The sequence below is a fragment of the Prauserella shujinwangii genome, from assembly GCF_003001955.1.
In the GTDB taxonomy this organism is placed as follows: Bacteria; Actinomycetota; Actinomycetes; order Mycobacteriales; family Pseudonocardiaceae; genus Qaidamihabitans; species Qaidamihabitans shujinwangii.
The window spans coordinates 225740-283410 of record NZ_PVNH01000006.1; the positions used below are offsets into that span (position 1 = coordinate 225740).

Genomic DNA, 57671 nt, shown 5'->3' on the forward strand with positions numbered 1-57671 from the left:
GCACGCGCGACTGGTCGGTGCTGGCCTCGCTGTTCGCCACGCTCAACGACATGTTCGGCAACCGCACGGTGTGCGGGATCGGCCGGGGCGACTCCGCGCACCGCGTGGTGGGCAAGCCACCGTCCACTCTGGCCACGCTGCGGACGGCCATGCACGTCGTCAAGGAGCTCGCCGAGGGCCGGGAGGTGGAGCACAACGGCGTCCCGGTGCGCATCCCGTGGGTGCGGGACGGGCGCCTGGAGATGTGGATGGCCGGGTACGGGCCGAAGGCGCTGCGCATGGTCGGCGAGCACGCCGACGGGTTCATCCTGCAGACCGCCGACCCGGCGATCGCGCGGTGGACGATCGGCTCGGTGCGCGAGGCGGCCCGTGCGGCGGGCCGGGACCCGGAGGGCATCACGATCTGCGTGGCCGCGCCCGCCTACGTCGGCGAGGACGTGGCGCACCAGCGGGAGCAGCTGCGCTGGTTCGGCGGGATGGTCGGCAACCACGTGGCCGACCTGGTGGCGCGCTACGGCGACTCCGGGCCGGTGCCGAGAGAGCTGACCGACTACATCGCGGGCCGGGAGGGCTACGACTACGCGCACCACGGCCGGGCGGGCAATCCGTCGACCGACTTCGTGCCGGACGCGATCGTCGACCGGTTCTGCCTGGTGGGACCCGCGGCGGCGCACGTGCAGCGGCTGGAGGAGCTGGCCGAGCTGGGCGTCGACCAGTTCTCCCTCTACCTCATGCACGACCAGCGGGAGGAGACGCTGACCGCCTACGGCGACGACATCGTCCCCAAGCTCACCTCGTGAGTGAGAAACGTCGTTCTAACCACGTTTCTCACTCACGAGGGCCTGGTAGACCAGCTGGCGGAGCCGCTGGCGCAGCGGGTGCGTACTGGAGGGCAGCAGCTGGGTGAAGAACAGCACGGTCAGGTCCTCGGCGGGGTCCACCCAGAACGCCGTGCTCGCCGCGCCACCCCACGCGTACTCGCCCTCGCTGGACAGCGTCCTCGCCTTCACGGGGTCGCGCAGCACCGAGAAGCCGAGCCCGAAGCCGAAGCCGTCGAACGGCATCTCGGCGAACAGCGGGCGGCCGAAGTCCTCCAGGTCGGCGTCCCCGGGCAGGTGGTTGCGCGTCATCAGCTCCACCGTGCGCGGCGCGAGCAGCCGGACGCCGTCGAGCTCGCCCCTGCGGAGCAGGAACTGGGTGAACCGGTGGTAGTCGGCCGCGGTGGAGGCGAGTCCCGCCCCGCCGGACAGGCAGGCGGGCTTGTGCTTGATCAGCTCACCGAACGCGTCGTTGCGCACCGCGCGGCGGGTGCCCGGTTCCGGCACGTACAGCGCGGCGAGCTGGTCCACCTCGTCGCCCTCGACGTGGAAGCCGGTGCTGGTCATGCCGAGCGGGCCGAGGATCCGTTCGGCGAAGAACGCGTCGAGCGACTGCCCGGAGACCACCTCGACGAGCCTGCCGAGCACGTCGGTGGCCACCGAGTACGTCCACTCCGCCCCGGGCTGGAACAGCAGCGGCAGCTCCGCCCACTTCGCGCAGCACGCGGCGAGGTCCAGCCCCGGCGGGGTGGTCCACTCGAAGCCGGCCTCCCGGTACAGGGCGTCGACCGGGTGCGCGTGGTGGAAGCCGTAGGTGAGCCCCGCGGTGTGGGTGAGCAGGTGCCACACGCGGATGGCCTCGGTGGCGGGGACGGTCACCGGGCGCACCGCCGAGCCCTTGCTGTAGACGCGCAGTTCGGCGAACTCGGGCAGCCAGCGGCTGATCGGGTCGGTGAGGTCGAAGGCGCCTTCCTCGTACAGCATCATGGCCGCGACCGAGGTGATCGGCTTGGTCATCGAGAAGATGCGCCACCGGGTGCCGGTCTCCACCGGGCGCCCGGCTTCGAGGTCGGCGTGGCCGCGGCGCGCCACGTGCGCGATCCGGCCGTGCCGGGTCACGACGATCAGCCAGCCGGGCAGCAGGCCCTCGTCGACGTAGCGGGCCATCCGCTCGTCGACGCGGCGCAGGCGCTGGGGGTCGAAGCCGAGTTCGGCGGGGTCGGTCTCCACGGCGAGGTCATTCATGCCCGCCAGTTGTACCCGATCAGCCGAGGAACCGGGCCTTCTCCTGCCGCCAGGCCTCGTCGGTGCGGCCGCGCCGCCAGTAGCCGGACAGCGAGAGCAGCTCGCGGGGGATGCCGCGCTCCTCGAGCAGGTGCGGGCGCAGCTCGCGGACGAACCCGGCCTCGCCGTGCACGAACGCCTGGCAGGTGCCCGGGGGCAGCTCGGCCGCGCGCACGGCGGCCACCAGGTCGTCCCCCGCCGCGCGGTGCAGCCACCGGATCTGCGCGTCGCCCTTCGTGGCGAGCGCCTGCTCCTCGGCCGCGTCCTCGACGAGGAGGAACGCCCGCACCGGTGCGCCCGCGGGCACGGCCTCCAGCGAGGCCCCGATCGCGGGCAGCGCGCTCTCGTCGCCGACGAACAGGTGCCAGTCGACGTCCTCGCGCGGCGCGTACTTCCCGCCGGGGCCGAGGACAAGGAACTCGTCGCCGGGGCGCAGTCCCGCCGCCCAGGGCCCGGCGAGTCCGGTGTCGCCGTGGTGGACGAAGTCGATGGCGAGTTCGCCGGCCTTGGCGTCGAAGTAGCGCACGGTGTAGGTCCGCTGGCGCGGCCAGTGCTCGCGGGGCAGCTCCGCCTTCACCGTCGCCATGTCGAACGGCTCCGGGTAGGTCACGCCGGGCACCGGGAACAGCACCTTGACGTAGCTGTCGGTGAACCCGTTCGGCTGGAACGCCGCCAGGCCCTCGCCGCCGGAGACCACCCGGATCATGTGCGGCGTGATGCGCTCGGTGCGCAGCACGCGCAGGCGGGTGACGGGCTTGCCGCCGGTGCGCGCCGGTTCGTCCGCCATTCGTCGCTCCTCACTGCGCCGGGGCAGGTACTCAGCTAAGGCTACCCTAAGATCAGCCGGTCGGCCCAGCGCCGCTCACCAGCCGGAGTCAGCGGGCCGCTACTCCCCCGCGCCGACGAGGGACACCGGGCGCGGCCGGGTGGCGACGAGGCTGGTCAGCACGCTCGTCACGCCGACCACGACGCACGCGCCCGCGACCACCGCGGCAAGCAGCGGCCACGGCACCCCCACCAGCCAGGCGCCGGTGGACCGCACCGCCGCGGCGCCGATCCCGGCGACCGCGCCCGCGGCGGCCAGCCCGCCGAGGAACAGGCCGATCGCGGCGACGGCCCAGGACTCCACCAGGGCCGCCCGCACGACCTGGCCCCGGCCGAGACCGCTCACCCTGGCGACGGCGAACTCGCGCCTGCGCTCCGCCGCCCCGATCACGACGGCGTTGACCACGGCGATCAGGGTGTACAGCCCGGCCAGGCCCATGATGACGGTCATGATCCCGGCACTGGTGTCCTGTTGCTGGGCGGCGGCGCGGGCGACCCAGGCCTCCGCCGTCTGCACGCGGCCCTCGCCGAGATCCGCCGCCACCCGCGCGGGGTCGGCGCCGGGGTCGAGCCGCACCAGCGTGTGCGCCGGAGCGTGTTCGGCCACCGCGGGCGGCACGAGCGCGCGGGGCAGCAGCACGTCGGCGCCCGCGAACGAGTCGGGCAGCACGGCGACCACCCGCAGCGGCACGGTGCGGTCCCCGATCCGGGCGTCGACCACACTGCCGAGGGGGTGCTCGCCGGAGGCGATGCTGTGGCCGCGCAGGTCGGCGAGCGAGCCCTCGGCCGCGGTGCGGTGGTGGGTGCGCTGGTAGTCCGCCGGGTCGACGGCCACCGCCTCGGCCGCGTCGGTGTCGGTCTCGACCTCACCGTCGTCCACGGTGGTGACCGTGAGCGGCACGCGCAGGCTGAGCTCGGTCGACGCGACCGCGACGCCGGGCACCCCGGCGACCGACGGCGGCCCGTCGGTGGTGACGACGAGGTCGGCGCGCACGTCCTGGCGCAGCTCGTGTTCGGCGGCGGCGCCGAGGGTGGTGAGCGTGCCGGAAAGGCCGAGCAGCAGCGCGACGAGCACGAGCAGCGGCGCCGCCGTCGAGGCACTGCGCCGCACGCCGTCGCGCAGGTTGGCCGCCGCGAGGGTGCCGAGCGGACCGCCCCGCAGCAGCGGCCCGACGAGGCGCCCGACCAGCGGCACCACCAGTGGGCTGAGCGCGCTCAGCCCGATGGACGCGGTGATCGCGATGTTGATCGAGAGCGGGATGGCCGCGACCGGCCCGGCGAACGACGACACGATGGCCAGCGCGACCGCGCCGCCGAGGAACAGCACGCCGAAGAACCAGCGGGACGCGGTCATCACCCGGGCGGCCGCCCCCGTCTCCCGCAGCGCCTCCAGCGGCCGTACCCGCGCTGCCCGCCGGGAGGCGGCGAGCACCCCGGCGACCGCGACGCCGGTCCCGATACCCGCGGACACGGCGACGATCCAGGCGCGCCAGGGCACGGCGAACTCGGCGGGCACGAAGCCGAGCCCGGTGAGCAGGGCGGTCTGGGCCCGCTGCACGAGCAGGCCCAGCGGCACGCCGATCCCCGTGCCGAGCAGGCCGAGCAGGACCGCCTCGCCGAGCAGCAGCCTGCGGACCTGGCTGCGGCCCGCGCCCGCGAGCCGCAGCAGGGCGAGGTCGCGCCTGCGCTGGGCGACGGTGAACGCGAAGGTGGACGCGACGATGAACACGGCGAGGAACGTGGCGATCGCCAGGGTCATCCCCAGCAGCGTGATCGCCTCGACGTACCCGCCGGTGGCCGCGGCGAGCAGGATCAGCAGCGACGACTGCACGAGCGCGACGCCGAGGCAGACGGTGAGCAGGGCGCCGACGAACAGCTGGCCACGCTCGCGGAAGGTGCTCCAGGACAGGCGCAGCACCGGTCACGCCTCCAGCCGGGCGAGCCGCTCGGCGACCTCGCGGGCGCTCGGGGCGAGGGCGCGGTCGGCGATGCGGCCGTCGGAGAGGAACACGACGGAGTCGGCGGCGGCCGCGGCGGCGGGGTCGTGGGTGACCATGACGATGGTCTGCCCCGCCGAGGTCACCATGCCGCGCAGCAGGCGGAGCACCTGCCTGGCGGAGCCCGAGTCGAGCGCACCGGTGGGCTCGTCGGCGAACAGCACCGCCGGGCGCGTCACCATCGCCCTGGCGATCGCCACCCGCTGCTGCTGCCCGCCGGAGAGCTCGCGGGGGCGGTGCCGCCTGCGGTCGTCGAGGCCGACACTCGCCAGCACCTGCCGCACCTGCTTGCCGGACACCCGCCTGCCGGCCAGCCGCAGCGGCAGCGTCACGTTCTGCTCGGCGGTGAGCGACCCGATGAGGTTGAAGCTCTGGAAGACGAACCCGATCCGGCCGCGGCGCAGCTCGGTCAGCTCCCGCTCGCCCGCCGTGGTGATGTCGTCGCCGGAGAGCAGCACCTGCCCCGCACTGACCTGCTCCAGCCCGGCGGCGCAGTGCAGCAGGGTCGACTTGCCGGAACCGGAGGGGCCCATCACCGCCGTCCAGCTGCCTGCCGCGAACGCGATGCTCACGCCGTCGAGGGCACGTACGCGCGCCTGGCCGCTGCCGTAGTCCCGGCTGGCGCCGCGCAGCTCGACGGCCGGGGCGGGCAGGTCCGCGCGGCGGGGCGCGGTTCCGGTGTCCTGGGGTGCTGTCATACCGTTCATCCCACCCGCCAGGGCCCGCCGGGTCACCGGTGCGCGCCCCCGAACCGGGGGTGGGGCAGGCCCTACCCGATGGCCCGGCCGTCCCGTACGGCACCGAAGCCGGATCGCGCCCGGTTCCTCGATCATCCAGGATGGACAGTCTCCGGCCGGACCCCGCGCCGCCGAGGTCGCCGGCGACGTCGCGGTGCGTGCCGCGCGAGCGGGTGACCCCCGCCCGCCGGCACCACCAGAACTCTTGACAGCTTGCCAACAAGGAGCGAATGTGGTGCTCATGACGCAGTTCGACTACGACGTCCTGGTGATCGGATCCGGCTTCGGCGGGAGTGTCAGTGCCCTGCGGCTCACCGAGAAGGGTTACCGGGTCGGCGTGCTCGAGAGGGGCAGGCGGTTCGCCGACCACGAGTTCGCCAAGACGTCGTGGCGGGTGCGCGACTACCTGTTCGCGCCGGGGCTCGGCTGCACGGGAATCTTCCGCGTCACGCCGCTGCCGGACGCGCTCGTGCTCAGCGGCGCGGGCGTCGGCGGCGGCTCGCTGGTCTACGCCAACACCCTCTACGAGCCGCCGGAGGCGTTCTACGCCGACCCGCAGTGGGCGGGGATCACCGACTGGCGGGACGAGCTCGCGCCGTACTACGACCAGGCCAAGCGCATGCTGGGCGTCACGACGTACCCCCGGGTGACCCCCGCCGACGAGGTGATGCGCGAGGTCGCCGAGGACATGGGGATCGGCGACACCTACCACCCCGCCCAGGTCGGCGTGTACTTCGGCGCCGAGGGCACGCGCCCGGGCGAGGAGGTGCCGGACCCGTTCTTCGGCGGCGCGGGCCCCGCCCGGCGTGCCTGCCTCCACTGCGGCGAGTGCATGACCGGCTGCCGCCACAACGCCAAGAACACGACGGTCAAGAACTACCTGCACCTCGCCGAGCGGGCGGGGGCCCGCGTGCATCCGATGACGACGGTCACCGAGGTGCGACCGCTGCCCGGTGGCGGCTACGCCGTCGCGACCGTCCACACGGGCCGCCCCTGGCGCAGGCGGACGTTCACGGCGGACCAGGTGGTCTTCTCCGCCGCCGCGCTCGGCACCCAGCGGCTGCTGCACAAGCTGCGCGACCGCGGCGTACTGCCCCGCATCTCGCCGAGGCTGGGGGTTCTGGCGCGCACCAACTCCGAGGCCGTGCTCGCCGCCCGCACCCGGCGCAGGGACAGCGAGTTCCACCGCGGCGTCGCGATCACGTCGTCGATCCACCCGGACGCCGTCACCCACGTCGAACCGGTGCGCTACGGCAAGGGCAGCAACCTGCTCGCCCTGCTCGGCGCGGTGCTCACCGACCCGGAGCCGGGCAAGCCGCGCTGGCTGCTCGGCCTGCGCGAGATGTGGCGGCAACGGCGTGCGCTGGCGGCGCTGCACAACCCGCGGCACTGGTCCGAGCAGACGATCGCCCTGCTGGTCATGCAGACGCTCGACAACTCGGTGACCACCTACACCCGACGCGGCCTGTTCGGCAGGCGCATGCGGACGCGGCAGGGCGTCGGCGAGCCGAACCCGGTCTGGATCCCGGCGGGCCACGAGGTCACCCGCCGGGTCGCGGACAAGATCGGCGGGATCCCGGGCGGCGGCTGGAACGACCTGGTCAACGTGCCGCTGACGGGACACTTCATCGGCGGCTGCGCGATCGGGGAGTCCCCCGAGACGGGCGTGGTCGACCCCTACCAGCGGCTGTTCGGCCACGAGGGGCTGCACGTCGTCGACGGCTCGGCCATCTCGGCGAACCTCGGCGTCAACCCGTCGCTGACGATCACGGCGCAGGCGGAGCGCGCGATGGCGCTGTGGCCCAACCGGGGTGAACGCGATCCACGGCCTCCGCTCGGGTCGCCTTACCGGCGCGTAACCCCCGTGGCCCCCAAGAACCCCGTCGTACCGGAGCACGCGCCCGGCGCGCTGCACCTCCCCCTGTTCCCGGCACAGGGGGCCTCGTCGTGAGAAACTGCACCGCATGACCACGGAATCGGCGCCCCGGTGGCGGCGGCTGGAACCGGACGAGCGCAAGGAACAGATCTTCACCTGCGCGGCCGAGCTGTTCGGAGAACGCCCGTACGGCGATGTGTCCACTTCGGACATCGCCGCCCGGGCGGGGGTGGCACGCGGGCTGATCAACCACTACTTCGGCACGAAGCGCGACCTCTACCTTTCCGTGGTCCGCCGGGCGCTGACCGTGCCGCACTTCGCGGTCAAGCAGCTGCCCGAGGGGACGCTGGAGGAACGCACGGAGGCGGCCGTCGACTGGTTCCTCGACATGGTCGCCAAGCAGGAGAAGATGTGGCTCGCCGCGATCACCCCCGAGGGCATCGGCCGGGACGTCGAGGTGGACCGGATCGTGGACGAGGCCGACCGGAACTCCGCCGACCGGGTGCTGGAGGCGGTCGGCATCACGCCGGACGACGCGCACTGGGACGAGCTGAACGCGCTCGTGCGGGCCTACGGCGGCATGGTGAAGACGGCGGGCCGCGAGTGGCTGGTCCGCGGGGCGCTCAACCGGCGTCAGGTGCACACGCTGCTGAGCCGCTCGCTGCTGACCCTGATCCGGGACGTGTTCCCCGCGGCAGCCGGGCAGACCACCACCGCCCGGCACTGAGCGGCCCCGGCCCCGCGCGGAGCGGGTCCGGGGCCGCGTCCCGTCCCACACTGTTGGCACTCGGCCAGCAACTGTTACCTTCGGGTCGTGGACCCCAGGACCCCGGTGCTCGTCGGAGCAGGTCAGTACACGTGGCGCGACGATGACGCGGCGACCTCGCCGCTGGAGCTGATGCGGCTGGCGGCCGAGACCGCCTTCACCGACAGCGGCGGCTCCGGCCTGCGCGAGCGCGTGCGCACGGTCGGCGTCGTCGACAGCTTCTCGTGGGGCACCGCCGATCCCGGCGCCCTGCTCGCCGCCGAGCTGGGTCTGTCCCCCGCCGAGACCGTCTACACGCACACCGGTGGCACCGGCCCGGTCGAGCTGCTCGCCGACACCGCGGACCGGATCCGGCGCGGCGAGCTGGACGCGGCCCTGCTCGCGGGCGGGGAGGCGGTCAGGGCCCTGTTCGGCGGGCGCTACTCCGGTGGGCCGAAGCAGCCCGAGGGCACCGCGCCCACGCGGATGCTCGGCGCCGACCGCGAACCGCACCATCCGGTCGAGGCCGCGGCGAAACTGGTGCTGCCGCTCGGCTTCTACCCGCTGTTCGAGAACGCGATCCGGGCGACCGCGGAGCGGGCGCTGCCCGAGCACGTCGGCTGGCTCGGCCGGCTGTGGGCCCGCTTCGCCGACGTGGCCAGGGACAACCCGCACGCGGTGGCGACCGACCCGCCCGGCGCGGACGCCATCGTGGCCGCGGGACCGCGCAACCGGATGGCCGCGTTCCCCTACCGGAAGCTGCTCACCGCCAACATCTTCGTCGACCAGGCCGCCGCGCTCGTGCTGTGCTCCGCCGCGGCCGCCGAGAAGGCCGGGATCCCGCGGGAGCGGTGGGTGTTCCCCTACGCCAGCGCCGTGGCGAGCGACCACTGGTTCGCCGTCACCCGGCCCCGGCTGGACCGCTCCCCCGCCCTCGCGGCCGCCGCCGGTGCGGCGCTGGCGCACGCGGGGGTGGGCATCGGCGACATCGGCCACCTCGACCTGTACTCGTGCTTCCCGTCAGCCGTCCAGGTGGCCGCCACCGAGCTGGGGCTCAGCCACGCGGACCTCACCGACCCGGCCCGGCCGCCCACGGTCACCGGCGGGCTGACCTTCGCGGGCGGGCCGGGCAGCAACTACGTCACCCACTCGCTGGCCACGCTGGTCGGGCGGCTGCGCGGGACACGCGGCGAGTACGGTCTGGCCACCGCGGTCGGGTGGTTCCTCACCAAGCACGGCGCGGTGGTGCTCTCCGCCGACCCGCCCGCGCGGCCGTACGCGCACCAGGACCGCTCGGCCGAGGTCGCCGCACTGCCGCGGCGGGACGTGGCCGTGGCCGCCACGGGCGACGCGACCGTCGAGACCTACACCGTGGTGCACGACCGGTCGGGCGAACCGGAACGCGGCATCGTCTACGCGACCCTGCCGGGCGGCGAGCGCACCGCGGCCGCCACCGAGCACCCGGACACGATCGCCGGGCTGCTCGACGGCGACCCGCTCGGCGCCAAGATCCGGCTCACCGGCGACGCGACGTTCACCTTCCCCGGCTGACGGGCCTGCGCGACCCGCACCCGGACGCAGTGAAGGCCACCTTCACTGCGTCCAACGCACTCAAGGTGGCCTTCACTGCGTCCGGCGCGGCCAAGGTGGCCTTGGGGGACGACAGGTCAGCCGGGGACGGCGGTGATGGCGATGGCGCGTTCCTCGAGGCTGCCGAAGTAGAGCCGGCCGTCCCGCTCGCGGACGCCGGTGAGCATGTGGAAGCCCTCGATCTCGCCGGACAGCGCGTGCACCACCGTGCCCGCGGAGTCGAAGGCGAGCACGCCGCACGTGCGGGACGGCGACGGCTGCAGCCACGTCGGCAGGCGCCGGATCCCGGCGCGCGCCGGAGCGGGCAGCCTGCGCACCCGGTCCAGCGCCGCCACCTTCGGGCTCGCCTGCGTCACCCAGATCAGCCCGTCGCTGCCGGTCGACGTGTTGTCCGGGAACCCCGCCAGCCCGTCCGCGAACACGTCGGTGGTGCCCGCGCGCTCGCCGGACAGCCACACCCGCCGGACCCGGCAGTCGCCGGTCTCGGCCACGGTCACGAACGACTCGTCGGCGGCCAGCGCCACCCCGTTGGCGAACTGCAGCCCGCCCGCGATCTCGTCCACCGTCCCGTCCGGGGAACGCCGGAACAGCCGCCCGGTGCCGGTCTGCTCGATGAGGTCGTCGCGCCACCGCGTGATCGGGAAACGCGTCGACGAGTCGCTGAAGTAGACGGTGCCGTCGGCGGCGACCGCCGCGTTGTTGCAGAACAGCATCGGCCTGCCGGCCACCTCCGCGAGCAGGGTGCGCACGGCGCCGTCGGCGGGGTCCACCACGAGCAGCCCCCGGTGGGCGTCGCACACCAGCAGTTCGTCGCCGTGGAACTCGAGGCCGAGCGGCCGCCCTCCGGTGTCGGCGATCGTGTCGATCCGCCTGCCCTCGTCGGCGATGCGCAGCACGCGGCCGTCGGCGAGCCCGGTGTACACCCGGCCCTCGGCGTCGACCAGGGTGTCCTCGGGACCGTGGCCGTTCACCGGCACGAGCCGGACCGCACCGAAACGCATGGGTGACCTCCTAGCGGTAGCTGAGCAGGGTCGCGCCGTCGCCGTCGAAGTGGCCGTGCTCGTTGAACGACAGCAGCGTCGTCCCGGACCGGCCGGTGACGATCTTGGTGATGCCGGCGTTGACCGTGACCCGGTTGAACGTGAGCAGCCCGGTGTCCGGCTGCCCGGTGAGCGCCCCGCACAGCGCCGCGATCACCCCGCCCGAGGTGAACACCACCGCCTGCTCCCCCTTGCCGAGGGTGGCGGCGAGCTCGTCGAGCGCGGCGCGGCAGCGCCCGAGGAACGCGGGCCACGTCTCCGCGCACGGGCTGGCGTCGCCCGCCCGCACCCAGCCGGTGAGCGCCGCGTCCAGCGCCGCCTGGTACGCCCGCGGGTCGGCGCTGTCCTGTGCCGCCCCGCCGCCGTGGTGGGCGGCGATGTCGACGTGGTCGTACTCGTTCCACCTCGGGTCCTCCTTGGCGACCACCGAGGGTGCCACCTCGGCGAGCGCCGCGGCGGCCGTGGCCCGCTGCCGGGAGAGCGTCCCGCACCGCGCCTCGGTGACGCCGACCCGGCGCCTGCGCAGTTCCGCGCCGACCGCGCGGGACTGCTCGGCGCCGCGGTCGGAGAGCACGTCGTAGTCGGCGGCCCCGAACGAGGCCTGACCGTGCCGCACCAGGAAGATCGCCGCCATCAGCCGTTCCCCCTCTCGGTCGCGGTCCCGCCCTTCACACCAGCCTCCGCAGCAGCCGGACGGGCAGCAGCCGGATGACGACGCTGAGCGGCGCCCAGGGCAGCGCCGGGATGCAGGCGCGCGCCGGTTCCCGCTCGATGGCCTTCACCAGGGCGCGTGCGCCGCGGTCGGCGCCGGTGAGCAGCGGGGCGCGGCCCGCCGACCCGGTCATCTCCGACTCGATGTAGCCGGGCAGCAGCGTGGTGACGCGGATGGGGGTGTCCAGGGTGTCCGCCCGGATACCGTCGGCGAGGGCGGTGACCCCCGCCTTGGCCGCGGCGTAGGCGGTGAGGTTGCGGGGCATGCCGCGCAGCGCGCTGAACGACGAGACGACCACCAGGTGGCCCGCCTGCTGCTCGCGGAAGATCCCCAGCGCGGCCTCGCACTGGGCCAGCGCGGCGACGAAGTTGGTCTCGGCGGTCTGCCGGTTGGCGTAGAAGTACCCGGTGCCCACCGGCTGGCCCTTGCCGAGCCCCGCGTTGACGATCACGCGGTCGAGACCGCCCAGCTCGGCGCGGAACTCCTCGAAGACGGTGAAGACGCGGTCGTGGTCGTTGACGTCCAGCCCGCGGGTGACCACCCGGATGCCGGGGTGGCGCCGCGTCAGCTCCTCGGCGAGGGCGTCGAGGCGGTCGGTGCGGCGGGCGCACAACGCGAGGTTCCGGCCCGCGGCGGCGAAGCGGCGCGCCATGCCCGCACCGAGGCCGGAGCTGGCTCCCGTGATCACGATGTTCTTCCGGTTGGCCATGCCTCATCATGGCATTACCGACAGGTAACACGGTGGTGGCCCGGCGCCGCGCGCGCCGGGCCACCGCCGGACGGCGTCACTCGCCGGTGTAGAGCAGCCGGTCCGGCGTCCCCAGCCCGGGGTTGGTGATCGTGCCGGGGGTGGCGGCGGCGGTCAGCGCGGCGGCCACGACGTGCGGGGTCGCCATCGACGTGCCGCTGATCGTGTTGTCGCCGCCGGGTCAGGCCGGCACCGCACGAACGCGGCGGGCGACGCCTTCGCCCGGCCCTGCGCGGGCGCCATCGCGCGGAGCGGGCTGAGCCTCGACCGGCTGCGGGCGCTGCGCAACTGCCGTGTCGGCCGGATCGAGACGGACTCCGCGCGCGGCGTCACGCTCGCGGAGCTGCTGTTCGACCGCGTGCTGGAACGCGGCGAGACCCACCTGGCGGAGTACTCGCTCGAGCACGGGGCCCCGCCCGCCGAGCCGCCGAACACCCACTTCCGGGAGTTCGACCGCCCGGTCCGGGAGTACCTGCTGGAGGTGCGGTTCGGCGCCGGGAGCAGGCCACGCCGCAGCTGGCAGTACGCCCGCGCCGGAGCGGAGGGCCCGCCCGAGCACCGCGAGCTGCGGTTCGACGAGTCGTCCGGGGTCCACGCCGTCGCGCTCGACCTCGGCCCCGGCCTGTTCGGCCTCGGCTGGTCGTGACGCCCGCCGGTACCCGCTCGCGGCCTCACGACAGCTGGTTGCGCAGCACCTTTCCGGTGGCGTTGCGGGGCAGCGCGTCGAGGAACTCGATCTCGCGCGGCACCTTGTAGCGGGCGAGGTTGTCGCGGACGTACTCACGCAACGAGTCCGCGTCGAGCCGGGCACCCTTCGCGGGGACGACGAACGCCTTCAGCCGCTGGCCGAACTCGTCGTCGGGCACGCCGATCACCGCGGCCTCGGTGACGTCGGGGCGCTCGGCGAGCAGGTTCTCCACCTCGATCGGGAAGACGTTCTCGCCGCCGGAGACGATCATCTCGTCGTCGCGCCCGTCGATGAACAGCAGGCCGTCGGAGTCGAAGTGGCCGACGTCGCCGCTGGCGAGGAGGCCGTCGATGATCTCCTTGTTGCGCCCGTCGGTGTAGCCCTCGAAGCTCAGGCCGCTCCCGACGAACACCCGCCCGGTCACGTGGGGCTCGGTGATCTCCCTGCCCTGCTCGTCGTACAGCCGGACGCGGCAGCCCACCGGCGGGCGGCCGACGGTGCCCGGCGCCCTGCGCCAGTCCTCCGGCGTGGCGACCGTGGCCACGGCGACCTCGGTGGAGCCGTAGAGGTTGTGGACGACGTCGCCGAACAGGGCCGTGGCGCGGTTGCCCAGGTCCGGCGCGAGCGCGGAGCCCGCGACGAACACGATCCGCAGCGACGAGGTGTCGTACCGGCCGACCACGTCCGGGCCGAGGTCGACGATGCGCTGCAACATGGTGGGCACCAGCACGAGCGCGGTGCACCGGTGCTCCTCGATGCCGCGCAGCGTCTCCTCCGGGTCGAACCGGCGGCGCACCACCACCTTCGACCCGAGCGCGAACGAGAGGATGAACTGCGACAGGCCGGTGCCGTGGAACAGCGGCGCGCCCAGGAACGTGCTCTCCCCGACGCGCAGCGGGATCCGGTCGAGGAACTGCGCGGAGTCGAGCCCGGAGATCTTCGGGCGCGGGGCGCCCTTCGGGGTCCCGGTGGTGCCGCTGGTCAGCAGCACGAGGGCGCCGGGCCGGGCCGGTGGCGGCAGCGGGCGGTCGTCGGTGCCCTCGATCAGCTCGTCGAGCACGGGGATGTCGTGCCCCGCGGGGTCGGTCTCGGTCCAGGCCAGGTAGCGGTCGACCGGACCGCGCACCTCGCCGAGCAGGCCGGTGAACTCCTCGTCGTACACGAGCACGGTGACGTTCTCGCGCTCGGCGACGTCGGCCAGCTGCGGCTTGGCGAAGCCGGTGTTCATCAGCAGCAGCGGCACGCCGAGCTTGCCCGCGGCGAGCATCGTCGTGACCAGTCCCCGGTGGTCGCGGCAGAGCACCGCGATCGTCGAGCCCTCGCCGACGCCCCGCTCGGCCCAGGCCCGCGCGAGCGCGTTGGAACGCAGGTCGAGCTGGGTGAACGTGAGCGGACCGCGCTCGTCGACGAGGCCGACCGCCTTCGGGTCGCGGCGGGCGGCGATCCGGGTGGCCCCGGCCAGCGCGCCGAGTCTGCGCACGGCCGCCAGCGAGCGAAGGCCTTCGTCGAGCCGGGGGAAGGGCACCAGCCCGGCCCTGCGGAGCACCTCGACGCTGCGGACGGTCTCCGTCAGGCGGGTCGCGAGCCCGGCCACCGTCAGCGGCCTCTTCATCCGAGCACCTCCGTGTGCGCTGTGGTCGAGTGAAACCTACCCGCGAGTAGGTACGGTTGTCGAACAGGCTGTCGGTGGCACCACACAGAATCACCCCGTGCACATCATCGTGGCGCGGGATCCGGACGGCACGTTCGCCGCGCGTGCCCCGGAGGGCGGTCCCGCGGCGAGCGGGCTGAGCGCGGCCGAGCTGGCCCGGCACGCGGCGGGGTGGGAGCGCGAGCTGCGGCCCCGATGGGTGTTCACCTCGGTGGAGCACGACTACCCGGCCCTGCTCGGCGGCGGTGTCCGGGTACGCCGCTGCCACGACCTCGCCCTCACCGAGGGCCTGCTGCTGGCGGCCGAGGAGAGGGGCGAGCAGCCGCGCTCGCTGGCCGCCGCCTACGCGCGGGCGCGCGGGCTGGAACCGCCCGCCGAGGTGGAGTACACCGCACTCGACGACCAGCCCGCGCTGTTCCAGCCCCGTGGCCCCGGCCTGCCCGGCGGCGTGGCACCGCTCGACGCGGCGGAGCTCGTGCTCGCCGAGCAGCGACGGCGGATCGGGCGGGTGCCCCACCCGGACCGGATGCGGCTGCTCGTGGCGGCCGAGTCGGCGAGCGCGCTCGCGGCGGCGGAGATGTCGGCCGACGGGCTGCCGTGGCGCGCCGACGTGCACGATGCGCTGCTCACCGAGCTGCTCGGGGGCCGGGTGCCCGCCGGGCAGCGCCCGCCGAAGCTCGCCGCGCTGGCCGAGCGGATCCAGGAGGCGTTCGGCGGCAGGCCGGTCAACCCCGACCACCCCGGCAGCGTGGTGCGGGCGTTCGGGCGGGCGGGCATCGAGGTGCCGTCCGCGCGGGCCCACGTGCTGCGCGCGCTCGACCACCCGGCGGTCGAGCCGCTGCTGGAGTACAAGGAGCTGGCCCGGCTGCACTCGGCACACGGCTGGGCGTGGCTGGAGCACTGGGTGCACGGCGACCGGTTCCGGCCGGTGTACGTGGTGGGCGGCGTGGTGTCCGGGCGGTGGGCGAGCCGGGGCGGGGCGGCGCTGCAGATCCCGCGCGCGCTGCGGGTGTGCGTGCGGGCCGATCCGGGCTGGAAGCTCGTCGTCGCCGACGCCGCGCAGCTCGAGCCGAGGGTGCTGGCCGCGCTGTCGGGCGACCGGGGGCTGGCGCGGGTGTCCGCGTCGGCCGACCTGTACGACAGCCTCGCCGACGCGATGTTCGGGCAGGCCAGGGGGCGGACGCCGGACGACAGGGGCCGGGCGAAGATCGCGATGCTGTCGGCCATGTACGGCGGCACCGCGGGCGAGGCGGCGTCGCTGCTGGCGTTGCTGCGGCAGCGCTTCCCGGAGGCGGTGTCGTACGTGGAGCGCGCGGCGCTCGCCGGGGAGCGGGGCGAGGTGGTGCGGTCGCGGCTGGGCCGCACCTCGCCCCCGCCCTCGGCGGCGTGGCGGGCGCTGACCGGCGGCACCGGCGACGAGGGCACCGCGCGCCGCGCGGCCCGGGACTGGGGCCGCTTCACCCGGAACTTCGTGGTGCAGGCCAGTGCCGCCGACTGGACGGCGGTGCTGCTGGCCACCCTGCGCGGCCGCCTGCCGGAACCCGCGCGTCTGGTGTTCTTCCAGCACGACGAGGTGCTCGTGCACGCCCCCGCCGGCCTGGCCGAGCGCGTGCGCAGCGGCCTGGAGGAGTCGGTCCGCGAGGCGTCGGCGCTGGTGTTCGGCACGTCGTGCCCGGTGCGGTTCCCCATGGCCGCCGCCGTCGTGGACTGCTACGCCGACGCCAAGTGACCCGCGAGTCCCCCGCTCCCGCACGCAAGTGCCGCGGTCGGCGGGATGGGGTGTGCGACCGGCTCCGGTCCTGGGCGGGGGACTCGCGTCAGAAGGCGAGGATCAGCACGGCGGTGGCGTAGATCGCGGCGAGCATGACGCCGTCGAAGCCGAGCCGCCACCAGCCCCTGCGCTGCCGGACCAGCAGGCCGCCGAGCAGCACCGCCGTCATGAGCAGCGCGGAGCCGGTGAGGAAGAGCTGGTCGGGGGTGGCCGCGTGGAACAGCGAGCCCGCGCGGAAGACCACGTCGCCGAGCACGAGGTTGAGCGCGTCGAGGCTGTTGCCGCCGATGACGGCGGCCACGGCCAGCGTGAGCGCGCCCCGGCGGACCGCCGCGACGGCGGTGACGGTCTCGGGCAGCGCGTTGACCACGCCCATGAAGATAGCGCCGACGAGCCCCGCGGCCAGTCCCGTCTGGACGACGAGGCTCTCCGCCGCGCGGGCGATGGCCCAGCCCCCGACCACCACGACGGCCGCGATCAGGACGAACTCGCCCCACAGGGTGCGCGTGCGGCGCCTGCCGAGCGCGCCGTGGTCCTCCGGTTCGTCCGGTTTGGTCTCCCGCGTGCTGACCGCGCGCCACATCGGCTCCCGCTGGTCGTGGATCAGCTTCAGCCCGCCCGCGTAGAGCGCGACCATGACGAACGAAGCCGGATGCACCCCGGCGACGGTCACGTCCGGGCTGAGCGACGCCAGCAGCCCGGTCCCGAGCAGGACGATGAGCAGGCATCCGAACAGCAGGTTGCGCACCGACGCCGCCGCGTGCTCCAGGTTGACCCGCCGGTGGGCGGCGTCCGCGGCGACGATCGCCAGCGTCTGTACCGCGATCCCGCCCACCGCGTTGCTGTAGGCGAGCTCCGGCTGTCCCTGGGCGGCGCTGACCCCGGTCATCGTGATGCCGGACAACGACGACGCCACACCGAAGAACACCGCGCCGAAGAACGCCTCGCCCCAGCCCGTTCGGTCGGCGAGCGCGTCACCGAGACTCGCCAGCCGGATGCTGCAGACGACGGTCAGCGCGCCGGCCAGGACGAACACCGCGATGGCCCAGCCCAGCGGCCAGGGCTGGGTGAGCACGGACATGGGTCCCGGATAGCCCGAACCGCCGGACACTACACACGCGCGCGTGTCCGCCACCGGCGCGCGCGTGTCCGCCATCGGCGCGCGCGTGTCCGCCATCGGCGCGCGCGTGTCCGCCATCGGCGCGCGCGTGTCCGCCATCGGCGCGCGCGTGTCCGCGTCGCACGGCGCAAACACGTGTCCGCAGCCGGCGGACACGGCGGCGTCAGGCGGCGGCGTCCAGTGCGCGCAGGATTCGCTTGGCCGACACCGGGTAGGCGGTGCGCAGCGTCTGCGCGAAATAGCTCACCCGCAGCTCCTCGATCATCCACCGCACCTCGGCCAGCTCAGGACGCGGTGCCGCGTGCGGCGGGAGGGTGTCGAGCACCGCCTGGTACTCCTGCCGCAGCCACGCGATTTCCCGCAGCCGCTCGGCGTCGCGGGCCGGGTCACTCGGCAGCTTCTCCAGCCTGCGCTCGATCGCGCGCAGGTAGCGCACGAGGTCGGGCAGCCGGTCGTAGCCGGTGGCGGTGACGAAACCGGGGTACACCAGCCCGTCGATCTGCGCGCGCATGTCGGCCAGCGACTCTCCGAACGCGTCGCCGCGCGTGTCCGCCAGTTTCGCCTCGGTGTCGTGCAGGGCGTGCAGGACGTTCTCCACCTCGCGCAGCACCGACAGCACGGTGGGGTTGAGCGCCCCACGGACCTTCTCCAGCAGCGCGCCGAACTCGGCGTCCGTCCACACCGGACCACCGGCGTCGGTGACGAGCCGGTCGACGGCGCAGTCGACGCAGTCCTCCAGCAGTGCCGCCACACTGCCGTGCGGGTTGCGGCCCAGCACCAGCTTCGACCGGTTGTCCAGGTTGCGGTTGAGGTACTTCATCGGCGAGGGCACGTTGAGCCGCACCAGCCGCCGCGTGCCCTCCCACATCGCCCGCCGCTGCTGCTCGGGGGTGTCGAGCATGCGCACGGCGACGCTGTCGCCCTCGTCCACCAGCGCCGGGTAGGCCTTCACCTCGTGCTCGCGCTGCCTGCCCTGGAACACCCTGGGCAGCTCGCCGAAGTCGGGCGTGCGCAGGCCGGAGCGTTCGACGCTGTCGGCCGCGGCCGAGATGGTGGCCCGCAGCCGCCCGCTCAGCCGTTCCTTGAGCTCGTCGAGGTCCTTGCCCTCGGCGAGGGTCCGGCCACGGTCGCCGAGCACCCGGAACGTCATCCTGAGGTGGCCGGGCACGGCGGTCCAGTCCCACGCGTCGTAGGGCACGGTCACGCCGCGCAGCGCGGCCAGCTCGCGGGCGAGCACCTCCAGCAGTGGACCGTCCGCAGGCGAGACGCGGGCCAGCACCTGCCGTGCCGTGTCGGGCGCGGGCACGAGGTTGCGCCGCAGCTGCTTGGGCAGCGACTTGATCAGCGCGGTCACCAGCTCCTCGCGCAGGCCCGGCACCTGCCACTCGAAGCCCTCCGGCCGCACCTGGTTGAGCACCGGGAGGGGGATGTGGACGGTCACGCCGTCGGCGCCGGTGCCGGGCTCGAACTGGTAGGTCAGGTCGAACCGCAGCGACGACTGCGTCCACGTGCCCGGGTAGTCGGTCTCGCTGACCTCGCCCGCCGTGGCGTTGATCAGCATGGTCTTCTCGAAGTTCAGCAGGTCGGGCGTCCGCCCGCGCTCCTTCTTCCACCAGCTGTCGAAATGCCGTGCCGACACCACGTCGGACGGGATCCGTTCGTCGTAGAAGGCGAACAACGTCTCGTCGTCGACGAGGATGTCGCGGCGGCGCGCCCGGTGTTCGAGCTCCTCGACCTCCTCGAGCAGAGCGCGGTTGTCGTGGAAGAACCGGTGGGAGGTGTCCCAGTCGCCCTCCACGAGGGCGTGCCGGATGAACAGCTCCCGCGACAGCTCCGGGTCGACCCGCCCGTAGTTGACCTTCCGCCCGACCACGAGCGGGACGCCGTACAGGGTCACGCGCTCGTTGGCCATCACCGCGCCGCGCTTGCGTTCCCAGTGCGGCTCCGAGTACGTCCGCTTGACCAGATGCTGGGCCAGCGGCTCCACCCATTCCGGCTCGATGCGCGCGTTGACCCGCGCCCACAGCCGCGAGGTCTCCACCAGCTCGGCGGCCGCGATCCAGCGCGGCTGCTTCTTGAACAGCGCCGAACCGGGGAACACGGCGAACCGGGCGCCACGGGCGCCCAGGTAGTCGCCCTTGGCCGGGTCCTTCAGGCCGATGTGCGAGAGCAGGCCCGCGATCAGCGACGTGTGGATGCGCTGCGGGTCACCGGGGACGCTGTTCACCGTGATGCCGAGCGGCTTGGCGAGCTGCCGCAGCTGGCTGTAGATGTCCTGCCACTCGCGCACCCGCAGGTAGTTGAGGTACTCCGCGCGGCACAGCTTCCGGAACTGGTTGTTGGACAGCGCCTTCTGCTGCTCGGTGAGGTAGTTCCAGAGGTTGAGGTAAGCCAGGAAGTCGGAGGTGGGATCGGCGAAGCGGGCGTGCTGGGCGTCGGCGGCCTGCTGCTTCTCCGCGGGTCGCTCCCGGGGGTCCTGGATGGACAGTGCGGCGGCGATGATCATGACCTCGCGGGCGCAGCCGTTGCGGTCGGCCTCGACGATCATCCGGCCCATACGCGGGTCGACGGGCAGCTGCGCGAGCTTGCGGCCGGTGTCGGTCAGCCGCGCCCGGCTGTCCTTCCCGGACCGCTCGAACGCGCCGAGCTCCTGCAGCAGCTGGGTGCCGTCGGTGATCTGCCTGCGGTCGGGCGGTTCGACGAACGGGAACGCCCCGATGTCGCCGAGCCCGAGCGAGGTCATCTGCAGGATGACCGAGGCGAGGTTGGTGCGCAGGATCTCCGGATCGGTGAACTCGGGCCGCGCCGCGAAGTCCGCTTCGGAGTACAGCCGGATGCACACGCCGTCGGACGTGCGGCCACAGCGGCCCTTGCGCTGGTTGGCCGACGCCTGCGAGATCGGCTCGATCGGCAGCCGCTGCACCTTGGTGCGGTGACTGTACCGGGAGATCCGCGCCGTGCCGGGATCGACGACGTACTTGATGCCGGGCACGGTCAGCGAGGTCTCGGCGACGTTGGTGGCGAGCACGATCCGTCTGCCGGTGTGCGGCTGGAACACGCGGTGCTGGTCCGCGGCCGACAGCCGCGCGTACAGCGGCAGCACCTCGGTGTTCGGCAGGCCGAGGGCGGTCAGCGCCTCGTTGGTGTCGCGGATCTCCCGCTCCCCGGAGAGGAACACCAGGATGTCGCCCGGCCCCTCGGCGCAGAGCTCGCGCACCGCGTCGGAGATGGCACTCACCTGGTCGCGGTCCGGGTCGGCGTCCGGGTCGTCGGGGTCCACGATCGGCCGGTAGCGCACCTCGACCGGGTAGGTGCGGCCGGACACCTCGACGATCGGCGCGCCGGAGAAGTGCCGGGAGAACCGCTCCGGGTCGATCGTCGCGGAGGTGATGATCACCTTGAGGTCGGGGCGGCGCGGCAGCAGCTGCTTGAGGTAGCCGAGCAGGAAGTCGATGTTGAGGCTGCGCTCGTGCGCCTCGTCGATGATGATCGTGTCGTACTGCCGCAGCATCCGGTCCTGCTGGATCTCGGCGAGCAGGATGCCGTCGGTCATCAGCTTGACCAGCGTGTCGTCGCCGGAGGTGTCGGTGAACCGCACCTTGTAGCCGACGCACGCGCCCAGCTCGGTCCTCAGCTCGGCGGCGATGCGCTCGGCCACGGTGCGGGCGGCGAGCCGCCGGGGCTGCGTGTGCCCGATCTGGCCGCGCACGCCGAGCCCGAGGTCGAGGCAGATCTTGGGCAGCTGCGTCGTCTTGCCCGAGCCGGTCTCCCCCGCGACGATCACCACCTGGTGGTCGCGGATCGCCTCGGCCAGGTCGTCGCGACGTCTGCTGACCGGCAGCTCGTCCGGGTAGGAGATGCGCGGCACGGCCGCCCGCCTGCGCTCCACGCGCCGCTCCGCCTCGGCGAGGTCCTCGGCGATGCGCGCGGCGACCGCCTGCCGGTCGCCCGCCTTGCGGGCGCCGTCGATGCGCCGGCGCAGCCGGTGCGCGTCGCGTGCCATCAGGCCGGGCAGGCGGGAACGCAGCTCGTCGAGCGGGGAGGAAGCGGACATACGCCTACCACCATAGCCGGACCGGCCCCGCCCGCCCGGCGGCGAGCGGGAGTTTCACACCCGGCGCAGCACCGTGGAGTCGAGCTCAGTGACGGTGCGGTGCCCGGAAAGACCCATCGTCAGGTCGAAGTCGGCGAGCAGGCCGCGCAGCACGTGGCGCACCCCGTCCTCGCCGCCGTGCGCCAGCCCGTAGACGTAGGGCCTGCCGACCAGCACGGCACGCGCCCCCAGCGCGAGCGCCTTGAGCACGTCCGCGCCGGTGCGCACGCCGGAGTCGAACAGGACCGTGGCGCGCTCACCCACCGCGGTGGCGATCTCGGGCAGCATGTCCAGCGCGGCGACCGCGCCGTCCACCTGGCGGCCGCCGTGGTTGGAGACGATGATCCCGTCCATCCCGGCGTCCACGGCGCGGCGGGCGTCGTCCACGTGCTGGATGCCCTTGAGCAGGATGGGGCCGTCCCAGTGCTCGCGCAGGAACGGCAGCGCGGACCAGTTCCGGTCCGTGCCGGTGACCATCGAGATCCAGCGCAGGATCGCCGTGGGCGCGTCCTCCTCCGGCGTCTTCTCCAGCAGCGACCGGAACGCCGGGTCGGTGAACGGCACGGCGAGGCCGTCGCCGTTCAGGAACGGCAGGTAGGCACCGTCGAGATCGGCGGGCCGCCAGCCGAGCGTCCACGTGTCGAGCGTGACGACGAGGGCCGTGTAGCCGGCCTCCTTCGCGCGGCGCAGGATGCTCCCGCACACGTCCGGGTCGTTCGGCCAGTACAGCTGGAACCAGCGGGGGCCGTCGCCGCTCGCCTCGGCGACGGCCTCGATGCTGTGCGACGACGCCGTGGACAGCACCATCGGCAGGCGCAGGCCCGCCGCCGCGCGCGCGGTCGCCAGCTCCCCGTCGGGGTGCACGATCGACTGCACGCCCACGGGCGCCAGCAGCACCGGCGCGGGCAGCTCCGTGCCGAGCACGGTCGTGGACAGGTCGCGTTCGGTGGCGTCGGTCAGCATCCGCGGCACGATCCGCCAGTGGTCGAACGCCGCGCGGTTGGCCCTGGCGGTGGCGCCGGAGCCCGCCGCGCCGGCCACGTACCAGAACGGCCCGGGTTCCAGCAGGTCCGCCGCGGACTCCTCGAGCCGGGTCGCGTCGGTGGTGAACGCGGGTGTGGTCCCGCCGTAGCCCTGCAGGTAGATCTCGTTCTGGTAGGAACCGAACCGTTCGGTCACGTGCACCTCCCTCTCCGTTCCCCCCACGCCTGTCCATACCGGTCGGTATCCTACGCACGCTCGCCGGGTTGACCTTCGAGTCGGTCGAACGCCCAGAATTCCTGCCATGCCCGACGACCTGAGCATCGGCGAGTTCGCCCGCCGGACCGGCCTGACCCCGAGCGCGCTGCGCTTCTACGACGACTGCGGTGTGCTGCGGCCCGCGCGGACCGACGAGTCCAGCGGCTACCGCTTCTACGACCCCGGCCAGCAGCCCAGGGCGGAACGGCTGCGGGAGCTGCGCGCGGCCGGCCTGCCGCTGCCCGACGTCGCCGCGGTCCTCGACGGCTCCCCCGCCGAGGCCAGGCGGGTGCTGCGGGCGCACGCCCGCACGCTGCGGGAGCGGGCGGTCTCGGCGCAGGCGGCGCTCGCGGGGGTGCTGCGGGCGCTGCCCGACGCCGGGCACACCGAGGTGCGGCTCGGTGGACCGGAGCTGGCGAGTGCGGTGCGGCAGGTGGTGCCCTCGGCGGCGGCGACCGACGACGTCCCCGCGCTGGCGTGCGTGCTGCTGGAGCTCACCGGGGAGGAGGTGCGGCTCGTCGCCACCGACCGGTACCGGCTCGCCGTGCGGGAGCTGCGGCCGCTCGGGGCCGAGGGCGACCCCCGGGAGCTGCTCGTCCCGGGCGCGGCCCTGGTGGAGGCCTCGGCGTGGGCCCGGGGACTGGCCGAGGTCACGATCGAGAGCGGCACGGCGGGGACCCGGCTGGCAGGCGGCGGAGCCGTGCGGGAACTGCCGGTGACCCGGGCGGAGTTCCCGGACTACCGGACGGTGCTGGCCGCGCTCGCGGCCCCCGCCCACCGGGTGCTGACCGGCAGGCGGGAGCTGCTGGCCGCGGTCGAGTCGGCCGGGGACCGGGTGGTTCTCGACGGCGGCGACGGAGTGCTGCGGGCCGGGGACCGCGCGCTGCCCGCCACGTGTTCCGGCCCGCCGCCGCGAATGGCGTTCGACCCGGCGGTCCTCGGCCCGGCGCTGGCGGCGAGCGTGGGGCCGGACGTGCTGCTCGAGATCGCCGACGACGTCTCCCCGGTCGTGGTGCGCTCGGCCGACCAGGGCGGGTTCACCACGCTCGTGATGCCCGTGGCCCTGCCCTCGTGAGTGGTGACCGTGGTAAGAACCACGGTCGCCACTCACGAGGCGGGGCAGGAGATCACAGCCCCAGTTCGCCCAGCCGCACGCTGATCCTCGGGTCGGTCGAGACCACCGGTGCACCGGTGGCCACCCAGGGGTCACCGCCGAAGTAGCGCTGGAAGATCTTCTCCGCGGTGCGGGTGGCCAGCGCCTGCGTGGTGAGCGTCGGGTTGGGTCCGCCGAGCGCGTTGGGCAGCGCGGAGTTGTCGGCGATGAACAGCCGCCGGACGGCGCGCGACTCGGCGTTGGCGTCGAGCACCGAGTTCCGCTCCGACTCGCCCATCCGCATCGACGACTGGACGTGCAGGATCAGCGGCGCCCAGTCGATCCGGTACACCTTCCGCGCCCCCGCACCGCGCAGCAGCTCCGCCGCCTTGCGGGCCATGAACTCGCGGTTGCGCGTGGTGCGGGCGGTCCGGGCGCGGTGCCGGAAGCTGATCTTGGGGATCGGGCCGTTCTCGTCGGCGGGCAGCGCCGAGAGCGTCACCCGGTTGTCCCGTTCCACGTCGTCGTCCGTGATCACCAGGACGCTGAGCAACCGGTCCAGGCCGCCGGCGACGAGTTCCTTCAGTTCCGGCCCCATGACCCGTCCGGCGGGACCGTCCCACGGACCGGTGGGACCGCGCCCGTTGGTGTACTGGCCGCGGATGCCGCTGTCGGACAGGGTGGTGGAGAACGCGTTGAGGGCGGGTGGCAGGCCGACGTTCTCCAGCCCGCCGTAGGGCGGGAAGTCCAGCCGCGCCGACGAGCCGACGCCCTTGGGGTTGCCGGTGTCGTCGTCGAAGGCGCCGATCACCCAGTCGAAGAAGTGGTCGGTGTAGCCGCGGCCGACCCAGTCGTTGGGGTTGGGCAGGCCGCTGTTGAACCACAGCCTCGGGTTCTCGGTGCAGCCACCCGCCATGACGACCACGCGGGCGTCCTCGCGGTGCTCGGCGCCGGAGGCGTTGTCGCGCCAGGTGACGCCCGTCGCGGTGAGCGCGCCGCCGCGGCGCTCGGTGTGGATCCGCGTGACGAAGGCGTCGGTGACCAGGTCGACCGGCCTGCCGCCGGGCGCCCACACGTCGGCGGTGAGCGCCATCGGAACGTAGCTGTTGTCGGTGGAGCGCTTGGCGAACTGGTTGCGCGGCGCCCCGACGGGCCGCATGCAGCCCTGGAAGCAGTAGCCGCAGAACGTGCAGCCGGTGGCCTGCGGGTAGGCCAGCAGATCGCGGTCGGTGGTGCGCCCCGCGTTCCCGCCGGGTTGCAGGATCGCGTTCTCCTGCGGCCGGTACGACGGTCCCGTCGTGGTCTTCGTGGTCTGCACGGGCAGCCCGAGTGTCTCGCAGCCGCGGAAGAACACCGCCTCCTTGGTGCCCATGGCCGCCGTCATCACCGGCGCGGTCGCCTCGACCCATTCGAAGTACGGCACCATCTCGGCGTAGGAGAACGGGAACCGGTGCTCGATGTCGTATTCGTTGCGGTCGGGCCCCTCGTAGCCGCTGAACACACCGGGGTAGGCACGCGGGTAGTTGCCGTAGAAGTGCTGGGTGGTGCCGCCGACGCCGGAGAGCTGCCACACGAAGCTGTTCTGCGACCACTCGCGGAACCACGCCGGCTTCGACCGGTCGGTGGGACCGAGCCGGAAGTAGCCGGTGAGCGGGTTGTTGGCGTCGTTCTCGAAGCTCGTCCACTGTGCCCGCGGATCGGCGTGCCGCGGGCCGGCCTCCAGCACGAGCACGTCGAGTCCCTGGGCGGCGAGTTCCTTGGCGACGACGGGGCCGCCGCCTCCGGCGCCGATGACGATCACGTCCCGCATCAGTCACGCACCTCCGTGCGACCCTGGTAGTAGCCGATGAAGTCGTCCCAGCCCTCGACGGGCCCTTCGGGTTGGTAGCCGGTGAGCCGCCAGCCGACGGGCCGCGCCGTCAGCTGCCTGGTCTCCGCGTCGAACACGGCGTACTCGGTGTAGGAGCCGAAGCTGGCGAACTCGATGAGCGCGCCGCCGACGAACTTCAGCAGCCCGGAGACGGAGTGCTTCAGCGGCTCGGGGAAGTGCACGTCGAGCGTGGCGACGAGGTCGGAGTCGGGTCCTTCGAGGAGTTCGAAGGCCCGCGCCTTCTCCGCGTAGGAGAGCCGCGCGAACGGCGAGAGGAACGCGCCGTTCACCGCGAGCGGGTTCACCTGGGTGGCGAGCAGGTTGAGCATGCCCGCGATGGGGAAGGACAGCGGGATCGTCGCGTCGTTCTCCAGCAGCGCGGAGAACGCCCGGTCGAGCGTGCCCAGCTGGCCGGGCAGCAGGTCGGCCCCCGGCAGCGGGACCGCGCTGTCCGCGAGGCCGGTGGCCAGCGCGGCGCCGACCGGCCGGGCGAGCTCGTCGGGGAAGGGGACGAAGTTGTCGAGGGCGTCGAGCAGGAAGTCGGTGGTGCCCGCCTCGAGCGCGCCGGGGGTGTCGCCGGGCGTGCCCTGCGCCGCCGAGTAGGCGTCCGGCCCGGGCAGCGCGAACACGGACAGGCCGTTGAGCGTGTCCCGCGCGAGTTCGGCGAGCACGGGCCTGAGCAGGCCCACGGCATCGGGCAGCAGGTCGTTCTGGGCGGCGGCCGCGGGCGGGGTCAGCGCGCTGCGAGGCAGCAGTCCGCCGACACCGACGGCCGCGCCGAGCAGGCCGAGGCGGGCGAGGAACGCGCGCCTGCCGACCGGGACGGTGGAGTCGGGCATCGCATCTCCGGGCGTGGTGGGAGGGCTGGGCGGGCCGCCGCCCACACCACGCGTGCTCGAGTCCGCACACTCCGTCGTGTGACCGGCGCCACGTCTTTCCTACCAGCCGAACGGAGTAGGGGCACTAGTCCGTTTGCCCAGAATGTCCTGCTCCGCGTTGTGCAGGGCGGTCACCGTCCCTGGCCGCGTGGGCGATGAGGGCCAACGACAGTGCCAGCCCCGCCTCGTGGTCCTGCATCGACCGCCCCAGCAGCGCCTCCAGCCTGCGCAAGCGGTTGAGCACCGTGTTCCGGTGGCAGTACAGCCGCGCGGCGGTGGCCGCGGCCGAGCGGTTGCTCCGCAGCCACTCGGCCAGCGTGGTGAGCAGCACGTCGCGTTCCGCGGCGGGCAGCCGCAGCAGCGGCCCGAGCACGCCGTGCAGCAGCCGGTCGGCCAGCTCGGGAGACCGGGCCACGAGCGCCTCGGGCAGCCGCTCGTCCAGCACGGCGAGGCCCTTGCCGTCGGCGGGCAGCGTGCGCAGCGCCAGCCGGGCGAGATCGTGGCCGACCCCGACCTCGGCCAGGCCCGGCACGGCGGGACTGACGCCGACGCGGGCGCGGACACCGCCGCGGAGCAGGTCGAGCACGCCGGTGAGGTCGCGGCGCTCCAGCGCGACCAGGCCGACCATCGTCTGCTCCCTCGGTTCCCACACCGAGCGCACGCCGTAGCCGGCCAGCGTGTCCTGCGGCATCGCGAGCCCCGGCGTGCCGTCGGCGGCGAGGTCGGCGACGAGGACGACGTAGGCGCTGTCGTGCGGCAGACCGAGCTCACTGCCCGCCTGCTCGGCGAAGCCCGGCTCGCGGCCCCGGCCGCGCAGCAGGTCGCCGACCAGCGCGTGCCTGCGGTGCTCGTCGAGCCTGCGCAGCTGCAGCTCGGTGTGCCGGTAGGCCCTGGCCACCTCGGAGGACGCCTCGTCGACCACCGTCCACACGGTGGTGGCCACGTCGAGCAGCCGGTCGCGGTCGACGCGGTCGTCCTCCTTCGCCATCCGGACCATGCCCCGCCAGATGACGCGCCCGCCGAGCCGGAACGAGCGCAGCACGGAGTCGAGCGGTACCCGCTGCTCGGCCCTGCGGGTGCCGGTGGTGGCCGCCGCGTCGAACGGGTTGTCGCCCGGCGGCACGGTGTTCCCGAGGATCTGCAGCACCCGCTGCAGGTTGGTGCGACAGGAGCGGCGCAGCTCGGCCAGGGTCACCAGCGCCGCGTCGTGGTAGCCGGGGTTCTCCGCGAGGATGTCGGCGACCAGGTCGTCGGTGAGGGTGTCGAGGCGCGTGCTGAGCATCCGCGCCATCTCCTCGGCGAGATCGGCCACGCTGCCCTCCTTCCCTGGATACCCGGGTGCGAAAACCCTAGGTCACGCCCGTCCGGGCAGCGAAAAGTGATGGCTCTCACCGGGCGGCGGTGGAATATTTAGTGTCTCTACGCAAGTTATTCGAGCGGGACCGGCAGCCGTGCATCCGTGGAATCCACCGGGAGGGGCCAGACCTTGAGCGCGCACACCGCGACGAGACCCGCCACCACCGACGACTCCCGGGCGCACCCGCCACGCCGGCTGCGCTACGCGCTCGTCCTCGGCGGGCTCACCGCGTTCGGGCCGCTGTCGGTGGACATGTACCTGCCCGCGCTGCCGAGCATGGCCGCCGACCTCGGCACCACCGACGCCACCCTCCAGCTCACCCTGTCGTCGTTCATCGTCGGGCTGGCCCTGGGTCAGCTCGTGATCGGCCCGCTGTCGGACGCGCTGGGCAGGCGCAGGCCGCTGCTCGTGGGCATCGCGATCTACGTGGCCGCGTCGGTGCTGTGCGCCGTGAGCCCGTCGGCGGAGCTGCTGATCGCGGCCAGGGCGGTGCAGGCCGTCGGCGCGGCCGCGGGCATCGTGGTGGCGCGCGCGACCGTGCGCGACCTGTTCTCCGGCACCGCGATGACCCGGTTCTTCTCCATGCTCATGCTGGTCACCGGGCTGGCGCCGATCCTGGCCCCGGTCCTCGGCGGGCAGGTGCTCACCTGGACGTCGTGGCGCGGGGTGTTCCTGACGCTGACCGCGTTCGGCGCCCTGCTGCTGGCCGTGGCGGCGTTCGCGCTGCCGGAACCGCTGCCCCCGCACCTGCGCTCCCCGGCCCGGCTGGGCCGCGTGCTGCGCACCTACGGCGCCCTGCTGCGCGACCGCGCGTTCCTCGGTTACGCGCTGGCCGCGGGCATGATCTTCGCGGCGATGTTCAGCTACATCGCGGGCTCGTCGTTCGTGCTGCAGGGCGTGTACGGGCTCAGCCCGCAGGAGTACAGCGTGGTCTTCGGCGTCAACGGCGCCGGGATCGTGCTCGCCGGCCAGGTCAACGGCCGCATCGTGGGCCGGGTGCAGGAGCGCACGCTGCTCGCCACCGGCCTGTTCATGGCGACGCTCGGCTCGGCGGCGCTGGTGATCGCCGCCCTGCTCGGCCTCGGGCTGCCCGGGCTGCTGCCCCCGCTGTTCCTCGTCGTGTCGAGCATCGGGCTGATCATGCCGAACTCGAACTCGCTCGCGCTGGCCAACCACCCACGCTCCGCGGGCTCGGCCTCGGCACTGCTCGGCGTGGTGCAGTTCGTGATCGGCGGGGCCGCCTCACCGCTCGTCGGCGTGTTCGGCGAGGACTCGGCGGTGCCGATGGCCACGATCATGGCGAGCTTCGGGGTGCTGTCCCTGGCGAGCTTCCTGTTCCTGGCGGGACGGCCCGCGAGCGCACCGGCCTAACCCACGGCGGGGAGATCGCCGGTCCGCAGCGTCTCCTCGGCAACGGCCAGCTGCCCGTCAACGATCCGCTGGAGCGCGTCGCCGTGATCCCACACGTTCACGTTCAGCGCGGCGGTGACGCGGCCGTCGCGCAGCCAGAACGCCACGAACGCGCGGTCGGCGAGGTCGCCGCGCACCACGAGCCGGCCGGTGCCTGGATCGGCGAGGCGCCCACGTGATCTTGCTGGCGACGTTCGGCACCTGCGATGAGGCCACGTCGTTTCACTCAACGCGCATAGCACACTTCACAAGGCTCAGGCTGGCTCGCGTCGCCTCGATGAAAGATCACCTGCCCGCACCGCGCGACGGCGAGCGCTTGCCGTTTCTCGTGCGACAGGTAGAGCACGCCGTCACGTTCCCGGTGCCGGATGCCGTAGACATCGATGATCTCGTGTGCTCGTGTGGCCGTGCCGCTCATGCAAGCTCACCCCGGCCCTCGCTCGCTCGTACGCGCACGAGGCACGTCTCACACGGCATCCCTGCGAGACGATCGAGCCGTTCACCTTGCCCCGCGAGGAAAGCCTCGCCACACAGCGCGGTGAGCCGTTGCGGTACATCGCCGAGCGCGAAGGTGTCGGTCGGGAGCGGTACGAGATGCACGCTCCTCCGCGTCTCACCCACGGCGCCCCGCCGGTAACGTGCGAAAGCCGTCACGGTGCTCATGCGCTGAGCGTTGATCAGCTCACACGGAGGTTGTTGCCACGGTGGCAATCACCCGTTCGTACGACGCTAGACGGGCAACCCCGCCCGGTACGCCATCCCCCGCAACTCGCGCCCCACGGCATCACGCTTCGCCCTGGCAAGTAGCTCAGCGAGCACCGACCGCATGAAGGGGTGCCGGTGAATCCTGGCGGGCGAGATCATCTCCGCCCGGCGCAGCATCATCACGGCATTGTCGCGTTGCTTCGGCAAGCGCGCGAGTGCCCGCCCGTACTCGCGGTAGTACGCGGACAGGCGGGTCGGGGAAGGCAGCGCGTCCGGGTTCACGGTTTCCGCGATCCTCGCCGCTTCGGCGTGCTCGCCCGCTTCGAGCGCGACGCTCATGCGCCACACACCGACATTGGACGGGCCGAACCCGAAGTACAGCGCGTCCCCCTCGCCCGTGTGCTCGGCAAGATCACCGGCGTGCTCCAGCGCCGCGACGCGCTCAGCATGATCCTTGCTCGCAGCCGACACGAGCGACAATGTGAGAGCGAGCATCCCGCTCACCTGTGCCGCTTCCGGCGTATCGGTACCAGGGTCGGCGGCGGACAGGCTGTCTCGCGCCAGCCCGAACCCACCAGCACCGATCAGGCCGAACGCCGTCCCGAAGGCGCTCACAGCGTCGTACAACGGCTCGTCAAGGCGCTCGGCGGCTTGCTTCGCGAGGGAACTCGCCTGCCACGCGAGGTCAAGACTCGCCCCGATATCGCCCAACCACGCTTGCGTACCTTGTACGTGCGTCATCACGAGCAGACGGAGAACCTCACGCTCGTCGCGGTTGGCGCGCAATGTCGTATGCAGGTCGCGAACAAGACCGGGAAGCTTCGCGCCGACCAGCGCATAGTCGCAATCCCGTTGCGCCGTAAGGACTTCCTCAGTACGTGCGCGTAGCTCGTCAAGCGGCGCGACGCGTCCGCGCGGTTCATTCATGCTCGCACTGAGCAGCGACAGCCGAACGTCGTTGAGCGAACGATCCTCGTCCAGCTCGCCCGCCGTCGTCACGGCCGTACGGGTGATCTCACTGGGCGCAACGTCCAGCGCGTTCGCGAGTGCAACGATGAGTGAACGCCTGTCCAGGGCACGCTCGCCGCTTTCCAGCCGCGACAGGTAGCTAGCCGAGATACCGGCGAGCCCGGCCACGACAGCGAGCGACTTGCCCCGCGCGTGCCTGATCGCCCGAAGGTTCCGGCCAACGTCAGGCGTGCCCATGCCGTCAGGGTACCGGCCGACCTCATCCGGCAGCCGCACTAATCCGATCACTTTGCTGGCGCGCAGTACCGGCGGTCACTCCGCGCTCGCAAGGTCCCCACGCGTGAGCATGTCGTCGTCAACGGCCAGCTGCCCGTCAACGATCCGCTGGAGCGCGTCGCCGTGATCCCACACGTTCACGTTCAGCGCGGCGGTGACGCGGCCGTCGCGCAGCCAGAACGCCACGAACGCGCGGTCGGCGAGGTCGCCGCGCACCACGAGCCGGTCGGTGCCTGGATCGGCGAGGCCCCGGTACTCACAGCCCAGGTCGTACTGGTCGGAGAAGAAGAACGGACTCGCGGTGTACGGCTCGTGCTCGCCGAGCAGGTTGCCCGCCACGTGCTCGCCCTGGTCCTTGGCCGCGGCCCAGTGCTCCACCCGCACCCGCCTGCCGTGGCGGGGATGGAAGTGGGACGCGATGTCGCCGGCCGCGAAGACGTCGGGCGCCGCCGTGCGCAGGCCCGCGTCCACGCCGACCCCACCGTCGTCGGCCGGTTCGAGCCCGGCCCGGTGGGCCAGGTCGATCCTCGGCTCGGCGCCGACCGCCACCAGCACCACGTCGCCGGTCACCTCGCTCCCGTCGGCCAGGCGCACCCCGGTGACGCCGTCCGGCCCGCCGGTGACCGCGTCGATCTTCGCGCCGAGCCGCCACCGGACGCCGTGCTCGGTGTGCAGGTCGCGGAACACGGCGGACACCTCGTCGCCGAGCACGTCGTGCAGCGGGCCGGGAGCCTGGTCGACGACGGTGACCTCGGCGCCGTGGTGGTGTGCGGCCGCGGCGGCCTCGGTGCCGATCCAGCCCGCCCCGACGATCACGACCCGCCGCGCGGACACCAGCGCCGCACGCAGGCCCAGCGCGTCGTCGAGGGTGCGCAGCGTCCACAGTCCGGGCAGGTCCCCGCCCGGCACCGGCAGCACCCGCGGCCGGGAGCCGGTGGCGAGCAGCAGGCGGTCGTAGCGATGCTCCCCGCCCCGGTCGTCGGTCACCACCCGGGCGCCGAGCTCCACCCTGGTCGCCGGCACGCCGGGCCGCAGGTCGATGTCGTGCTCGGCGTAGAAACCCTCGTCGTGCACCCAGTCGGGTTCGTCGGTGTCGCCGAGCAGGACCGCCTTGGACAGGGGCGGCAGCTCGTACGGCCGGTGCCGCTCGGCACCGAGCACCAGCACCTCGCCGTCGAAACCGCGGCCGCGCAGGCTCGCCGCCGCCGTGGCTCCGGCCAGGCCGCTCCCGACGATCACGACCCGCCGCGGTCCGGGCATCGGAGTGCTCCCCTGCTTCGGTGGCGCTGCCGATCCGACGGTACCGCGCCGGGCCGGTAACGGCAGCCCGCGCAAAACAGATACACATCGTTCGCGCGGAACGCGTCATGGCCCCTGCCCCCGGTCGTCCCACCCGCACAACGCACGAGACCCGACTGGACGAAGGGCGAGACGACGTGGCAGTGCGAGACGAATGGGCGATCGCGTGCCGGGACATCGCAGGCAGGCGACGCGAGCTGACCGTCTTCGTCAGCAACGACCGGGTGGTGCTGGTGGCGCCACCGGGCGAGGCGGCGGTGCTCGCCCCGCTGGACGTGGGCAGACTGCGCGCCGCGCTGCGGGACGCCGTCGTGACCGTGGCCAGCTCCGGCGAGAACGACGATGGGTGAATCCAGGACCCCTACCGAAACCTACTCCGGAGTAGGTAATCTGCTCCGCGATGACCACCTACTTCCTCACGGGCGCGACCGGCTTCATCGGGCGCCGGCTGGCCGCCGCCCTGCTCGCCAGGCCCGGTACCGAGACCGTGTACGCGCTGGTGCGGGAGACCTCCCGCGGCAGGCTCGCCGACCTCGCGGCGCACTGGCCGAACGCCGACCGCCTGGTGCCCGTCACCGGTGACCTGACCGAGCCCGCCCTCGGCGTGGACCCCTCGGCCCTGCGGCCGATCGACCACCTCGTCCACCTGGGCGCCGTCTACGACTTCACCGCGAGCCCGGCCGCCAATCGGATGGCCAATGTGGACGGCACGCGCAACGCCCTCGACTTCGCCGCCCTCGCCCGCGCAGGCCGCTTACACCACGTGTCGTCGATCGCCGTCGTCGGCGACCACATCGGACCGTTCACCGAACGCGACTTCGACCTCGGCCAGCGGTTCCCCTCCTCCTACCACGCCACGAAGTTCGAGGCCGAACGACTCGTGCGCGAGCAGGACCGCGTGCCGTACTCGGTGTACCGGCCCTCGGCGGTGGTGGGCGACTCCCGCACCGGCGAGATGGACAAGATCGACGGGCCCTACTTCTTCCTCCCCGCCCTGTCCCGGCTCGCCGCGCTGCCGACGCGGCTCCCGCTGGTGACGCCCGAACTCGGCGCCACCAACCTGGTCCCGGTCGACTACGTGGTGGACGCCCTGGAACACCTGCTCCACGTCGACGCGCCGGCCGGCACGACCTACCACCTGGCCTCGCCCCGGCCACAGCCGCTGACCGAGGTCTACAACGCCTTCGCCGCCGCCGCGGGCGCACCCCGCGTGCGGACGGTGCCCGCGGGTGACCCGGCCACGCTGCGGGCGTTCGGAACCCGGATCGCGCGGCTGGCCGCCGCGGGCGCGGACCAGCTGCCCGGCGGCACCGCCGCCCTGCGGGCGGTGTTCGACGAGCTGGGCGTCCCCGTCGAGGTGCTGCCGCACCTCCACCTCGACGCCGTCATCGACACCGACCGCACGGTCGCCGCGCTCGCCGGTTCCACCGTGACGCTGCCCGAGCTCACCGAGTACGCGCGGCCGCTGTACGAGTACTGGCGCGACCGGCTCGATCCGGACCGTGCGCGGCGCAGGCCCGCGGGCGGGCGGCTGCGCGGCCGGACCGTGCTGATCACGGGGGCCTCCTCGGGCATCGGCCGGGCCACCGCGCTGCTCGCGGCGCGGCGCGGGGCGACGGTGCTGCTGGTCGCGCGCCGGGCCGACGAGCTGGAACGCGTGCGCGCCGAGGTGGCCGCGGCAGGCGGCCGGGCGGCCGCCTACCCGTGCGACCTCACCGACGGCGACGCCGTCGACGCGCTCGTGAAGGTGGTGCTGGCCGAGCACGGCGGCGTCGACATGCTCGTGAACAACGCGGGCCGGTCGATCCGGCGCTCGCTGCTGCTGTCCACCGAACGCTTCCACGACTTCGAGCGCACCATGGCCATCAACTACTTCGGCCCGGTGCGGCTCACGCTGGGGCTGCTGCCGTCGATGGCGCGGCGCCGGTTCGGGCACGTCGTCAACGTCACGACACAGGGCCTGGAGACGGACACCCCGCGGTTCTCGGCGTACCTGGCCTCCAAGGCGGCGCTGGAGGAGTTCGGGCGCACGGCCGGGCGGGAGACGCTGTCCGACGGGATCACGTTCAGTTCGGTGCGGATGCCCCTGGTGCGCACCGACATGATCGCGCCGACCGGGCTGTACCGGTCACTGCCCGCGATCAGCCCCGGGAAGGCGGCGGCGCTCGTCGTGCGGGCGCTGGAGCGGCGGCCGGAGCTCGTGAGCAGGCCGGAGGGCACGGCCGCCGAACTGGCGGCCAGGGTGACGCCGCGCCTGGCGCGGTTCGTGGCGCACCTGGCCTACCGGGTCGCACCGGAGTCGGCGCCGGAGGCCCGCGACCTGCCACGGCAGCCACCGTTGGCCGCCGTGGCCGGCACGCTCACCCGGCTGCTCTGGCGCCGCCGCGCCTGACCCGGGTCACCGGCGGTGAACGGCACCTTCCCCGCGCCCGGCGCGGGGCAGGTGCCCTTCACTGCGCGCCGCCGTCCGCGCACCTAACGTGGAGACGTGGCAACGGGCGAGCGGAAGCGCACGGACGCACCACCGGGGGCCGCGGCACGGACGCACGCCGTGCTCAGCGCGGCCCTGCTCGCCCTGGGTTCCGGCGCGGTCCTGTGGGGCGCGACCCAGCGGCCCGCGACCGACGCGGAACTGGCGCCGCTCGGGTCGGCCGAGTACGTCCAGGTGCTGGCCGAGAACATCGTCGCCGCCGAGCACGAGTGGCGGGCGGTGCACGCCGCGCTGCTGGCGGGCGCGCTGCTGTGGGCCCTCGGCGCGCCGGCGCTGCGCATGCGCACCGGGGGCGGGTTCACGGGCACCGGGCTGCTGGCGCTCGGGATGGGTGCCGCGCTGTGGACCGTGGCGCTCGTGCTCGACGGCTTCGTGGCGCCGGTGCGTGCCTCGGCGGCCGCGGCGCAGAGTTTCACCGTGCGCTCGCTCGACGGCTTCCGGGCCACCCACGAGGCGGCGGCGACGCTGGGGGTCCTCGGCTGGCTGCTGATCGGGCTCGGGGTCGCGGCGCTGTCCTCGGCCGCGGTCGCCGCGCGCGAGCTGCCGGGACCGGTGCGCTTCGGCACCGGCGTGCCCGGCGTGCTCGTGGGACTGTGGCCGCTCGCGGCGGTGGGTGCCGGGTTCTTCCGGCCGGGCGTGTTCACCAGCGAGCTGTGGCGGCCCACGGCGGCGGTCACCGCGGTCTGGTTCGTCGTCGCCGCGGCGGCACTGGTGTGGACAAGCCTCGTGAGTGCCAAGCAGGGTTAGAACCACGTTTCTCACTCACGACCTGGGGGCGGCATGGAGCAGGCGAACGGGATCGGCGAGGTGCTGCTGCGTGCGGACGACCCGGAGGAGCTGAGCGGGTGGTACGCCGAGCGGCTGGGTCTCGACACCGCCGTGGAGGGTCTTTCGGGCGAGCCGGAGCCCGGGCACGGGGGCCGTGCGGTGTTCACCGCCGCCGTCACCGGCCCGCGCGGCTGGGCGCTCACCATCGGGGTTCCCGACCTCGACGCCACCGTCGGCGCCCTGCGGGAGGCGGGGGTCGCGGTGGACGCCGACCCGGACGGCCGGTTCGCGCACCTGCACGATCCGGAGGGCAACCCCGTCCGGCTGTGCCGGGCGGGCACCGGCCGGGCGCGGCCGGAGGCGCCGGGACCGGACACCGGCGGCTATCTCCGCCCCCTCGACAACGATCCGGCCGATCCGGCCGAACCCGCCGGGACCGCGCGGCGGCACCGCTGGCTGCCCCTGGTGCCGATCGCGCTCGCCGCCGTCGTCGCCGTTGTGGTCACCACGATCCTGGACTCGGGCGACCAGCCGGAGGCGACCGAGCAGTCTCCCCCGGCGACCACCACGCAGGCCGCGCTGCCGGTCGCCCCGACCAGCTCGGCCGCGCCGGGCGCGGTCCGGGTGGAGCGGCACGAGCCCGAGATGCTCGGCGTCACGGCGGGCTGGGAGCTGTTCGCCTACACCGGCCTGGAACTGGTCCGTATCGAGTTCGCGGAGGGCAGGATCACCCGCACCGAGCTGCGTGCGGCCGAGATGAGTGGGCCGGCCCAGCTCGTCGCGGGGCCACGGGGCGTGCTCGTCCAGCCGGAGGGCGACACCACGACCTGGTACGTGCCGGACGGGAAACCGCCCCGGACGGTGCCGGCGGCGGGCACTTCTGGCGGGCCGGCCCTGCCCGGTCCCGAGCCGGGCACGCTGTGGGTCCCGGTACACACGAACGGCCAGGCCCACCTCGAGCTGACGAGACTGTCCGGAGAACCGGTCGGCACCAGTGTGCCCATACCCGAGGGCTTCTGGCCGTCGGCGAGTGACGGAGCCGGAACCGTGTTCGGGCAGCACACCGGCGGCACCTACCGGGCTGGCACGGACGGCCTGCACCGCGTGACGACCGGCGCGGTGGTCGCGGCGGGCCCGACCCACCTCCTCCTCGTCGAGTGCGACGACCGCGCACGCTGTTCCCGCGTCGTCGTCGACCGCGACTCGGGCGCCCGCAGGACGCTGCCCGGCACCACCGACGCCTCGTTCGGGTTGAGCGGGGTGGTGTCCCCCGACGGCGCGTTCGCCGCGCTGCCATCGTCGGCCAGCAACCTGACGTACCAGCTGATCGACCTCCGGTCCGGGGCCGAGCACACCGTCGTGGAGCTGACGGAGTTGCATTCCGGCCAGCACCCGGTGTTCTCGCCCGACAGCCGCTGGCTGTTCGTGCCGGACTCCACGGGCGGCCTGGTCGCGTACGACACCCGCGAGCAGCACATGCGGTACCTGCCGGTCGAGATCTCCTCGGTCGACCAGGTGGCCGTCCGGGCCGGGTCGTGAGCACGCGGCTACGCTCGGAACACATGACGCAGGACACCTGGACCGCGGTCGACGCCTTCCTCAGCTCGCAGCTCGTCTCCCCCGACAGCGCGCTCGACGCCGCGCTCGAGGCCAGCCACCAGGCCGGGCTGCCGCCCATCGCCGTCTCCCCGAACGAGGGGAAGCTGCTGTACCTGCTGGCCAGGATCGCGCGCGCCCGCGCGATCCTGGAGATCGGCACCCTCGGTGGCTACAGCACGATCTGGCTGGGACGGGCGCTGCCGCCGGACGGGCGCCTGGTGACGCTGGAGGCGGAGCAGGCGCACGCCGACGTCGCCCGGCGCAACGTGGACCGGGCCGGGCTGACCGGCGTCGTGGACATCCGCGTCGGCCGCGCCCTGGACACGCTGCCGACCCTGCGCGGCGACGGGCTGTTCGACCTGGTGTTCGTCGACGCGGACAAGCAGAGCAACCCCGACTACTTCCGCTGGGCGCTGGAGCTCACCCGGCCCGGCAGCGTGATCGTGGTGGACAACGTCGTGCGCTCCGGCGCGATCACCGAGCGCGGCAGCGAGGACCCCGCGATCCGGGGCACGCAGTACCTGTTCGAACTGATGGCGGCCGAGCCCCGCGTCGAGGCCACCGCGCTGCAGACGGTCGGCGCCAAGGGCCACGACGGGCTCGCGATCGCGCTCGTCACCGGCTGACCGCGCCCGACCTGCCCCCAAGGCCACCTTGGTTGCGCTCAACGCCACCAAGGTGGCCTTGGGGGCACACCGGAGGGCCCGCGGCGGGCGAGGTGGGAAAGAACAGGGCGGGGCCGGACACCGTCACGCCGACCTCGGCGCCGCGGCCCACCGGCAGCGGGCCCTGCACGCGGGAGCGCACCTGGTGGCCGCCGCCGAGCCGCAGCAACACCGTCGCGTCGTGCCCGTGGAAGAACACGTCCGTCACGGTGGCGGGAACCCCCCGCCGCGGGTCCGGGTCGAGGCTCAGCTGCTCGGGCCGCACCAGCACGGTGCCGGGCCCTCCGTCGCGCGCGGCCACCGGCAGCCTGCCGAGCGGCGTGCTCGCGGCGCCGCCGAGCACGCTGCCCTCGAACACCACCGCCTCCCCCACGAACAGTGCCACCCCGAGGTCGGCGGGCTCGGCGTAGACCTGCTGGGGCGGGCCGAGCTGCGCCACGACCCCGTCGCGGAGCACCGCCACGAGGTCGGCCACGCCCAGCGCCTCCTCCTGGTCGTGGGTCACCAGCAGGGCCGTCGCCCCGGTGGCGTGCAGCGCGGCGCGGACGTCGGCCCGCAGTTCCTCCCGCAGGCTCGCGTCCAGCGACGAGAACGGCTCGTCCATGAGCACCAGGCCCGGGCGCGGGGCGAGGGCCCGGGCCAGGGCCACCCGCTGCTGCTGGCCGCCGGAGAGCTGCGCGGGCATGCGCGCACCGAACCCGGCGAGCCCCACGAGCTCCAGCAGCTCGTCCACCCGGCCGCCGCGCCGCTGTGGCCTGCTCAGCCCGAAGCCGACGTTGGCGGCCACGCTCAGGTGCGGGAACAGCGCGCCCTCCTGCGGGACCAGGCCGATCCCCCGCCGTTCGGGCGGCACGTGCGCGCCGGGCGCCGACAGCACGGTCTCGCCCAGCGCGACCCGGCCCTCCCACGGCGGGTGCAGACCGGCGAGCACCCGCAGCAGCGTGGTCTTGCCGCACCCGGACGGGCCGAGGACCGCCGCGAGCTCCCCCTGCGGCACGGCCAGGTCGAGGCCGCGCAGGACGGGCTCCGGCCCGTAGCCCGCGACGAGGCCCCGCACGGTCAGCTGGCTCATCGGCTACCTCCGGGACGCCGGGCCGCGCAGGAACTGGTCGAGCAGCAGCGCGGGCACGGCCGCGACCACGAGCAGGACGGCGGCATACGGTGCGGCCGCGGCGAAGGCCGCGATCTCGGTGTTGCTCCACAGCTGGGTGGCGAGGGTGTCGGTGCCGGTCGGCCGGAGCAGCAGCGTCGCGGGCAGCTCCTTGGCGCAGGTGAGGAACACCAGCGCGGCACCGGCCAGGATCCCCGGCGCGGACAGCGGCAGCGTCACCAGCAGCTGCGTGGCGGCCCGTCCCTTGCCGAGGGAACGCGCCACGTCTTCCAGCACCGGAGGGGCGTTGGCCACGGCCGTGCGCACCGCGCCCACGGCCAGCGGCAGGAACAGCACCGCGTAGGCGAACGCGAGCATCGGCACCTCCTGGTAGAGGCCCGGCGCGACGCGGATGCCGAAGAACACGAGCGCCAGGCCGACGGTGATACCCGGCAGTGCGTGCCCGGCGAAGCTCGCGAGCTCCACTCCCCTGGCGACGGGTCCCCGGTGGCGGGCGGCGAGCACCCCGACCGGGATCGCCAGCGCCACGGTGAGCAGCGCGCCGAGCCCGGACACCGTGACGGTGCCCCACGTGGCCGACAGCAGGTCCGCGGGGTCGACCCCGGCGGAGCGGCCCGCGAGCAGCCAGCGCAGCAGGCTGTACACGGGCACGCCGAGGGCGAGCGTCACGACCGTGACCACGCCCGCGAGGGCGGGGATCCGCGCCCGGCCGAGCGGCACCGGGTGCGGGGTGCGGGCGGCGCCCCGCGCGGCTCGCCCGGCCGCCGCTCCCCTGGCCCGCCGCTCCCCGTAGGTCAGCGCCATGGCGAGGACCACCAGCACGCAGCCGAGGATCGCGGCGGGCGTGCGGTCGAACGTGGCCTGGTAGCTCGTGTAGATGCCCATCGTGAAGGCCTCGAACCGCATCAGCGACACGGCGCCGAAGTCGCTCAGCACGTAGAGGGCCACGAGCAGCGCGCCCGCCGTGGCGGCCGGGCGGATCTGCCGCAGGGTGACCAGCAGGAACGTCCGGCCCGCCGGCTTGCCGAGCGTGCGGGCGACCTCCTCGACGGCGGGGTCCGCCGACCGCAGCGCCGCGGCGACCGGCAGCAGCACGTACGGGAACGACACGAGGGTGAGCACTCCGAACGCGCCGGGGAACCCGGCCAGCGAGGGCCACTGCGCGATCCAGGTGAACCCGGACACGTACGAGGGCACCGCCAGCGGCAGCACGAGCAGCACCGCGGCGGCCCGCCGCCCTGGCAGGTCGCTGCGCACCACCAGCCATGCGCCCAGCACGCCGAGCACGAGGCAGGCGGCGGCGACGGCACCGGCCAGGGCGAGGCTGCGGCCCGCCAGCGCGAGCGTGCGCTCCTGCCACAGCACGTCGCCCACGCGGCGCACGCCGCCCTCGAACGAGCGCAGCACGAGGTAGGCCAGCGGGGCGAGGGCCGCGGCCGCGGCCACGAGGGCGGCCGCGGTCAGCAGCGGCGCCCGGCCCGTCCACCTGGCGCGGGCGGGCCGGGCGAGGCTCGGCGTGCTCAGGACAGGCCCACCTCCTGCAGCATCGCCAGCGTCTCCTGCAGGGACGACAGCGAGGACAGGTCGATGTCCGGCGACTGCACCTCGGTCAGCGGAGGCAGGTCGTGCCTCGCCGAGGTGACGTCCGCGTTCACCGGGTACTCGGCGGTGTTGTCGGCGAAGTACCGCTGGGCCTGTTCGGACAGCAGGAACTCGACGGCCTTCAGCGCCGCGTCAGGGGAGTCGTTGCCCTCGACGACACCGGCGCCCGCGACGTTGACCAGGGCGAGCGGGTCGTCGCCGCCGACGTAGTGCAGCCTGGCGTTGACGTTCTCCTCGCCCACCTCGGCGACCTTGCGGTGCCAGTAGTAGTGGTTGATCAGCCCGAGCGCGATCTGTCCCTGGTCGACCGCGTCGAGCACGGCGAGGTTGTTCTGGTAGCGCTGCGGCTGGTTCCCGGCGAAGCCGGTGAGCCACGCGCGGGCGCCCGCCTCGCCACGCAGCACCCGGAAGCCGGTGACCGACGCCTGCCACGACGCGTTGGTGGGCGCGTAGCCGATCTGGCCGCGCCACCGCGGGTCCAGGAGGTCGTCGGCGGACTCCGGCAGCTCCTCCTCGCGCACCTGCCCCGGGTCGTAGGCCACCACCCGCGCCCGCGCGGAGGTGGCGACCCAGCTGCCGTCGGCCGCGCGGAACTTCTCGGGGGCCCGGTTCAGGACCCGGGCGGGCAGTGTCGCGAGCCTGCCCTGCTCGCCGAGCGCACCGAGCGCGCCCGCGTCCTGTGAGAAGAACAGGTCGGCCTCGGTGGCCGCACCCTCCTCCAGGATCTGGGCGGCCATCTCGGCGCTGCCCCCGTAGCGCACCTCGACGTCGAGGCCGGTGGCCTGCCCCAGCCGGTCGAGCAGCCCGCCGACGAGTCCCTCGTGCCTGCCGGAGTAGATGACGAGCGTGTCGGGTCCTGCCTGGCCGCTGCCGCAGGCAACGGCGAGCGGGGCGGTCAGCGCGACGATCGCGGCGATCACCGCACCGGTGCGCACGCGGGGTCGGATCGGGAACACGCGTCCTCCTTGATGGGTCGCGGGCGGGGCCACGGGGCGGCCGCCCATCGGGTCCTGAGCAGGCGGGCGGCGCGCTGCGCGAGCGCCTGCGCGGCGACTCCCCCGGCGAGGCTCGCCAGGACCACCGGCAGCGCGGGCAGGTGGGCGAGCAGGGCCGGGTAGATCGCGTAGTGGGTCAGGTAGATGGCCAGGGACGCGCCCGCCAGCAGCCCGGCCAGGCGCACGACCGGTGCGGGCAGCGGAAGCGACGGCACGGCGAGCAGGAGCGCCAGGCCGCCGACGACGACGGCGTCGCGGACCGGGTTGCCGAAGTATCCGGACACCAGCAGCAGGCCGAGCGCGGCGACGAACCACTTCCGGCGCGGTGTGGCCGCCCGCTGGGCCAGCCAGCCGAGGACGAAGAACCAGCACGCGCCGTGGGCGCTCATCGCGTGGTCGAACACCTGGCCGGTGCCGTCGAGGAGCACGTTGAGCGCCAGCGCGACGGCCAGCGCGCCGAGCGCGAAGCCGAATCCGTGGGCGCGCTCCAGCCTGCGCACGGCCGGGATCGCGAGCACCAGGCCGAGCACGAGCAGCACCTGGACGAGCACCTCGACGAACCAGTAGCCGCGCGCGACGGGAAACGGCATGTAGTTGCTGACCAGCAGCACGTTGGCGAGTCCGACGTCGGGTTCGGTGAACGCCCGGAACCCCAGCCACAGCATCGACGGGACGGCGATGCGCGCCGCGCCGCGCAGCACGCGGGCGGCCACCCGGCCGGAGCCGACCCTGGCCAGGCCGAACCGGGCGAACGTCCACCCGGCCAGCACCAGCAGCAGGTGCGCGCCGCCGAGCAGGTGGAACAGCCCGATGTGCGTGCCGACCACGAGCACGATGGCGACCGCCCGGAGCACCACGTTGGTCTCCACCGGGCGCACCAGCCGGGACGGCCGGTGCCGGGTGCGGAGCCGGTCCAGTTCCCGGACGGGGGTGGTGTGCCAGCGGCCGGGCAGCGTGCCGAGCACCCGCTGCAGCTCGACCGACGTGCGGACGTAGGTCAGCGAGTCGCCGCCGAGCTCGACGAACGTCGCGTCCGGGTCGATGTCGGCGTGCCCGAGCACGCGGGCGAACAGCTCGCGGACCGAGTCGCCGGGCCGGTCCGGCTCCGCGGTGGCCGCCGCCCGCAGGGCGGGGTAGTCGATCTTGCCGTTGGGCAGCCGGGGCAGCTCGGCGAGCGCCCGCACGCGCACCGCGTGGCCGGGCAGGCCGAACCGGTCGCGCACCAGGTCCCGCACGGCGCCGGTGTCGTGGCCCTCGGGCACCGCCACGACCAGTGCCCGGTCGTCGCCGGTGCACACCGCGGGATGCCCGTGCTCGGTGAGGAGGGTCTCGACCTGACCCAGGTCGATCCGCAGCCCGAACGGCTTCACGAAGCGGCTGCGGCGGCCGACGATCCGGTAGAGGCCGTCGGGGGCGCGGCGGGCGAGGTCGCCGGTGCGCAGCGCGCTGACGGTCCGGCCGAGGGCGAGGTCGGCGGGGCCGTGGGCGTAGCCGAGCATCACGTTGGGGCCGTGGTAGACCAGCTCCCCCTCGTCGAGCTCGAAGCGGCCGCCGGGGATCGGGACACCGATCGTGTCCGGGTGGTCGGCGGCGAGCTCGGGTGGGAGGTAGGCCATCCGGGCGGTGGCCTCGGTCTGGCCGTACATGACGAAGAACCGCCAGCCGCGCTCCTGGCCGAGCAGCGCGTACCGGCGCACGCGGGCGGGGTCGAGCCTGCCGCCCGCCTGGGTCACGTACCGCAGGTGCGGCAGGTCCATCCGCTCGAAGCCGAGGGCGTCGAGCAGGTCGAAAGTGTAGGGCACCCCGTGCAGGCTGGTGAGCCGGTGACGCCGCGCGAGGGACCAGAACGACTCCTCCGTCACGGAGTCGCCGGTGAGCAGCAGGGCCGCGCCGCGCAGCAGGTTGCTGTGGGCGACCGACAGCCCGTAGCAGTAGTGCAGCGGCAGCGACGTGGCGGCGCGGTCGGTGTCGCGGATGTCGAGGTAGGTGGCGATCGCCTCGGCGTTGGCCTGCACGTTGTCCGCCGACAGCCGGACCAGCTTCGGTGAGCCGGTCGAACCCGACGTGGACAGCAGCAGGGCGAGGTCGGGGTGCAGGTCGTGGGCGGTGCCCGCGCGCCGCTCGGTCAGCCGCCAGCCGCGGGGGCTGCGGCGGAACACGACGTCGGGGTCGTAGGCGGAGATCAGCGCGTCGACGCGGCCGGGGTCGTCCCCCGCGGCGAGCAGCACCGGATGTCCCCCGGCGAGGGCGGCGAGGCAGGCCACGAGCGGGTCGGGCTCGTTGCTCGCGGCGACGAGGACGAGCCTGCGCACGGTGCCGAGCCGGCGCGTGACCGCGTCGACCCGGTCGGCGAGCTCGCGGTAGGTGAGTTCGCGGTCGGTGAGCGGACTCTCGCCCGGCGTGACGATCGCGAGGCGGTCGCCGTGCCGGCGCAGGTCCCTGGCCAGCGGAACGCCCAGGGCGACCTGCTCGGGGGCCGCCAGCTCCAGTACCACCTCGGTGTCACTCTCGACTCAGGCCGACCACCCCCACCGTCGGCAAGCTCAGCCTTACCTACCTAAGGGAAGGCTTGCCTGAGCATAGCTCCCGGCATCGAGAGTTCAAGGTGACGAACCCGACGTTCCAGAACCGCGCGTCAGGGGATGGGCTACTCCAGGAAGCCGCGGAGGAGGGAGGCGGTGCCCTCCACATGCTCGGCCATGGCGGCCCGGGCGGCGGACGGGTCACCGGCGAGGATCGCGTCCACGATCGCCTCGTGCTGGGCGTTCGAGTGATCGAGGTTCGGCTCCAGCAGCGGGATCTCGTCGAGCAGCTGGTTGACCCGCATGCGCACGTCGGCGAGCGCGGAGGTCAGCGACGCCGACGCGGTGACCTCCGCGATCGCCAGGTGCAGCCGGGAGTCGCGGCGGCGGTAGTCGTCCACGTCCGCCGACGACGCCTCGGCGAGGGTGCTCGTGAGGTGCCGCCGGTCGGCGGGCGAGAGCGTCCGCGCCGCCGCCAGCTCGGCGGCCCCGGTCTCCAGCACGTGCCGCAGGCTCAGCGTGTCCTCGATGAGCCCCGGATCGCGGGTGTGTCCCGCCGTCGAGGGTGCGGGCAGGTTCTCGTTGACGAACGTCCCGCCGTAGCGGCCCCGCCGCGACACGACGTACCCGGCGTCCGCGAGGGCGCGGATGGCCTCCCGGAGGGTGGCCCGGCTGACGCCAAGCCGTTCCGCCAGCTCCCGCTCCGACGGCAACCGTTCACCCGCGCCGACGACGCCGAGCCGCACCGCCTGCAGCAGGCGTTCCACGGTCTCCTCGAAGGCGTTGCCGGCCCGCACCGGGCGGAACAGCGCCTCGCCCGCACTCACCCCGCTGGCGGGGAGAGGCGCGGCGGGATCCGCGTCCCGGTGCGGCTGGGCGCTCATGACGCCTCCAGGGTCGTGGATGTCGGGCTGGCCGGAACCCAGCCTAGACACTCACGCCGCGTAGAGCGGGTGCCGCTTGGCGAGCAGGTCGACGCGGGACCGCAGCTCCTCCCGCGTGGCGTCGTCGAACTCGGGCCGCAGCGCCAGCGCGATGACGTCGGCGACCTCGGCGAAGTCCTCGACGCCGAATCCGCGGGTGGCCAGCGCGGGGGTGCCGATGCGCAGCCCGGAGGTGACCATCGGCGGGCGCGGGTCGAACGGCACCGCGTTGCGGTTGACGGTGATCCCGATGGAGTGCAGCCGGTCCTCCGCCTGCTTGCCATCCAAAGTAGACTTGACGAGGTCGACCAGCACCAGGTGCACGTCGGTGCCGCCGGTGAGCACGCGCACGCCCGACTCCGCGCAGTCCGGCCGGGACAGCCGCTCCGCCAGCGTCCTCGCCCCCTCCAGCACGCGCTGCTGCCGCTCGCGGAACTCGTCGCTCGCGGCGATCCGCAGCGCCACCGCCTTGGCCGCGATCACGTGCTCCAGCGGCCCGCCCTGCTGGCCGGGGAACACCGCGGAGTTGATCTTCTTGGCGTACTCCTCGCGGCACAGCACGATGCCGCCGCGCGGGCCGCCGAGGGTCTTGTGGGTCGTCGTGGTGACCACGTCGGCGTAGGGCACCGGGTTCGGGTGCAGGCCCGCGGCCACCAGCCCGGCGAAGTGCGCCATGTCCACCATCAGCTTGGCGCCCACCGAGTCGGCGATGCGCCGGAACTCGGCGAAGTCCAGCTGCCGGGGATAGGCCGACCAGCCCGCGATGATCAGCTTCGGCCGGTGCTCGTGGGCCAGCCGCTCGACCTCGGCCAGGTCGATCCGGCCGGTCTCGGCGTCGACATGGTAGGCGGCGACGTTGTAGAGCTTGCCGGAGAAGTTGAGCCGCATGCCGTGGGTGAGGTGGCCGCCGTGAGCCAGGTCGAGCCCGAGGATCGTGTCACCCGGGTCGAGCAGCGCCACCATGGCGGCGGCGTTGGCCTGCGCGCCGGAGTGCGGCTGCACGTTCGCGTGCTCGGCACCGAAGAGCCGCTTGGCCCGCTCGATCGCGAGGTTCTCCACCACGTCCACGTGTTCACAGCCGCCGTAGTACCGCTTGCCCGGATAGCCCTCGGCGTACTTGTTGGTGAGCACGGAGCCCTGCGCCTCCAGGACACCGACCGGCGCGAAGTTCTCGGAGGCGATCATCTCCAGCGTGGCCTGCTGCCGGTGCAGTTCCGCGGCGACCGCCTCGGCGACCTCGGGGTCCACAGTAGACAGATTGGCGTCGAACGAGTTCATCTCAGCCCTCCTGGGTCAGTGCGGCGTAGGCGGCGTCGTCCAGCAGCTCCGGCACCGAGTCGGTGCGCACGCGGAACAGCCAGCCCGACTCGTACGGGTCGGAGTTGACGAGTTCCGGACTCTCCACTGTGGCTTCGTTGACCTCCACCACCTCTCCGGTCGCCGGTGCGAACAACTCGCTGACCGACTTGGTCGACTCGATCTCACCGCACACCTCGCCCGCGGTGACGGACTCGCCGACGGCGGGCAGCTGCACGAACACGACGTCGCCCAGCGCCTCGGCGGCGAAGGCGGTGATGCCCACGGTGGCGACGCCGTCGTCGAGCCGGATCCACTCGTGTTCCTTGGTGTAGCTGCGGTCTGCGGGGATGTGCATGCGCGGGCCTCTCCGGTTCAGCGTTGGTAGAAGGGCAGGGCGACGACCTCGACCGGCTCGACGCGGCCGCGGATGTCCACGGACAGCGCCGTTCCCGGTTCCCGCAGCGCGGGCGGGACGTAGGCCATCGCGATCGGGTAGCCGAGCGTCGGGGACAGCGCGCCGCTGGTGACCTCGCCCACCGCGTCGTCACCGTGCAGCACGCGGTACCCGTGCCGGGGCGCGCGGCGCCCGCTCCCCTTGAGCCCGACCAGCACACGGTCGGGGTCGCCCGCCCGCTCCAGCGCGACCTTGCCCACGAAGTCACCGGGCTTGTCGAGCTTGACCACGCGGCCCAGGTTCGCGTGGAACGGGGTGAGCTCCGGTCCGAGCTCGTTGCCGTACAACGGCATCCCCGCCTCGAGCCGCAGCGTGTCGCGGCAGGCCAGCCCGGCGGGCAGCAGCCCGTGCTCGCGGCCGGCCGCGGCCAGCTTCCGCCACAGGGCGGGGGCCTCGGCCGCGGGCAGGAACAGCTCGAAGCCGTCCTCACCCGTGTAGCCGGTGCGGGCGAGCAGCAGCTCGTGCCCGGACACGGTGGCCGGCATCGAGGCGTAGTACTTCAGCCCGGTCAGGTCGGCATCGGTCAGCGGGCCGAGGATCGCGGCCGCGTTCGGGCCCTGCACCGCGATCAGCGCGGTCTCGGCGGAGCGGTCGGTGACCTCGGCCTCGAAGCCCTCGGCGCGGGCGGTCAGCTCGCGCGACACGACCGCGGCGTTGCCCGCGTTGGCCACCACCAGGTAGCGCTCCTCCGCGAGCCGGTACACGACGAGGTCGTCGAGCACGCCGCCGTCGGGAGCGCAGAGCATCGTGTAGCGGGCGCGGCCGGGGGTCACGGCGGAGAGCCTGCCGACGAACGCATGGTCGAGCGCCGCGGCCGCGCCGGGCCCGGTGAGCTCGATCTCGCCCATGTGCGAGAGGTCGAACAGGCCCGCCGCCTCGCGCACGGCGCGGTGCTCGGCCAGCTCGCTGGTGTAGCGCACCGGCATCTGCCAGCCCGCGAAGTCGGTGAACGACGCACCGAGCTCGGCGTGCACGTCGTGCAGTGGTGTCTTCATGGTCTCGTCCGTCACCCTCACTCAGCTGTCGTAGGACGCGATGGGCGGGCACGAGCAGACGAGGTTGCGGTCCCCGTGCGCCCCGTCGATTCGCCGCACCGGTGGCCAGTACTTGCCCTTGGCGGCGGTCCCCGCCGGGTACACCGCGAGCCTGCGATCGTAGGGCAGGTCCCACTCCCCCGCGAGCTGGCCCGCGGTGTGCGGCGCGCCGCGCAGCGGGCTCTCGGCCACGCTCCAGCGTCCCGCCGCCACGTCGGCGATCTCGCCGCGGATGGCGATCATCGCGTCACAGAAACGGTCGAGCTCGCCGAGGTCCTCGCTCTCCGTCGGCTCGACCATGAGCGTTCCGTTGACCGGGAACGACATCGTCGGCGCGTGGAAGCCGTAGTCGATCAGCCGCTTGGCGACGTCCTCGACGGTCACGCCGGTCTGCTTGGTCAGGCCCCGCAGGTCGAGGATGCACTCGTGGGCGACCAGGCCGTTCTGTCCGGTGTAGAGCACCGGGTAGTGCGGCGCGAGCCGGGCGGCGACGTAGTTCGCCGCCAGCACGGCCACCTGGGTGGCCCGGGTCAGCCCCGCCGCGCCCATCATCCGCACGTAGGCCCACGAGATCGGCAGGATCGACGCCGAGCCGTACGGTGCGGCCGCGATCGGGCCCACCCCGGTTTCGGGGCCCGCGCCCGGCTCCAGCGGGTGGTTGGGCAGGTACGGAGCCAGGTGCGCGCGCACGGCGACCGGGCCGACGCCGGGCCCGCCGCCACCGTGCGGGATGCAGAACGTCTTGTGCAGGTTCAGGTGCGAGACGTCACCGCCGAACTCGCCAGGCTTGGCCAGGCCGAGCAGCGCGTTGAGGTTCGCACCGTCCACATAGACCTGTCCACCCGCCTCGTGCACGATCCGCGCCAGCTCGGCGAAGTCGGTCTCGTACACGCCGTGGGTGGACGGGTAGGTCACCATGATCGCCGACAGGGTGTCCGCGTGCTCGGCCACCTTCGCGCGCAGGTCGCCGAGGTCGACGTCGCCGTTCTCGGTGCAGGCGACCACCACCACGCGCATCCCGGCGAGCACGGCCGAGGCGGCGTTGGTGCCGTGCGCCGAGGAGGGGATCAGGCACACGTCGCGCTCGGGCCTGCCGTTCGCGCGGTGGTAGGCGCGGATGGCGAGCAGCCCGGCCAGCTCGCCCTGGCTGCCCGCGTTGGGCTGCAGCGAGACCTCGTCGTAGCCGGTGACCTCGGCCAGCCACGAGCTCAGCTGCCCGACGAGCTCCCGGTACCCCTCGGCGTCCTCGGCGGGCGCGAACGGGTGCAGCCCCGCGAACTCCGGCCAGCTGACCGGTTCCATCTCGGTGGTCGCGTTGAGCTTCATCGTGCACGAGCCGAGCGGGATCATGCCCCGGTCCAGCGCGTAGTCCAGGTCGGCGAGCCCGCGCAGGTACCGCAGCATCGCCGTCTCCGAGCGGTGCCGGTGGAACACCTCGTGGGTGAGGTAGTCGCTGCGCCGCGCCAGCCCGTCCGGCAGCGCCCTGGCGGGCTCGGCCGCCGGGTCGGGTCCGGCGCCGCCGAACGCGGCGAGCACCCGGCCCAGCACCTCGGGCGTGGTGCGCTCGTCGCAGGCCACGCGCACGTGGTCGGGCCCGGCCAGCCCCAGGTTGACGCCGGCCTCGCGGGCGGCGGCGACCACGGCCCCGGCGCGGCCGGGCACGCGGGCGAGCACCGTGTCGAAGAAGTGCTCGTGCACCACCTCGGCGCCGCCGGAGCGCAGCGCGGTGGCCAGCCCGGCGGCGAGGCCGTGCACGCGCTCCGCGATGGCACGCAGGCCGTCGGGACCGTGGTAGACGGCGTACATGGCGGCGAGCACGGCGGGCAGGACCTGGGCGGTGCAGATGTTGCTGGTGGCCTTCTCCCGGCGGATGTGCTGCTCGCGGGTCTGCAGCGCGAGCCGGTACGCGGGCGCGCCGTCGGCGTCGACGGACACCCCGACCAGCCTGCCGGGCAGGGAGCGCTCCAGCCCGGAGCGCACGGAGAGGTAGCCGGCGTGCGGGCCGCCGTAGCCGAGCGGGACCCCGAACCGCTGGGTGCTGCCCGCGGCGAGGTCGGCGCCGAACTCGCCGGGCGCGGTGACCAGGGTCAGCGCCAGCAGGTCCGCGGCGGCGCAGTACAGCGCGCCCGCCTCGCGGGCCGCCTCCCCCACCCGGCGGTAGAAGCCCGGCTCCCGCAGCAGGCCGGACGCGCCGGGGTACTGGACGACCACGCCGAAGCAGTCGCCGCCGATCCCCTCGGCCAGGTCGCGCACGTCCACCTCGATGCCGAGCGCCTCCGCCCTGGTGCGGACCACCGCGACCGTCTGCGGCAGGCACTCCGCGTCCAGCACGACGCGCGGGGACTTCGCCTTGGACACCCGGCGCATGAGCAGCACGGCCTCGGCGACGGCGGTGGACTCGTCGAGCAGGGAGGCGTTGGCCGTGGCCAGCCCGGTGAGGTCGGCGACCATCGTCTGGAAGTTGAGCAGCGCCTCCAGCCTGCCCTGCGAGATCTCCGGCTGGTACGGCGTGTAGGCGGTGTACCAGGCCGGGTTCTCCAGCACGTTGCGCCGGATCACCGCGGGCGTGACCGTGTCGTGGTAGCCCAGCCCGATCATCTGGGTCCTCGGCCGGTTGCGGGCGGCCAGCGCCCGCAACTCGGCGATGGCCTCCTCCTCGGAGGCGGCGGGCGGCAGGTCCAGCTCACCGTCGCTGCGGATCGCCGCGGGCACGGCGGCCTCGACCAGCGCGTCGAGACTGCCGTAGCCGCACTCGGCCAGCATCTTGGCCTGCTCGGACTCGGTCGGGCCGATGTGTCGCGGTGCGAAAGAAGAAGTCATGAGGAGCTCCTGGTCTCGCCTGCGACGGGCACGCCCGGCGCCCGTCACGATCTCGGAACTCCCCCTCTGTCATGGCACCTGAGAGTTTCACCGCGCGTGAGCACGGCTTTCACCTTGGGTGAGGCGCGGGTGCGCCTGCTTTCCAGAGTGGCCTCGCCGAAAGCGGTAGCTGTACCTGAGAGATTCCGGGGAGTTTGCTCCTTCGGTGCCCCGCCTCGTCCACGGGGGCTCTCCCGCTCCGGCTCGTACGGCCGCGGTATTCACTTGTAAGGAAGTAACGTACGCGAGAACGGCGCTCGGAGTCCACTGCGCCGAGCAAGCGGTGACGAACACCGCGCAGCCCTTGCCGGGGACAGGACGGCACGCCCGCGCCTCAGTCACGCACCGGCACCACGGTCAGGGTGGCGCCGCTGTCGCGGACGCGGCGCTGCTCGGCGGCGGGCAACCCGGCGTCGGCGAGCACGAGATCGAAGTCGGTCAGCGGCGCCAGCGCGTACAGGCCCTGGCGGGTGAACTTGGTGTGGTCCACCATCAGCACGCGGCGCGATGCCGAGGCCATCATCGCGCGCTTGACCTGCACCGTGGCCTGTGACTGGTGGTAGCAGCGGTTGTGCGAGATGGCCGTGGTGGACAGGAACACGGTGTCGGCCCTGACCTTGGCCACCCCTTCGGCGGTGTAGAGGCCCAGGAAGGCGTCGTAGGCGGCGAAGTACTCACCGCCCAGGGCGATCAGGGTGATTCCCGGGACCCCCGCCAGCATCGTGACGACCGGCTGGAAGTAGGTGATCACGGTCAGCGGCGCCCGCTCGGCCAGGTACTCGGCGAGGTGCAGGCCGGTGGTGCTCTCGTCGAGCATCACGGTGTCGCCGGGCGTCACCAGGTCCGCCGCGGCCCGCGCCAGGGCCCTCTTCTCCGGGGCCCTCGCGGCTCTGCGTTGTGCGACGTCGCCGTGGAAGGCCGCGGACGGCACCGCGGTCGCGCCGCCACGGACCTTCGACAACCAGCCCTGCGCCTGCAACGCGTCGAGGTCACGGTGAATCGTCATCACGCTGACCCCGAACTCCCGGGCCAGCGTCGCCGCCCGTACGAACCCGTCGGAGCGCACGCGGTCGCGGATGAGCGCCCGTCGCCGCGGCGGGAGGGTGGCGTGCGCGCCGCTCATGGCGAGTCCTTCCGGTGCGTGGATGTGAAGTTATGTGATCTGATGCGAGCACTCTCGCCGACGTGATCGTGTGTCAACGAGCTTACCAGCGGCGATGCCGAGAGCCGTGCCGCGATCTTCACAAAGAACCCACACAACGTCACGTGAAGGTTGTCCGTGGACGTTGTGCCTTCGGCGTCGGCGCACTGTGCTGGGGACACCGGACAGGCGACCGGCACCGGAACGACGGGGCACGGCGGCCGCGCACGAGGCGAAGGAGCACGGATGTCGGCGATCGCGGTGGACGCGGGCACGTCGATGATCAAAGCGGTCGTGTTCGGCGACGACGGCCGCGCGGTCGCGGTCGCCCGGCAGGCCACCGACGTGCGGCGGCCCCGCCCCGCGTGGGCCGAGCAGGACATGGCCGCGGTGTGGCACGCGGTCGTCGCCGCCGTGCGCGAGGTGCTGCCGCACGCCCCCGCCGCCGTACGGTTCGTCGCCGTCACCGCCCAGGGCGACGGGTGCTGGCCGGTCGATGACCACGGCGAGCCGACCGGCCCCGCGATCCTGTGGTCGGACGGCAGGGGAGCCGCCGTGGTGGAAGCGTGGCACCGCTCGGGCATCGCGGAACAGGCGTTCCGCGTCAACGGATCGCTCGGCTTCGCCGGACTGCCGCACGCGGTCCTCACGTGGCTTCGGGAGCACGATCCCGACCGGCTCGCGCGCTCGTCGGCGGTGCTGACCTGCGGCGGCTGGCTGTTCTCCCGCTGCACCGGGCTGATCGGCATCGACTCCTCCGACGCCTCGGTGCCGTTTCTCGACCCGCGTACCCGCGCGTACTCGCCACGGCTGCTGTCGCTGTTCGGTCTCGAGTGGGCGGCCGGCCTGCTCCCGCCGATCAGGGACGGCGCGGCCAGGTCGGCACCGCTGACCGAGCGTGCGGCGGCCGAGTTCGGGCTGCCCGCCGGGACACCCGTGGTCCTCGCGCCCTACGACGTGGCCGCCACCGCGCTCGGCGTCGGCGCCACCGCGCCGGGCCAGGCGTGCACCATCCTGGGCACCACGCTGTGCACGGAGGTGGTGCGATCCGGAGTGGACACCTCGGGCGAGCCGTCCGGCCTGACCATCGTGCTCGACGCCGCCGCGCACGACCCCGGCACCGGTGAGCGCGGCCCCGGCGCCCCCGTGCTACGGGCCTTTCCCACCCTGGCCGGGACCGAGGTGCTCGACTGGGCGAGCGCGGTGCTCGGGCTGGCCCACCCGCGCGAGGTGGTCACCCTGGCCGGGCAGGCGCCGCCGGGCGCGAACGGGGTGTCGTTCCTGCCCTACCTCTCCCCCGCGGGCGAACGGGCGCCCTTCCTCGACACCCGTGCCCGGGGCACGTTCTGGGGCCTGTGCCTGGAACACGGCCGCGCGGAGGTGGCCAGGGCCGTGCTCGAAGGGCTGAGCCTGGTGATCCGCGACTGCGTGCTGGCCGCGGGAGCCGGAGCCACGGAGTTGCGCGTGTGCGGCGGCGGTGCGAACAGCGAGGCGTGGTGCGCACTCGTCGCGGACGTCGTGGGCGTGCCGGTGGTGCGTCCCGCCGACGCCGAGGTCGGCGCGAAAGGGGCGTTCCTGACCGGGCTCGTCGCCACCGGCGCCGAACCGAGCATCACCGCGGCCGCGGCACGGTACGTCCACATCGACCGGTCGTACGAGCCCGACCCGCACCGCGCCGAGCGCTACGCGGCCGCGTACGAACACTTCCTCGCCTTGCGCGAGATCTCCGCGCGGGGCTGGCGGGTGCCCGCGGGCCGCGATCCGGCATGACGCCGCGACCTCGCCCCGGCACGAACGAACCGACCGAACGACCCGAGCGAGGTGGGCACACCGCGATGACGGCAGGCACCGACGGGCCGGTGTGGCTGGGTATCGACGTCGGCACGCAGAGCGTGCGCTGCGTGGCCGTCGACCACAGGGCGGCGACCGTGGCGAGCGGAACCCACCCGTTGCGCGGCAGGCGGGCCGGGCCGCGCCACGAGCAGGACCCGCACGAGTGGTGGTCGGCACTGGCCACGGCCTGCGGCGCGGCGATGCGGGAGGTGGGCGGCCGGCCGGTGCGGGGCCTGGCCCTGTGCGCGACGTCGGGCACCGTCCTGCTCGTGAGCCCCGAGCTCACCCCCCTGTCGCCGGGGCTGATGTACGACGACAGCCGCGCCGGGAGCGAGGCCCGGCGTGCCGTCGAGGCCGGGGACGAACTCTGGCGCAGGCTGGGCTACCGGCCGCAGGCGTCGTGGGCGCTGCCCAAACTGCTGTGGCTGCTGGACGCGGCCGGGCGCCCCGCCGGGGCCCGGATGGCGCACCAGGCCGACTACCTCACCGGGCGGCTGGCGGGACGGCGCACCGCCGCCGACTCCAGTCACGCCCTGAAGTCCGGCTACGACCTCGACGCCGAACGCTGGCCGGCCGGGGTGTTCGACGCGCTCGGCATCCCGGCGGCGGTGCTGCCCGAGGTGGTCCGGCCGGGCACGCCCGTCGGCACGGTGGGCGGCGACGCCGCCGAGGCCACCGGCATCCCGGAGGGCACGCCGATCATCGCGGGCATGACCGACGGCTGCGCGGCCCTGCTCGGCTCCGGCACGGTCGGCGTCGGCGCGTGGAACAGCGTGCTGGGCACCACCCTGGTGCTCAAAGGGATCACGGCCGAGCGGCTGCGCGACCCGCTCGGGGCCGTCTACTCGCACCGCGCTCCCGACGGCAGCTGGCTTCCCGGAGGCGCGTCGAGCAGCGGGGCGGGGGTGCTGACCGCCCGGTTCGGCGGTGCCGACCTCGGCCGGCTCACCGAGCAGGCGGCTGTCCGTCCACAGCGCACTGTCGTGACGTACCCGCTCGTCTCGCGTGGCGAACGGTTCCCCTTCGTGGCGGGCGAGGCGGAACGCTTCACCCTCGGCGAGCCACGGGACGACGTCGACGCCTACGCCGCGCTGCTGCGGGGAGTGGCGTTCGTCGAGCGGCTGTGCTTCGACTACCTCGACCTGCTCGGCGCGCCGGTCGACGGCCCGCTGACCCTGACCGGCGGCGGCGCGCGCAACCGCTTCTGGTGCGGGCTGCGCGCCAGCACACTGGGGCGCACGGTCGGCGTTCCCCGCGACGCCGACCCCGCCGTGGGCATGGCGCTGCTCGCGCGCTCCCCCGGCTCGTCGCTCACCGCACTCGCCGGTGACCCGGCCCGCGACGGCGCGGGCGGGACGGACGTCGTGGAGCCGAACCCCGACGACACCGCCGTGCTGACCGAGGGATATCTGGCTCTCGTCGACGCCCTGCTCGAGCGGGGCTGGCTTCCCGCCGACCTGGCGGCGCACGCACGGAAACGGAGCACCGGGTGACCGACCTCGTCCTCGTCCGGCACGGCGAGACCGTCTGGCACGACGGCAACCGCTACACCGGCCGCACCGACGTCGGACTGACCGAGCACGGGCGGCGGCAGGCCGAGCGGCTCGGCCAGTGGGCACGCGCGGCGGAGCTGACCGCGGTGTGGGCCTCGCCGTTGAGCAGGGCCCGCGACACCGCGGCGGCCGTCACCGCGGCGACCGGCCTGCAGGCCGAAGTGGACGGGCGGCTGGCCGAACTCGATTTCGGCCGGGGTGAGGGACTCACCGGAGCGGAGATGAGCCGGGCGTTTCCCGAGGCACGCGCGGCGTTCCAGGACGACCCGGTGACCCACCACCTTCCCGGTGGGGAGAACCCCGTGCACGCCGTCGAGCGCGCCGCGGCGTGTGCCCTCGACATCGTCGCGGCACAGCCCGGCGGCACGGTGCTCGTCGTCGGGCACTCCACCCTGCACCGGCTGCTGCTGTGCCACCTGCTCGGCCTTCCGTTGAGCCGGTACCGCCGGGTGTTTCCCGTGCTCCGCAACTGCGCGATCACCACCGTCCGGTGGAACGGCACCGACCAGGCCGCACTGATCGAGTACAACCTTCCCGTCGAGGAGACGCGATGACACCAACGACCCCGGCGACACCGACGACACCGGCGCCGGTCTCCGTGCTGGCGGCGGGTGACCACTTCGTCCGCACGCCGCTGCTGATCGACGCCGTGCGCGCCGAGGTGGGTGCCGCGGTGGATCTGCGCTTCCGCACGCTCGACCTGCCGTGGCCGGTGCGGCCGTTCCATCCGGTCGCCGAGGTGGACGAGGCGTCCGGGAGTGAGGACGAGCTGATCGAGGCGTTGCGCGGAGTACGAGTCTGTGTCACCCAGTTCGCGCCGCTCACCGAGCGCGTGCTGGCGGCGTGCCCGGAGCTGGAGCTGTTCGCCGTCGGCCGGGGCGGTCCGGTGAACGCGAACGTCGCCGCCGCCGCCCGGCACGGCGTCACCGTCACGTGCGCGCCGGGACGCAACGCCGTCGCCACGGCGGAGCACACCGTCGCGCTGATGCTGGCCGCGGCCCGGCGCGTGGCGCACACCCACGGCGAGCTGCGCGCGGGCGTCTGGCGCGGCGACTACTACGTCTACGACCAGGTGGGGCTCGAGCTGGGTGGCACCACGGTCGGGCTGGTCGGCTACGGCGCGATCGGCCGCAGGGTGGCGGCGATCCTGCGCGGGTTCGGGGCCCACGTGGTGGTGTACGACCCGTACCTGCCCGGGTCCGCCAGCGCCGAGGACGGCGTGGAGCGGGTGGAACTGGCCGAGTTGCTGCGCCGGTCGGCGGTGGTGTCGCTGCACGCCCGGCTGACACCGCGGAACCGGGGCCTGATCGGGGCCGCCGAGATCGCGGCCATGCCGGAGGGCTCGATCCTGGTCAACTGCGCGCGCGGCGGCCTGCTCGACTACGACGCCGCCTGCGACGCACTGGACTCGGGGCACCTGTTCGCCGTGGCCGTGGATGTCTTCCCCGAGGAGCCGGTCCCGGCGGGCTCTCGCCTGCTGCGCACCCCCGGCCTGGTCACCACGCCACATCTGGCGGGCGCGAGCAGGCAGACCGCCCACAACGCCGCCCGGACGGTGGCCGCCGACGTCGCCCGGTTCCTGCGCGGCGAACCGGTGGCCCACGCCGTGCGCCCGTAGGTCCCCGGCTCGGCGGTCGTGAGGGCGGACGGGTCAGGGCCCGCCGCACCGCTCACGACCGCCGGGGCGGGAGCTATCCGGCCGCCGCGTACATCACCTCGAAGTTGTCGCGGTACCGCGCGTAGAGCGATCCGAGGTTCGTCCTGATCATCGCTTCGTCGTTGCGGCGCAGCGAGGTGTGGTTGAAGTTCGGGCTTCCGGTGAGCACCCAGCGCGCGTCGGTGTCGCCGTCCACGGCACCCTCGGCGAGCAGGTACTTGGAGTGGATCCGCCCGGGCAGCTCCCGGGAGGTGTCCAGCGTGCGGATCGCGATGTTCGGGTGGCCCTCCAGCAGCTCGGCGACCTCGTCGTCCATCAGGCCCCGGACGATGCGGACCCGGCAACCCCGGTCGGCGAGCTCGACGACCCGCTCG

46 protein-coding genes, 1 pseudogene and 1 riboswitch (2 of these 48 running past the window's edge) are annotated in these 57671 nt (G+C 73.8%); of the genes and pseudogenes, 17 read left to right on the forward strand and 30 right to left on the reverse strand.

What is annotated here, in order from left to right; genetic code table 11:
- Positions 1 to 800, forward strand: the 3' portion of a protein-coding gene (locus B0I33_RS16400) for a TIGR03842 family LLM class F420-dependent oxidoreductase (RefSeq protein WP_106179649.1). The gene continues 199 nt to the left of window position 1, outside the view; only the last 800 of its 999 coding nucleotides appear in the window; its start codon lies beyond the left edge, outside the window; its stop codon occupies positions 798 to 800.
- A 15-nt stretch (positions 801 to 815) separates the two neighbouring features.
- On the opposite strand, the gene B0I33_RS16405 is transcribed toward B0I33_RS16400, so the two are convergent.
- The 4 genes from B0I33_RS16405 to B0I33_RS16420 form a co-directional block, all read right to left on the reverse strand.
- Entirely contained in the window at positions 816 to 2063 is a 1248-nt protein-coding gene (locus B0I33_RS16405; RefSeq protein ID WP_106179650.1) for a serine hydrolase domain-containing protein, read from the reverse strand.
- 19 nt (positions 2064 to 2082) lie between these two features.
- On the reverse strand, positions 2083 to 2889 hold the full coding sequence (locus B0I33_RS16410) for a siderophore-interacting protein (RefSeq protein ID WP_106179651.1): 807 nt from the start codon (positions 2887 to 2889) through the stop codon (positions 2083 to 2085).
- 99 nt (positions 2890 to 2988) lie between these two features.
- Positions 2989 to 4845, reverse strand: coding sequence for an FtsX-like permease family protein (locus B0I33_RS16415; protein WP_106179652.1), 1857 nt, complete (start codon positions 4843 to 4845; stop codon positions 2989 to 2991).
- 3 nt (positions 4846 to 4848) lie between these two features.
- Positions 4849 to 5622, reverse strand: a complete 774-nt coding sequence (locus B0I33_RS16420; RefSeq protein WP_106179653.1) for an ABC transporter ATP-binding protein — start codon at positions 5620 to 5622, stop codon at positions 4849 to 4851.
- Between the two features lie 280 nt (positions 5623 to 5902).
- Here B0I33_RS16420 and B0I33_RS16425 point away from each other — a divergent pair, with 280 nt between their 5' ends.
- From B0I33_RS16425 to B0I33_RS16435, 3 genes are all read left to right on the forward strand, one after another.
- Positions 5903 to 7612 carry a GMC family oxidoreductase N-terminal domain-containing protein gene (locus tag B0I33_RS16425; protein ID WP_106179832.1) on the forward strand — a complete coding sequence of 570 codons (1710 nt, stop codon included), beginning with the start codon at positions 5903 to 5905 and terminating at the stop codon, positions 7610 to 7612.
- 13 nt (positions 7613 to 7625) lie between these two features.
- On the forward strand, positions 7626 to 8264 hold the full coding sequence (locus B0I33_RS16430) for a TetR/AcrR family transcriptional regulator (protein ID WP_106179654.1): 639 nt from the start codon (positions 7626 to 7628) through the stop codon (positions 8262 to 8264).
- An 87-nt stretch (positions 8265 to 8351) separates the two neighbouring features.
- Entirely contained in the window at positions 8352 to 9833 is a 1482-nt protein-coding gene (locus tag B0I33_RS16435) for an acetyl-CoA acetyltransferase (protein ID WP_146147512.1), read from the forward strand.
- A gap of 116 nt (positions 9834 to 9949) precedes the next feature.
- Here B0I33_RS16435 and B0I33_RS16440 read toward each other — a convergent pair whose 3' ends face one another.
- The 4 genes and pseudogenes from B0I33_RS16440 to B0I33_RS30905 form a co-directional block, all read right to left on the reverse strand.
- Entirely contained in the window at positions 9950 to 10873 is a 924-nt protein-coding gene (locus tag B0I33_RS16440) for an SMP-30/gluconolactonase/LRE family protein (RefSeq protein WP_106179656.1), read from the reverse strand.
- Between the two features lie 10 nt (positions 10874 to 10883).
- Positions 10884 to 11546: a histidine phosphatase family protein gene (locus B0I33_RS16445; RefSeq protein WP_106179657.1), complete on the reverse strand. Its 663-nt coding sequence runs from the start codon at positions 11544 to 11546 to the stop codon at positions 10884 to 10886.
- A 34-nt stretch (positions 11547 to 11580) separates the two neighbouring features.
- Entirely contained in the window at positions 11581 to 12333 is a 753-nt protein-coding gene (locus tag B0I33_RS16450; RefSeq protein ID WP_106179658.1) for an SDR family oxidoreductase, read from the reverse strand.
- A 76-nt stretch (positions 12334 to 12409) separates the two neighbouring features.
- Positions 12410 to 12550, reverse strand: a pseudogene (locus B0I33_RS30905) (S8 family peptidase); the annotation flags it as partial.
- On the opposite strand from B0I33_RS30905, the gene B0I33_RS16460 reads away from it, so the two are divergent.
- Positions 12506 to 13018, forward strand: coding sequence for a hypothetical protein (locus B0I33_RS16460; RefSeq protein ID WP_106179659.1), 513 nt, complete (start codon positions 12506 to 12508; stop codon positions 13016 to 13018). The pseudogene B0I33_RS30905 and the gene B0I33_RS16460 sit on opposite strands and share 45 nt — an antisense overlap.
- A 25-nt stretch (positions 13019 to 13043) precedes the next feature.
- On the opposite strand, the gene B0I33_RS16465 is transcribed toward B0I33_RS16460, so the two are convergent.
- Positions 13044 to 14672, reverse strand: coding sequence for an acyl-CoA synthetase (locus B0I33_RS16465; RefSeq protein WP_106179660.1), 1629 nt, complete (start codon positions 14670 to 14672; stop codon positions 13044 to 13046).
- 97 nt (positions 14673 to 14769) lie between these two features.
- Here B0I33_RS16465 and B0I33_RS16470 point away from each other — a divergent pair, with 97 nt between their 5' ends.
- Positions 14770 to 16440, forward strand: a complete 1671-nt coding sequence (locus B0I33_RS16470) for a bifunctional 3'-5' exonuclease/DNA polymerase (RefSeq protein ID WP_106179661.1) — start codon at positions 14770 to 14772, stop codon at positions 16438 to 16440.
- A gap of 88 nt (positions 16441 to 16528) precedes the next feature.
- Here B0I33_RS16470 and B0I33_RS16475 read toward each other — a convergent pair whose 3' ends face one another.
- From B0I33_RS16475 to B0I33_RS16485, 3 genes are all read right to left on the reverse strand, one after another.
- A complete protein-coding gene (locus tag B0I33_RS16475) occupies positions 16529 to 17701 on the reverse strand; it encodes a sodium:calcium antiporter (protein WP_245900750.1) in 1173 nt (390 codons plus the stop codon).
- 64 nt (positions 17702 to 17765) lie between these two features.
- A complete protein-coding gene (gene hrpA, locus B0I33_RS16480) occupies positions 17766 to 21656 on the reverse strand; it encodes an ATP-dependent RNA helicase HrpA (RefSeq protein WP_106179662.1) in 3891 nt (1296 codons plus the stop codon).
- Between the two features lie 54 nt (positions 21657 to 21710).
- The gene (locus B0I33_RS16485) at positions 21711 to 22874 is read right to left on the reverse strand and encodes a lactate 2-monooxygenase (protein ID WP_106179834.1); all 1164 of its coding nucleotides are present in this window, start codon (positions 22872 to 22874) and stop codon (positions 21711 to 21713) included.
- A 106-nt stretch (positions 22875 to 22980) separates the two neighbouring features.
- Between B0I33_RS16485 and B0I33_RS16490 the strand changes: the two genes are divergently transcribed.
- Positions 22981 to 24009: a DNA polymerase III subunit beta family protein gene (locus tag B0I33_RS16490; RefSeq protein ID WP_106179663.1), complete on the forward strand. Its 1029-nt coding sequence runs from the start codon at positions 22981 to 22983 to the stop codon at positions 24007 to 24009.
- Between the two features lie 52 nt (positions 24010 to 24061).
- Here the strand turns inward: B0I33_RS16490 and B0I33_RS16495 are convergent, their stop codons facing one another.
- The 3 genes from B0I33_RS16495 to B0I33_RS16505 all read right to left on the reverse strand — a co-directional run bounded on the left by B0I33_RS16495 (position 24062) and on the right by B0I33_RS16505 (position 28087).
- Entirely contained in the window at positions 24062 to 25837 is a 1776-nt protein-coding gene (locus tag B0I33_RS16495; RefSeq protein WP_106179664.1) for a GMC family oxidoreductase N-terminal domain-containing protein, read from the reverse strand.
- Positions 25837 to 26736, reverse strand: a complete 900-nt coding sequence (locus B0I33_RS16500; protein WP_106179665.1) for a hypothetical protein — start codon at positions 26734 to 26736, stop codon at positions 25837 to 25839. The genes B0I33_RS16495 and B0I33_RS16500 overlap by 1 nt, the downstream gene beginning before the upstream one ends.
- Before the next feature lie 124 nt (positions 26737 to 26860).
- Positions 26861 to 28087, reverse strand: a complete 1227-nt coding sequence (locus tag B0I33_RS16505) for a PucR family transcriptional regulator (protein ID WP_106179666.1) — start codon at positions 28085 to 28087, stop codon at positions 26861 to 26863.
- A 174-nt stretch (positions 28088 to 28261) separates the two neighbouring features.
- On the opposite strand from B0I33_RS16505, the gene B0I33_RS16510 reads away from it, so the two are divergent.
- Positions 28262 to 29503, forward strand: coding sequence for a Bcr/CflA family multidrug efflux MFS transporter (locus B0I33_RS16510; RefSeq protein WP_106179667.1), 1242 nt, complete (start codon positions 28262 to 28264; stop codon positions 29501 to 29503).
- Here the strand turns inward: B0I33_RS16510 and B0I33_RS16515 are convergent.
- The 4 genes from B0I33_RS16515 to B0I33_RS16530 all read right to left on the reverse strand — a co-directional run bounded on the left by B0I33_RS16515 (position 29500) and on the right by B0I33_RS16530 (position 32752).
- Positions 29500 to 29784: an oxidoreductase C-terminal domain-containing protein gene (locus tag B0I33_RS16515; protein WP_106179668.1), complete on the reverse strand. Its 285-nt coding sequence runs from the start codon at positions 29782 to 29784 to the stop codon at positions 29500 to 29502. The two genes, B0I33_RS16510 and B0I33_RS16515, sit on opposite strands and share 4 nt — an antisense overlap.
- Positions 29769 to 29960 carry a hypothetical protein gene (locus B0I33_RS29680; protein WP_146147513.1) on the reverse strand — a complete coding sequence of 64 codons (192 nt, stop codon included), beginning with the start codon at positions 29958 to 29960 and terminating at the stop codon, positions 29769 to 29771. The genes B0I33_RS16515 and B0I33_RS29680 overlap by 16 nt, the downstream gene beginning before the upstream one ends.
- 311 nt (positions 29961 to 30271) lie before the next feature.
- Positions 30272 to 31453 (reverse strand): helix-turn-helix domain-containing protein, encoded by a 1182-nt coding sequence (locus tag B0I33_RS16525; protein ID WP_106179835.1) that lies wholly within the window; start codon positions 31451 to 31453, stop codon positions 30272 to 30274.
- A gap of 75 nt (positions 31454 to 31528) precedes the next feature.
- Positions 31529 to 32752, reverse strand: coding sequence for an NAD(P)/FAD-dependent oxidoreductase (locus B0I33_RS16530; protein WP_106179670.1), 1224 nt, complete (start codon positions 32750 to 32752; stop codon positions 31529 to 31531).
- A 176-nt stretch (positions 32753 to 32928) separates the two neighbouring features.
- Between B0I33_RS16530 and B0I33_RS16535 the strand changes: the two genes are divergently transcribed.
- The 5 genes from B0I33_RS16535 to B0I33_RS16555 all read left to right on the forward strand — a co-directional run bounded on the left by B0I33_RS16535 (position 32929) and on the right by B0I33_RS16555 (position 38275).
- Positions 32929 to 33141, forward strand: a complete 213-nt coding sequence (locus B0I33_RS16535) for a hypothetical protein (RefSeq protein ID WP_106179671.1) — start codon at positions 32929 to 32931, stop codon at positions 33139 to 33141.
- A gap of 50 nt (positions 33142 to 33191) precedes the next feature.
- Positions 33192 to 35183 carry an SDR family oxidoreductase gene (locus B0I33_RS16540; protein WP_106179672.1) on the forward strand — a complete coding sequence of 664 codons (1992 nt, stop codon included), beginning with the start codon at positions 33192 to 33194 and terminating at the stop codon, positions 35181 to 35183.
- 96 nt (positions 35184 to 35279) lie between these two features.
- Positions 35280 to 36029, forward strand: a complete 750-nt coding sequence (locus B0I33_RS16545) for a hypothetical protein (protein ID WP_106179673.1) — start codon at positions 35280 to 35282, stop codon at positions 36027 to 36029.
- Between the two features lie 33 nt (positions 36030 to 36062).
- On the forward strand, positions 36063 to 37589 hold the full coding sequence (locus tag B0I33_RS16550; protein WP_106179674.1) for a VOC family protein: 1527 nt from the start codon (positions 36063 to 36065) through the stop codon (positions 37587 to 37589).
- Positions 37590 to 37612: 23 nt separating this feature from the next.
- The gene (locus B0I33_RS16555; RefSeq protein ID WP_106179675.1) at positions 37613 to 38275 is read left to right on the forward strand and encodes an O-methyltransferase; all 663 of its coding nucleotides are present in this window, start codon (positions 37613 to 37615) and stop codon (positions 38273 to 38275) included.
- Here the strand turns inward: B0I33_RS16555 and B0I33_RS16560 are convergent.
- The 10 genes from B0I33_RS16560 to B0I33_RS16605 form a co-directional block, all read right to left on the reverse strand.
- On the reverse strand, positions 38265 to 39386 hold the full coding sequence (locus B0I33_RS16560; RefSeq protein WP_106179676.1) for an ABC transporter ATP-binding protein: 1122 nt from the start codon (positions 39384 to 39386) through the stop codon (positions 38265 to 38267). The two genes, B0I33_RS16555 and B0I33_RS16560, sit on opposite strands and share 11 nt — an antisense overlap.
- Positions 39387 to 39389: 3 nt before the next feature.
- Positions 39390 to 40871, reverse strand: a complete 1482-nt coding sequence (locus B0I33_RS16565; RefSeq protein ID WP_181193328.1) for an ABC transporter permease — start codon at positions 40869 to 40871, stop codon at positions 39390 to 39392.
- Positions 40872 to 40945: 74 nt separating this feature from the next.
- A complete protein-coding gene (locus B0I33_RS16570) occupies positions 40946 to 41983 on the reverse strand; it encodes an iron ABC transporter substrate-binding protein (RefSeq protein ID WP_245900751.1) in 1038 nt (345 codons plus the stop codon).
- On the reverse strand, positions 41944 to 44517 hold the full coding sequence (locus B0I33_RS16575) for an AMP-binding protein (protein ID WP_106179678.1): 2574 nt from the start codon (positions 44515 to 44517) through the stop codon (positions 41944 to 41946). The genes B0I33_RS16570 and B0I33_RS16575 overlap by 40 nt, the downstream gene beginning before the upstream one ends.
- A gap of 152 nt (positions 44518 to 44669) precedes the next feature.
- Entirely contained in the window at positions 44670 to 45428 is a 759-nt protein-coding gene (locus B0I33_RS16580) for a FadR/GntR family transcriptional regulator (protein WP_106179679.1), read from the reverse strand.
- 51 nt (positions 45429 to 45479) lie between these two features.
- The gene (glyA, locus tag B0I33_RS16585; protein WP_106179680.1) at positions 45480 to 46745 is read right to left on the reverse strand and encodes a serine hydroxymethyltransferase; all 1266 of its coding nucleotides are present in this window, start codon (positions 46743 to 46745) and stop codon (positions 45480 to 45482) included.
- 1 nt (position 46746) lies between these two features.
- On the reverse strand, positions 46747 to 47121 hold the full coding sequence (gene gcvH, locus B0I33_RS16590; protein WP_106179681.1) for a glycine cleavage system protein GcvH: 375 nt from the start codon (positions 47119 to 47121) through the stop codon (positions 46747 to 46749).
- 17 nt (positions 47122 to 47138) lie between these two features.
- Positions 47139 to 48215 carry a glycine cleavage system aminomethyltransferase GcvT gene (gene gcvT / locus B0I33_RS16595; protein ID WP_106179837.1) on the reverse strand — a complete coding sequence of 359 codons (1077 nt, stop codon included), beginning with the start codon at positions 48213 to 48215 and terminating at the stop codon, positions 47139 to 47141.
- Positions 48216 to 48236: 21 nt separating this feature from the next.
- Entirely contained in the window at positions 48237 to 51074 is a 2838-nt protein-coding gene (gene gcvP, locus B0I33_RS16600; protein ID WP_106179682.1) for an aminomethyl-transferring glycine dehydrogenase, read from the reverse strand.
- Positions 51075 to 51227: 153 nt separating this feature from the next.
- Positions 51228 to 51320, reverse strand: a riboswitch (glycine riboswitch).
- Between the two features lie 127 nt (positions 51321 to 51447).
- Positions 51448 to 52236: a DeoR/GlpR family DNA-binding transcription regulator gene (locus B0I33_RS16605; RefSeq protein ID WP_106179683.1), complete on the reverse strand. Its 789-nt coding sequence runs from the start codon at positions 52234 to 52236 to the stop codon at positions 51448 to 51450.
- A 264-nt stretch (positions 52237 to 52500) separates the two neighbouring features.
- Here B0I33_RS16605 and B0I33_RS16610 point away from each other — a divergent pair, with 264 nt between their 5' ends.
- From B0I33_RS16610 to B0I33_RS16625, 4 genes are all read left to right on the forward strand, one after another.
- Complete coding sequence (locus B0I33_RS16610) at positions 52501 to 54024, forward strand: FGGY family carbohydrate kinase (protein ID WP_106179684.1); 1524 nt, start codon at positions 52501 to 52503, stop codon at positions 54022 to 54024.
- A 65-nt stretch (positions 54025 to 54089) separates the two neighbouring features.
- Positions 54090 to 55580, forward strand: coding sequence for an FGGY-family carbohydrate kinase (locus B0I33_RS16615; RefSeq protein ID WP_106179685.1), 1491 nt, complete (start codon positions 54090 to 54092; stop codon positions 55578 to 55580).
- Complete coding sequence (locus tag B0I33_RS16620) at positions 55577 to 56194, forward strand: histidine phosphatase family protein (RefSeq protein WP_106179686.1); 618 nt, start codon at positions 55577 to 55579, stop codon at positions 56192 to 56194. Before B0I33_RS16615 ends, B0I33_RS16620 begins: the two co-directional genes overlap by 4 nt.
- Positions 56191 to 57258, forward strand: coding sequence for a 2-hydroxyacid dehydrogenase (locus B0I33_RS16625; protein WP_106179687.1), 1068 nt, complete (start codon positions 56191 to 56193; stop codon positions 57256 to 57258). Before B0I33_RS16620 ends, B0I33_RS16625 begins: the two co-directional genes overlap by 4 nt.
- A gap of 73 nt (positions 57259 to 57331) precedes the next feature.
- Here B0I33_RS16625 and B0I33_RS16630 read toward each other — a convergent pair whose 3' ends face one another.
- On the reverse strand, positions 57332 to 57671 hold the 3' portion of the coding sequence (locus B0I33_RS16630) for a phospholipase D-like domain-containing protein (protein WP_106179688.1). The gene runs 842 nt beyond the window's last position; the window shows 340 of its 1182 coding nt (coding positions 843-1182); its start codon lies off the right edge, out of view — the gene reads right to left on this strand; its stop codon occupies positions 57332 to 57334.

Coding starts and splice junctions, on each gene's coding strand:
- B0I33_RS16405 (WP_106179650.1), bottom strand. CDS start 2,063: ATGAATGACCTCGCCGTGGAGACCGACCCCGCCGAACTCGGCTTCGAC.
- B0I33_RS16410 (WP_106179651.1), bottom strand. CDS start 2,889: ATGGCGGACGAACCGGCGCGCACCGGCGGCAAGCCCGTCACCCGCCTG.
- B0I33_RS16420 (WP_106179653.1), bottom strand. CDS start 5,622: ATGACAGCACCCCAGGACACCGGAACCGCGCCCCGCCGCGCGGACCTG.
- B0I33_RS16425 (WP_106179832.1), top strand. CDS start 5,903: ATGACGCAGTTCGACTACGACGTCCTGGTGATCGGATCCGGCTTCGGC.
- B0I33_RS16430 (WP_106179654.1), top strand. CDS start 7,626: ATGACCACGGAATCGGCGCCCCGGTGGCGGCGGCTGGAACCGGACGAG.
- B0I33_RS16440 (WP_106179656.1), bottom strand. CDS start 10,873: ATGCGTTTCGGTGCGGTCCGGCTCGTGCCGGTGAACGGCCACGGTCCC.
- B0I33_RS16445 (WP_106179657.1), bottom strand. CDS start 11,546: ATGGCGGCGATCTTCCTGGTGCGGCACGGTCAGGCCTCGTTCGGGGCC.
- B0I33_RS16450 (WP_106179658.1), bottom strand. CDS start 12,333: ATGGCCAACCGGAAGAACATCGTGATCACGGGAGCCAGCTCCGGCCTC.
- B0I33_RS16465 (WP_106179660.1), bottom strand. CDS start 14,672: ATGAAGAGGCCGCTGACGGTGGCCGGGCTCGCGACCCGCCTGACGGAG.
- B0I33_RS16475 (WP_245900750.1), bottom strand. CDS start 17,701: ATGGCGGACACGCGCGCGCCGATGGCGGACACGCGCGCGCCGATGGCG.
- hrpA (WP_106179662.1), bottom strand. CDS start 21,656: ATGTCCGCTTCCTCCCCGCTCGACGAGCTGCGTTCCCGCCTGCCCGGC.
- B0I33_RS16490 (WP_106179663.1), top strand. CDS start 22,981: ATGCCCGACGACCTGAGCATCGGCGAGTTCGCCCGCCGGACCGGCCTG.
- B0I33_RS16495 (WP_106179664.1), bottom strand. CDS start 25,837: ATGCGGGACGTGATCGTCATCGGCGCCGGAGGCGGCGGCCCCGTCGTC.
- B0I33_RS16500 (WP_106179665.1), bottom strand. CDS start 26,736: ATGCCCGACTCCACCGTCCCGGTCGGCAGGCGCGCGTTCCTCGCCCGC.
- B0I33_RS29680 (WP_146147513.1), bottom strand. CDS start 29,960: ATGAGCGGCACGGCCACACGAGCACACGAGATCATCGATGTCTACGGC.
- B0I33_RS16525 (WP_106179835.1), bottom strand. CDS start 31,453: ATGGGCACGCCTGACGTTGGCCGGAACCTTCGGGCGATCAGGCACGCG.
- B0I33_RS16530 (WP_106179670.1), bottom strand. CDS start 32,752: ATGCCCGGACCGCGGCGGGTCGTGATCGTCGGGAGCGGCCTGGCCGGA.
- B0I33_RS16540 (WP_106179672.1), top strand. CDS start 33,192: ATGACCACCTACTTCCTCACGGGCGCGACCGGCTTCATCGGGCGCCGG.
- B0I33_RS16550 (WP_106179674.1), top strand. CDS start 36,063: ATGGAGCAGGCGAACGGGATCGGCGAGGTGCTGCTGCGTGCGGACGAC.
- B0I33_RS16555 (WP_106179675.1), top strand. CDS start 37,613: ATGACGCAGGACACCTGGACCGCGGTCGACGCCTTCCTCAGCTCGCAG.
- B0I33_RS16560 (WP_106179676.1), bottom strand. CDS start 39,386: ATGAGCCAGCTGACCGTGCGGGGCCTCGTCGCGGGCTACGGGCCGGAG.
- B0I33_RS16580 (WP_106179679.1), bottom strand. CDS start 45,428: ATGAGCGCCCAGCCGCACCGGGACGCGGATCCCGCCGCGCCTCTCCCC.
- glyA (WP_106179680.1), bottom strand. CDS start 46,745: ATGAACTCGTTCGACGCCAATCTGTCTACTGTGGACCCCGAGGTCGCC.
- gcvH (WP_106179681.1), bottom strand. CDS start 47,121: ATGCACATCCCCGCAGACCGCAGCTACACCAAGGAACACGAGTGGATC.
- gcvT (WP_106179837.1), bottom strand. CDS start 48,215: ATGAAGACACCACTGCACGACGTGCACGCCGAGCTCGGTGCGTCGTTC.
- gcvP (WP_106179682.1), bottom strand. CDS start 51,074: ATGACTTCTTCTTTCGCACCGCGACACATCGGCCCGACCGAGTCCGAG.
- B0I33_RS16605 (WP_106179683.1), bottom strand. CDS start 52,236: ATGAGCGGCGCGCACGCCACCCTCCCGCCGCGGCGACGGGCGCTCATC.
- B0I33_RS16610 (WP_106179684.1), top strand. CDS start 52,501: ATGTCGGCGATCGCGGTGGACGCGGGCACGTCGATGATCAAAGCGGTC.
- B0I33_RS16615 (WP_106179685.1), top strand. CDS start 54,090: ATGACGGCAGGCACCGACGGGCCGGTGTGGCTGGGTATCGACGTCGGC.
- B0I33_RS16625 (WP_106179687.1), top strand. CDS start 56,191: ATGACACCAACGACCCCGGCGACACCGACGACACCGGCGCCGGTCTCC.